Here is a 55,470-nt window from a genome sequence, read left to right as displayed (position 1 = left end):
GGCAGCGGAGAGTTCACGCGGGTCGGCGAAGAAGCTGCGTGAGAAGACCTCGAACGCCAAGTGCTGGGCAGCCGGGGGGAAACGGATATGATCCAGAAAGTCCGACGCGCTGACGTGGTCGAACCGCTCGTATACCCCGGGCACCCGCACATCGAGCAGCGGCAGAGCCGAGCGCGGGTCCATCGCGGCCATGTCGCGCCAGCCGAATGTGGGACTGAGTGCGGCGAAGCCGAGTGCGCTCCAGGGTGGTGTCCGGGGCACGTGGGTGAAGCTGTCGGTCAGGCCGCTGCTGTGCCGCAGGGGGTAGTCAGGCAGGGGTGTGAGTACAGACAGCGTGGGGTCGGTACGGCGCAGCAGGCCACGCAGGTTGTAGTACTGGCGGAAGAAGGCGTGGAACCCGCGGCTCATGGTGGCCCGGGATCCGTCGGTGAGGCGGACGGGCCATCCGCTCAGACGGCCTCCGAGCGATGCCTCGCGCTCGTAGAGGGTGACGTGGACTCCGCGTTCGGCGAGCGCCGTCGCGGTGGAGAGGCCGGCGATTCCTCCGCCGACTACCGCGGTTCTGGGCGCGTCGCCGGTGAAGCATTCCCGCCCCGGGCGGGGAAGGATCACTTCTGCCTTTCGGTCCCGGCCGCGACGGGAGCCGTTGGCGGGCGGCGCTGTCCTCATCGGGCGGCCGTCGGCCCGGTCACGGAACCGTGTCCGGCGAGGAACGTGTGGACGATGCCTGTCTGCCATCCCGCGACAGGGACCGTGCGCACGCTGGTGAATCCGGCCCTGGTGAGCCGGGACGCGAAGGCGGGGGCCGTGTCGAAGGCAAGAACGCTGCTCCGCAGATGGCGGTACAGCTCACGGTCGCCGGTCAGTGTTCCTGGCGGAATGATCACGCTGCGGCATACGGTGTTCCACAGGGCGGTATGGAAAGGGGAGCCGCTGAGGGTGTACTCGTGCACGGCGAGGCGCCCTCCGGGGCGCAGGAGTGTGTGGACAGCAGTCAGGACGGCGTCTGGGTCGGTGACGTTTCGGAGGAGATAGGCGCTCAGGGCTGCGTCGTAGGACTGTTCACCGTCGGCTTTCAGCATTTCCTCGGCGGTGAGGTGACGGAACCGCACGTTGTCGGGCCAGGGCTTGGCGAGTGCCCTTTCGAGCATCCCTGCGGACGCGTCGACGGCTGTGATGCGCGCGTGTGGGGCGGCCCGCAGCAGTGCTTGTGTCGACGCGCCGGTGCCGCAGCCGATGTCGAGCACATGCAAGCCGGCTCCTCTATGCGGCAGACAGAGCCGACGTGCGGTGCGGTGCAGTTCGGTGCGGTAGCCGGGGTTGGCCGCGGTGAGGAAGTCGTATGTGCGCGCGGCGTGGTCAAACGCCGCGGTGAGGTCCTGGTCTCGCAGAAGCGTCATCAGCGGCTCTCTTGGGGCGGGGTCGCAGCGCGGCGGGAGAGGAAGGGCAGCTCAGCGGCCGTGCGGAGCATGGGGACCACAGGCGTACGCAGTCCGATGCCGAGCTCTTCCCAGGGTGTGCTCGCGCCGTCGAGGAAGCGCAGCAGCCGCTCCGTCGGGGTGTGGCGAAAGAGGTCGGTGAAGAAGTGGGGGCCATCGATCCGGCCTGTGTCGAGCGCTCTCAGGACAACCGCGTCCATCGCCAGTGCCCGTCGGCTGTGAGGTGGTGGCAGGGTCTTTCTGCCATCGCGGAGGGCGGCTGCGATGGCCTGGCTCTGGCGTTGCACGGCGGCGAACGTGTAGCCGGTCGCTGGCCGGGTGGCGCCTCCTGCGGTCCCGATATGGAAGACGGCCTGCCCGGTTCTGTGTGGGAAGCGCGCGTCGGTCATGGGGATGACACCCTGTTCGGCGGTTTCGACGGTGAGCGGACCGAGGCGGAGCACGTCGGTGGTGTAGTGACGTAAGGCCGCCTCATATGCGGCGGTCGACAGGGTGTTGCGGGAGAACTCGGTGTATTCCACCAGAGCCCGGTCCGGTGCCAGGGGCAGGACGTAGCCGAATGCAATCCCCCGGGGTGGCTGGGGCAGGCGGAAGTCCATGAGGTCGGCCACCTCGGGGTCGAAGTGCGGGGTCGCCGTGTGTACGAACCAACCACGAAAGTGCTGGAGCAGTGTGGTCCGGGCGGGTGGCAGGCGGCGCGGCGGACGTGAATCGAAGATGCGCTTGCCTCGCAGGGTCAGCGGGTGTCCACCTGCGGTGGTGCAGGATACTTCGGCACCGTCTTTGACGTTGGTCACGGCATGAGCTGTGGCGCGCAGGAACCGAGCCGCGGGGTACTGCGCCAGCCGGGAACAGACCAGTTCTTCGAACAGTGCGGATCGCAGCATGCGGTAGCGCAGCGGTGTGGGGTCGGCAGTGGTGGTTCCACCGTCTCGTGCTGTGATCCGCAGCCGCGGCCAGGAGGCTACGACGGCTTCCTCGAACTCTCCGGGAGAGTCGTCCCAGTAGCACCAGGTGCGTTCGGTTGGCCTCAGCGGCCCGTCGGGCGCCTCAACGACGGTCACGGCCGTGGTCCCCGTCCTGGTCAGCCAGTACGCGAGACTGAGTCCGGCGGCGCCGCCGCCGAGGACGATGGCGTCGGCCGGTGACGCCTCTGGGGACACAGGCCGTTCACCGGCCCCGTCGTGCCAGGGGTGGCGTTGTCTCGGGTCCTGTACGCAGTTTTTCGGCGTCCGTTGCCAGGGCGCCGGTCGCGGCCCTGGCGGCGTTGAGGTGATCCGGGGGCGGCGAGCCCGGGAGGGGGTCGGCGATATCCCGCTCGGTATCCGGATGGCCGAGGAGAATGTCCAGCACATGGATGTCCGTGGGGCGGATTTCGCAGCGCGCGACGCTGAGCCGAGCGCCCGGCGTGTCCACTTTGATCCACTGCAGGGTGATGTTGCCCTTCACTGCGTTGGACTTACCGAGGGCTAACGAGCCGGGCGCTGTCAGAACGGCGTCCCGACCGCCGACTTCGTCAACTGCCATATGCGCTGCGTGGGCGTGCAAATCCGGGGCGTCGGCGCCGAACAGCACCGTTGGAGCGTGGCCGGGTGCTTCGGTGGTTCGCGCACAGCACATCTTGTTCCGGCAGGCCGGGGCAAGATGCGCGCCGCGGGCCCGGGGTACGGCCGCAATGGCTGCGCTGAGGGCTCCCGTAGCGCCGGTCACCCCGACAGGCACACCGTCTTTTCTCATGTCTGCTCCGTATCGCCAGGTCTGGGTTTCCTCTTTCGTTTCGGCCTGCCCCTACAGGGACGTGCAAGGGGCAGGGCTCGATCGAGGGGGTCATTGTCGCGCCAAATCGGCCAGCACCTCACGCGCGGCACGCGTGCCCGATGCCAGGGCTCCTTGAACCGATCCTGTTGCCCGGTGGTCTCCACAGACATACCGGTCCGGTGCGAAGCGGGTGGTACGGCTCACAGGCCAAGGTGGCACCATCGCGGGCAGCGCGTCTTCCACGATGTATGCGCCAATCAGCGTCCAGGCGCTCGTGTCGGTGCCGTACAGCTCGGCCAGGCGCCGACGTACCACGGCTTCCCCGCCTGGGCGATCGTCGTTCAGTACGGAAGTCGACACCAGGGCAGTGCCTGGTGGCGCGTAGGAGGGTGCGACCTCAGTGAGAACGCAGGTGTTCAGGACTGCGCGGCTGCTGTCCACGACCAGGGTCGGTTCGGCGAGCGGCGAGGTGTCAGCCGCGTGGTAGTAGGTCGTCACCGTGCGGCCGTCGGGCACAGTGAGGCCCGGCAACAGGCAGGCGGCTGTCGGCCCGTCCGTGGCCACGACAATGGTGGACGCTGGTCGTTCACTGCCGTCCTGAAGCAGCACACCGCTGTCGGTCACCGTGACGACGGGTGCCTCAAGGCGGAGCGTGCCGTCAGGCAGGCCGGCGGCCAGCTGCTCTGGCACCGCGCCGATGCCCGCGGCGGGCAGGCAAAGGTTTCCGCGCGCCATGCTCCGCCAGACCATGTGGAAAAAGCGGGCGGACGTCTCCAGCTCGTCCTCGAGGAAGACTCCCGAGAGAAACGGGCGCAGCAGTTCCTCGGCTGCACTCAGTGAAATTCCAGCGCGGGTGAGGGCGGCCGCAGTGCTGCGGTCGGGAAGACGCTTGAGAATGCTGGCAGGCAACAGAACATCGCGGGTGGTGAGGGCAGCGAGCGCGGCGAGGTCGCGTGCCGACAGGACCCGCCCGGGCATCAGGCTCGCGGCATCACCCGGGCGCCTGATGGGGTCAGCGATCCGCACCAGACGCGTGGACGTCCGGGCGAGGAGTCCTGGAGTGAACGGCCTCAGGCACAGGTCCCGTAGGGACACTCGCCTTTTGACTTGCGGATAGGCGGTGTTGAAGACCTGAAAGCCCCTGTCCAGCAGAAAGCCGTCCTTGCGGTCCGTGCGCATCCGGCCGCCCACGCCGTCGGAGGATTCCAGCAATTCGACGCTCAGTCCGGCGCGGCTCAGGTCCAGTGCACAGGCGATGCCTGCCAAACCGGCACCGATGACGAGGATGTCGGGCGGTGGGCGGCGGTGATCAGCCATCGTCGTCTCCTTCGTCAGTCTGTTGATACAGAACCTGTCCGAGGTCAAGCCGATCACGGACCTCCTGTCGATTCCGGTTGCCTCCCCGAGCAGTGGTCAGTTTGTGACGAAATCATCAGCTGTCACCCGTTCGAAACCGCAACCAGAGCCGTCAGCGCCTCGGCGAGTCCCGGTGGACGCGACAGGCCCGGCAGCGCGTGGCCGGACCATCCCGGCCCTAGTCTTGTGAGTCAGGAATTCTGTTCAGATGTTCAAACTTGGCCTGTGGCACGCACTGAACTCCGAAGGCCGTGTTGGTTCTGTCGGATGAGGAACGGGCTGCACTCGAGGGGTGGGTGCGGCGCCATTCCACGCCGCAGGCGTGAGCTCTGCGCTGTCGGATCATCCTGGCCTGCGCGGAGGGCGCTTCCAACAGGGACGTGGCGGCCCGGCTCGGCTCGACGCCGCATACGGTGGGCCGTTGGCGGGCGAGGTTCGTCGAGCATCGAATCGCCGGCCTGGGAGACATGCCCCGCTCGGGCGGCCCCCGGACGGTGACCGACGAACAGGTGGCCACGCTGGTCACCAGAACGCTGCGGTCCGCGCGGAAGAGCGCGGCCCACTGGTCGACGCGTTCGATGGCGAGGCAGACGGGCCTGTCGCAGTCGACGGTGTCGCGGTTCTCGGTCTGCAGCCACACCGCTCCGAGACGTTCAAGCTGTCGACGGATCCGTACTTCGTCGGCAAGGTCCGCGATGTCGTCGACCTCTATCTGGACCCGCCGGAGCGGGCCCTGGTCTTCTGCGTCGACGAGAAATTGCAGATGCAGGCCCTGAACCGCTCGCAGCCGGTGCTGCCGATGATGCCCAAAGTGCCGCAAAGGATGACGCACGACTATGTCCGCGCCGGAACCACCACCCTGTACGCGGCCTTGGAGGTCGCCACCGGCAAGGTCATCGGCTCACTCCACCGCCGCCACCGGGCCGAGGAGTTCAAGAAGTTCCTCATCAAGCTCGACCGGGAAGTACCGGACGGCCTCGACATCCACCTGGTGCTGGACAACTACGCCACCCACAAAACCCCGGCCGTCAAGACCTGGCTACTGGCCCACCCGCGGTTCCATCTGCACTTCACGCCGGCTGGATCGTCCTGGCTCAACCTCGTGGAGCGAAGGTTCGCCGAGCTGATGAACAAACAGACACGGCGAGGCACCCACAAAACCGTCCAAGCCCTGGAGAAGGACATCCGGACCTGGATCGCAGCCTGGAACACCGCCCCCAGGCCCTATATCTGGACCAAGACCGCGGACGAGATCCTCGAACGCCTCGCCTCATATCTGAACAGAATTCCTGACTCAGAAGACAAAGACCTGCCCCGTAACTGCTGGTCAGGGTGAGATGATCTTGTTGTGTCTGGTGTGATCGCGGCGTCGAAGCCCTCCTGTACAGCCCCGTTCAGCGGGCTGAGCCCGCGCCAGTTCGGCAAACTGATCACCGCCCTCCGGCGGGAAGGTGCGGATCCGGTGCGTAAGGGCCGACCGTGGAGCCTGCCGCTGGAGGACCGCGCCCTGCCGGTCGCCGCCTACTGGCGCACAAACCTGACCCTGCGGCAGCTGGCGCCGCTCTTCGGGGTGCCGAAGTCCGCGGCCGACCGCATCATCGACCACCTCGCGCCATCGCTCGCCCTCCAGCAGCGCAAGCGATTCCGTAAGGACACCGTGCTGATCGTGGACGGCACCCTGGTCCCCACCCGCGACCACAACGTCACCGAACAGTCGAAGAACTACCGGTACTCCACCAACCACCAGGTCGTCATCGACGCGGACACTCGGCTGGTCGTCGCGGTCGGCCGTCCGCTGCCCGGCAACCGCAACGACTGCAAGGCGTGGGAGCTGTCCGGCGCGAAGGCCGCCGTCGGCAGGACCACGGTCATCGCGGACGGCGGCTACCGGGGCACCGGCCTGGTCATCCCGCACCGCCGCGAACCCGGCCAGAGCGAACTCGAACCATGGAAAGAGGAACACAACGCCTCGCACCGCAAGGTCCGCGCCCGCGTCGAGCACACCCTTGCCCGGATGAAGACCTGGAAGATCCTCCGCGACTGCCGCCTCAGAGGTGACAGTGTCCACCACACCATGCTCGGCATCGCTCGCCTGCACAACCTCACCCTCGCCGGGTGACGAAGGAACAAGCAGATCAGCGAGCACGTCGCAGATCATTTACGGGACAACGCTCCGGCCTGGGCAGGTCCCACTGGGTCGTCGAGCGGACCTTCGCCTGGCTCCACCAGTTCAAAAGACTCCGCATCCGCAACGAGATACGGGCCGACCTCCATCTCAGTCTGCTCCAACTCGCCTGCAGCATCATCTGCTTGAGACGACTCCGGACCTCATTCTGAAATGATCAGTCACAGTGGCATGGTGCGTCGCCGCAGCCTCGTGCCGGTGCTCCTCAGGCTCTGCAACAGCGTCAACGGTGTCGTGGGCGTCGTCGACCGGCGCACGTACGAGGACGACGATCTGCCGAGGAAGTGACGATCACGGACATACAGCGCGCCCCTCACCCTCCGTCGACAGTGAAGGCCGAACTCGACAGCCAGCTGTCCCGCTGGCTGTGGCTGGTGAAATGAATCCTGGTGATCCCCTACTGGATCGTGCTGTTCTTCCTCTGGATCGCCTTCCTCGTCGTCACAGTGATCGCGTTCTTCGCCATCTTGTTCACCAAGCGCTTCCCACGGACCTGTTCGACTTCGACCTCGGCGTGCTCCGCTGGTCCTGGCGCGTGTCCTATCACTCGTACGGCGCCCTCGTCACCGACCGCTACCCGCCCTTCAGCCTGGGCCCGGAGCCCGACCACCCCGACCGTCTCGACATCGCCTACCCGGAGCGCCTCTCGCGCTCGCTGCTCCTGGTCAAGTGATGGCTGCTCGCCATCCCCCACTATCTCGTGATCGCCTTCTTTGCCAGCGGCATGCATACAGAATGGCGGAGCGGCGGCCTGATCACCCTGCTCACGATCATCGCGGCCTTCGCCCTCGCCTTCACCGAGCGCTATCCGCGCGACCTGTTCGTCCTGATCGTCGGACTGAACCGCTGGGTCCTGCGCGTCGCCGCCTGCGCGAGCCTCATGACGGACGCCTACCCGCCCTTCCGCCTCGACCAGGGCGGCACGGAGACCGCCGGGACCGAGCGGGCCGCGGACGGCAGCTGACGGCGCCGTCTGGCGCGCCTCAGCTCGTCCGTGCCCCACACCAGGACCGGGAACGTCGCGATGAGCAGGACGACGTCCAGGGGTAGGGAGGCCGTCCCGAACAGGTGCTGGAGCGGGGGCGCGTAGACGAGGGCGGCGGTGAACGCGAGCTCGAAGGCGATACCGGCGAGCAGGAGCGGATTCGAGAGCACCCCTATGTCGCGCAACGCCGCGTGGTCGGTGCGGGCCGCGAGGGCTGTGCCGACCTGACAGGTGACGATACCGGCGAAGGTGGCCGTGGTGGCCGTCACATATGCGTGGTGCAAGGGGCTGCCAGTACCCGTGGGGTCACCCGGATGCCAGCCCGCGCGCCACAGCACGTAGAAGTAGCCCGCCATGACGAGGGCCGCCGACACCAGGCCCAGGTAGCCCCAGCTCCGGACGAGCATGTCGCGGGAGATCACGCCCTGGTGCCGTGGCCGGGGCGGCCGCTGCATGATGCCGGGCTCGGAGCGTTCCCGGCCGAGGGCGAGGGCGGGCAGCGTCTCGGTGCCGAGATCGATGGCGAGGATCTGCAGCACGGTGAGAGGAAGCGGTACCGCGCCGGCGGAGAGCGCGAAGACGAGGAAGGGAACGATTTCCGGGGTCGCGTGGGCGAAGATGTAGACGATGAACTTGCGTACGTTGTCGTAGACGCGACGCCCGGATTCGACAGCGGTCACGATGGTGGCGAAGTTGTCGTCGGTGAGTGAGCACCATGGTGGCGGCCTCGCGAGCCACATCGGTGCCGGAGCGTCCCATGGCCACACCGATGTGAGCGCTGTGCAGCGCGGGGGCGTCGTTGACCCCATCACCCGTCATGGCGACGATCCGGCCGTGAGCCCGCAGAGTGTCGGCCACCTTGAGTTTCGTCTCGGGCGAGGAGCGGGCGAAGACGATCTCGGCGTCGCCCTCCACGAGGAGCCGGTCGAGCTCGTCGTCACCCAGCGATTCGGAAGCCGCGACCACGTGCAGGCGGGGCACTCCGATGCCGACCTCCCGGCCGAAGGCAGCGGCGGTGGCTCCGCTGTCCCCCGTCACGATGTGCACGCGTACCCCGGCCTCGTGGCAGCGGCGTACGGCCTCCGCGACCTCGGGGCGCGGCGGGTCGTACAGTCCGACCAGACCGAGCAGCGTCAGTCCCGATTCGGCGTCCTGACGGCGCGACGGCGGCTCCGCGCCCGGCGGCAGGTCGCGTGCAGCGACGGCGAGGACCCGCATGCCGCCCTGGGCCAGCTCCTCCGCCGCCGAGCGGGCGGCGTCCGTGGCGGAGCCAGGACGGACACGGGCCAGGACCGCTTCGGGCGCTCCCTTGGCAACGATCTGCAGGCGACCCGTCGTCTCGTCTTCACGTACGACGGACATCAGCCGCAGCCGCGGATCGAAGCGGAACAGTCTGCGGCGTCCCGCGTCGCGCCGGGTCCGCTGGCTGAGGGCGGCGATCCGGCCGAGCTCGGTGTGGTTGCCGGTGGCGAACACGATGGCCCGGGCCTGTCCCTCGACACAGGTCGTCCCACTGAAGACGAGGTTCGGCTCCTCCAGCAACGGGGCCCCGAGGAGCCCGGCCACGGCCATACGTTCGGCGGGGACGGACTCCCCCCGTGAGCATCGACAGATCGACTTCCACTCCGCCTTCGGTGACGCGCGCGTCGGCAGGGACCTTGTCGCCCTCTTCCAAGACGATCACGTCGCCCGGCACCAGGTCGCTGGCCTCCACGGTGAGGGGCCGGCCGTCGCGTACGGCGAGGGCGTGCTCGGGCAGGTAGCGCGCGAGGGTCTCCACCGCGCGCTCGGCCTGGCGTTCCTGAAGCAGCGCGAAGCCCGCATTGACGGCGATGACCGCCAGGATCGCCCAGCCGAGCACACCGAGATCCGCGACGAAGGCCAGCGCGGCGGCAGCCCAGAGCAACAGGGCAAGCGGGTGGACCAACTGCCCGACCAGCTCCCGCGCGAAGGATGAGCGGACCTTGCGCCTCACCTCGTTCGGACCATGGACGGCGAGCCGGCGGGCGGCCTCGCGAGCGGACAGCCCATCCGGGCCGGTGGCGAGTTCCCGGCGCAGCCTGGGCAGAGGCTCGCTGGGGTCGAAGGGCAGCGCCTCGGTGGGGGACATGGGCCGCTCCGATGCGGTACGGCCGGTGGCACGGTCAGCCATCGTCGCCCCCTGAATCACTGCCTCGGTGAGAGCGGCCGGACCAAACGGGTTCCATGTGCTCCCACTCCCGTTCCCACGCCGCGAGCCGGTGGCCTTCTGACCACCGCCGGAAGAGGAGGACCACACCGACGGCACCTGCCGCCGCGGTACCGCCCGAGAGAGAGGTGCGGGCTCGGTCCGCAGCGCCGCCCTGGTGCCGGGCGGGCGCCCCCTCGTCGTCCACCCAGATCGTCACGGCGCGCCTCTGGGACGTCGCGGGCGGGACGTGGATGTTCCCGGACCGAGGGACGTGCACGGGCTGTTCCCACACCGCCGGTGCGACGGCCTGTGGCTTCGCACCGTACCGAGTCGCGACGGGCAGTTCTTTGGCCGGGCCTGTGGTGGTCGCCCGGACCTGGTGACGGTGGGCGGCGAGCTCACGATCGGCCGTGGCTCCGGCGTTCCACAGCATGCCGGCGGCCACGGCGCCGCAGACCAGGGCCATGATCAGGACGAAGGCCAGGGCGGCACGCCCGAAAGGTCCTCTCGGCAGCGGGGCGCTCCCGCTGCCCGACGGCTCGTGGTGCAACATCCCTCCCTCCCGGGGGTGGCCGGCCAATGGATCTGCGGCACCGCTCAGGGGGTGGCGTCGAGTTCCGTTCCGATGTGGTGGGCCCATGCCCGGATCCGTTCCGGATTGCGGAAGTCGCCGCCCTTGCCCCGGCTCACCATGTGCCGGGCGACAGGGTCCGACGTCTCGGCCGTGACAGAGCCGCCGAAGGTGATGTGCTCACGAGCACCGAGCTTCTTCATCCGCCGGGCCACTCCCCGTACGGGCGGGATCTCGTGCTCGTCCGCGGAACGGTCGACCGGACCACTGCTGAAGAACCACAGCGGCCGGTGCATGAGCTGTTCGGCGTTGCGCCGCGCGCACCGTCGTGCCTTGCCGGTCCAGTGTCCGGCGTAGAGGGCTCCGCCGAGGACGACTCCCTCGTAGCCGCTCACGTCGGTGACGGTGTCGGCAGGAAGAACAACCGCGTCGAAGCCGTCATCCCGCAGCGTCTTGCCGATCTCTTCGGCTATCCCAGCGGTCGCGCCGGCCTTGCTGCCGTAGGCGACCAGGACGCGCTTGGCGCTCATGGTGTTGTTCCCTCGTCCGGTATGCCGCTGCGCTTCACCGGAATGGTCCGGACGGACGTGGTCTCCTCCTCGGGCATCGGGACGCGGATGGTGAGGATGCCGTCCGCGTACGACGCCTCGACCTCGTCGGCCGGGATCGTGCCCGGGAGGCGCACCCTCCGGAGGAACGATCCGTAGCGGAACTCCGAGTGCTCCTTGTCCTCCTTGCCCTCGCTGTGCTCCGCGCTCACGGTGATGAGGTTGTCGTCGACGGTGATGCTGATGTCATCGTCCGGGTCCATACCCGGGAGCTCGGCCCGCAGTGTGTACACGCCGTCACCGCTGGTCGCCTCCACCGGAATGGAGTGAGCAGCCGTCGCGGGTCGCCACCCGGGCAGCCCCGGAAACTCGCGGTTGAACCAGTCGTTGAAGTCGGGGAAGAGGCTGTGCCTGCGTTCCACCCTGCGTTCCACCCTGCCTCCGGCCATTGTTCTGCTCCTCGTTTCGGGGCCCAGGACGGTCGTCGTGGACCCGAGTCGGTGCGGACAGGCGACGGATCAGGATCACGGCCCGGTCCGACTCCGTAACCCAATCGTCCGCCCGAGAGGTCATGTGGCGCAGCGTCCAAGGGGGCTGTCCGACGGGGCCGAACGGGCCGCACCAGGAAGGACCGACCGGCCCATGGCGCCACGGCTCCGGTGCTGTCAGCGGCAGATCTCCTCGACGAACTGGCCCACCCGTTCCTCCGGCAGGTGCCGTGCCAGGTCCGCCTCACTGATCATGCCGACCAGGCGATGGTCGTCGATCACGGGCACGCGGCGAATGTGGTGTCCTGCATCGTGCGGGGCACCTCTTCGCTGTCGGCGCCCGCCTCCACGGTGACCGGCTTGCCCTGAGCGAGGTGCCCGGCCGTCATCCGTTGGGGGTCCTTGCCCTTGGCAAGGCACTTCACCACGATGTCCCGGTCGGTGATGATGCCGTGCAGCCGGTCGTCCGGTCCGCAGATGGGCAGTGCTCCGACAACCAGTTCGCTCATGCGGCGTGCGGCGTCCATCAGGCTCTCGTTCTCCTGCACGCAGCTCGCACGGGTGTGCATGTGTTCCCTTGCGGTCGTCATGGCCGCGTCCTGCCTTCAGGCTCCCCTGCTCGCGATCCGGCCGATTCGCCGTAGGTCAGAGGAAGAGCGTCGACACCCTGATGGTGTGTACCAGACGCTTGGGACGCCCGTTCGCCCCCTCGGCGGGCGGCTGGTGGTTCATGGGGCGACCACGCCGCGTGTCCGTGGCCTTCTGTCGACCCGGGCTGGGCCGACGGCCCGGCGTCCCGGGCGACTCGTTCCGTGTTTTCCCGGGCATGATCACTCCTCCCTTCGTCAAGCGTCGGTCTTGAGCGTCGCCTCCGCCCGGGCGACGTGACTCTTGACGGCTGCGAAGCTGTCCGGCGCCACGGAGATGGAGTCGAGGCCCGCGGCGACCAGGATCGCGGTGAACGCCGGATCGTCGCTGGGCCGCTGCCCGCACAGTCCGGCAGGGCGGCCGGCCGCGTGGGCGCGGGCCGCGAGAAGTTCCTCGTACGCCTCGGCGGTGGTGGCGAAGCCCGGCGGTACCCGTATGCCCGCGGCACCGAGCCGGTTGGCCATCTCTCCCAGCGAGGCGTTCTTGCCTCCCACGCGGCCGGCCCAGCTCCTTGAACGGTACGAGGCGTCGCGTCGGTCCCATGACATCCTCCGTGATCTCGGGCGTCCTCAGAACGGGAGCGGTCGGCCGGACGGGGTGCGCAGATCGAGGGGGCTCGGCCTGCAGGGCTGTCGGGGCCGGGTGCTGATCCGGATGCGCTGCATGGTGCTCACCTCTCCGGGGAACCGACGGACGGACCGGGGTCGGTCGGTCGTACGGGAAAGGGACCGGTCGGCCCATGCCGGGTCTCCGGTCCGCCCTCCGCGCTGTGGGAGGGGGACGGTGATCACCGGACACATTGCGCGGTACAGCAGACCGTGGACCGTCGGCCCCAGCCGCATGCCGGAGTAGCCGCCACGGCCTCTCCGGCCGACGATCAGGGTCAGGGACCTCTGGGATGCCAGGGCGAGTCCTCGTCGGCGGCCCGGGCGAGAGCGGGGACGGACAGCTCCCGGGGGTCGACTCCGAGCAGGATGTCGTTCACGTCTCCTCGACCCGGGTGGCGAAGGCGGGAGGGACGATCTCCACCGGGCAGTGGGCGTGGTGGAGCAGGATGTGGGCGACGCGTCCCAGGGACGGGCCTGCGCCCAGAACACGGTGTTCTCTGCCCATCACGAGCAGATCGGTGTGGGCACTCGCCTCCACCAGGATCCCGGGCGTGCTCGTGCCCGTCTCGACGTGATGGCTGACGATGAGCCCGGGATAAAAGTGACGCACGCGGTCGGCGAGCGCCTTGATCTCGTGCACGCGCTGCTGCGCGATCTCATCGAGGTCATCCAGCATGGTCGCGACGCTGCCGACGTGGGTGAGCACGTTCCAGACGCTCACCAGTCGCAACACCGCCTTGCGGGCGTCCGCCTCGGCAGCCGCGACGAGCAGCCAGCCGACATCCGAGGCCCCGTGCACGGCTGCCGTCACCGAGCCCGACTCGAGGCGGTCGCTGTCGCCACGGACGACGATCACGGGCGCCTCGGCACGGGCTGCCACCCCCAGGCCGACGGAGCCGAGCATGAGGGTCGAGAAGCCGCCGAGCCCCCGGTTGCCCACCACGATCGTGCCGCGGTGGCCGGCGGCCGCCCGGAGACCGGCGACCGGCTCCTGCCGGCTCAGTTCCTTCGTGACGGCAAGGTCCGGAAAGCGCTCCTGGACCGTGGTCGCGGTCTCGATCAGCAGGTCGCGGCCTGCTTCGCGTACCGCCTGGATCGTCTCGGCATTGGCGAAGAGGGCCCGGTGGTCGGTGTCAGCGGCGTGGACGAGCTGCAGGGGCCGGCCCCGTCGGTCCGCTTCGGCGGCGCCCCAGAGCACGGCGGTGCGCGCGGAGGCGGACCCGTCGACTCCCACCACGACGTTGCCGAGCTCCGGTCGAGCGGGGATCTCGCTGGTCATGGTTCCTCCTCCGGGGTACGCCCGGGGCTCGGGGAGCACATCCCGAGGGCGACACCTCCCACGCTGACACCGTGGCGAGCCTTCTCGGGATGGGCCGTTCGGCCCCCGTCGGGACCCGCCCGGCCCTGCTGCCGGGGGCACGGGACCACCAGCCTGAAGTTCGGGATGTCCTCTCCGATCCGGACCAGGACTGAACGGAGAGGACACGACTGAGGAGGCACGTCATGACGGCCCAGGTCACCGTCGGTCTGGACGGCTCGAAGGAAAGTCTCGCCGCCGAGAAGTGGGCGGTGACGGCAGCGCTGTTGCGCGAAGTCCCCCTCCGGCTGGTGCACATCGAGGACTGGCCGAACACCCCTGAGGTGCCCCTGTCGTACGACCGCTCCTTGGCCGAGCAGGCCGGGAGTCTCTTGCGGAACGAGGCGGACCGCGTGCGGAAGGACCATCCCGGCCTCGAAGTACTCACAGAGCCTGCGCGTGGCCGGGCGGCCAAGGAACTGACGGCCGCCGCGAACGAGGCGGATCTGACGGTCCTGGGCTCGCGTGGGCTCGGTGGTGTGCGCGGCTTCATCGTCGGCTCGGTCTCCCTCGCCGTTGTCGGCGCGGCGCGACAGCCGGTCGTCCTCGTGCGCGCGGAGGACGACCACGTGGCTCCCGAAGGCGGGATCGTGGTGGGTGTCGACATTTACCAACCGTGCGAAGCCTTGCTCGCGTTCTCGTTCGCGGAGGCGGCCCGCAGGGGCACGCCCCTGCGGTTCCTGCACAGCTGGACGCTGCCCGCCTCGTACGGCTACGCGGCCGTCATGGACCCGGGGATCGGCGAGGAGCTGGGCGGCCACCTCCTCGGGGGGCTGGACGACTTGCTGGAACCTTGGCGGAAGCGGTACGCGGGCGTGAACGTGGCGGCCGAGGCGGTGGTCGGCCCGCCCGCGTACCAGCTGGTCGAGGCGTCACAGACCGCGCAACTGGTTGTCGTGGGACGCAGGAGCCGGAAGGTCCCCCTCGGCGCGCATCTCGGTCATGTCGCCCACGCGGTCATCCACCACAGCCCCGCGCCGGTCGCCGTCGTCCCCTTGATGTGAGTGGACGATAGCGACTCCGCCTTCGCCGGCCCACGGACGGACGGACGTCATCTCTTCCTCGTGTTCTACGGATGCCGGCGGCTGATGGAAGGCGTGTAGCGGTCGGGAGCGGCGTCGTAGGCAGTAGCGCAGCAGGGGGGAGCAGAAGTGCGGTGGGCCTGCGGGGCTGTCTCGGCGTTCGGGTGCGGTCGTGGGGTCGACTTCCATGCCGCACACGGGGTCGACGGCCGTCTCACCTCTGTCCGGGCCGTCCTTTCGCGAGGTGGTGTCGGTGGCGGTCTCGACTTCGGGCGGGTTCGGCGTGGCGCCCGCTTCGGGCAGTGCCGCGGGGTGCCAGCGGCGCAGGCGGGAGGCGTTGGTGACGACGGACAGGAAGGACAGGGCCATGGCGGCTGCGGCGATGACCGGGCTGAGGCGTATGCCCCACAGGGAGTAGAGGGCGCCGGCAGCGAGAGGGATGCCGACGGCGCTGCAGACGAGGGCGAAGAACAGGTTCTGCTTGGTGTTGCGCATGGTCGCCTGTGAGAGGCAGATGGCGGTGACGACTCCGTGTCCAGGCGTCGTAGGGCCGCGATGGCCTGGGCGGAGTCGTCCTTGACGGTGTCGGCGACGGCGAGTACCCCGGCGGGGTAGCCGTCGACCGCGGCGAGGACGGGTGTCTTGCCCTCGGCCGCAAAGTTCGCGGCGACAGCGTCGAGAGGGGAGGTGTCGACCCCGTTGTCATGGAGGAGGCGGGTGGTCCCGACCAAGATCGTGTGGCCGTCGGCCGTGGCGCGGACACCCTTGCCGGTGACGGAGTCGAACCCGGTCGCGGCTGGCGGCTGAACGCAGCGGGCGCGGGCGCCGGAGACGATGGCCTGGGCCAGGGGATGTTCGCTGTCGGCCTCGGCGGCGGCGACCAGCCGCACAAGTTCGGCTTCCCCGACTCCGCGACGAGCCCGGGGCATTGAGATCCTCCGCGCCGGCGAACGGGATCACCGGCGCCCGCTCACCCACGCCGATCACGCTCCACCGGTCGGCGAGCGCCTTCAGCGCCCGAGACCGCGCCTGCAACTCGCCGGCCTGCCGCAACGGTGCCTGTGAGTAGTACTCCTCATGCTCGCGATGGAACCGCGCGAGATTGTCGATCAACTGCAACAGCGACTCAGGGGGCTGAGCTGCGCCCCGTCCTCGGCCATGCCGGCAGTGTGCACCAGGTCCCACGCGTGGGGGCGTCCGGGCACGCCCGTCACAGCGGACACGAGCCCGCCCCGAGGTCGCTCGTGACGTGCGGCGCGTGCCGGTCATCGGCCGTGTTTATCGCCGGTCTCCTTCCGTGGACTCCGGATTCCGCTGGGGTACGACGGCGACCGGACACGAGGCATGGTGCAGGGCGCGGTGGGCGACCCTGCCTAGCTCCAGACCGACGAGCCCGTCCCTGCGTCGTGCCCCGACGACCAGCAGGTCGGCGGCGGCGGAACGCTCGGTCAGCACTCTGTGGGCGGGGCCCTCGACCGTGGTCCTGCGCAGGCGCACCCGGGGATGCTCGGAGGCTGCGTCCTCAAGGGCGTTGTCGAGCAGTTCGGAGGACCGTTCCGCGAAGTAGGCTCCCCCGTCGCCGCTCAGCAGCGGGTGGTCGACCGGTTCATGGGCCGGCCGTCGCCAGGTGCGAACGATGTCGAGTTCCGCGTCCCGCACCACCGCCTCCCGGAAGGCGAACCGCACGGCCGGCGAGTCCACGTCGTGCTCTCCGACGCCGAGCAGGACGCGCCCGTGACCTGCCGCCAGGGCATGCCGGTCTCCTCGGACGACCACGACCGGGCAGTGGGCCCGGGCGGCCACGATGAGGCTGACGGATCCGAGCAGAAGGTCGACGAACTCGCCGCGCCCCCGGGACCCGACGACGAGGATCGAGCCCTCCCGCCCCTCCCTGAGCAGCCCAGCGGACGCGTCCTCTGCCAGGACGTCCGAGGTGAGGGGGAGGTCGGGTGCGCGGCGTCGGGCGCGTTCGGCCGCGGTGCCAGCGATGTTCTCGGCGAGGACCTGGCCCGAGGGCCGGTCCGTAGCCCAGGTCGGCACGACTCCTTCGTACCGTTCCCACAGCGAGGCATGGACGATCCGCAGGGGAAGCCCGTGCCGTACCGCTTCGTCGACGGCCCAGTCCAAGGCCGTGAGACTGGCGTCGGACCCGTCGACTCCTACCACCAGGGGCGATTCCATCGTGCCCACCGCCTTTCCAGGTCGTGAAATGGCTTGTTGCCACGCTCGCACCGGGCTGGAGGAGCAGAGTAGAGCCGATCGGTCCCGGTCGCGGCCCGCCCGGACCACACTGTGGAGACGACACCGAGACACGGAGGGAGGAGGTGCCCATCCGCTTCTCGCGGATCCTGATCGCGCGGTGCGCGGCTCGAAGCCGCTTCCCCGCGTCCCTGGGGCGGGCCCCTCCTCATTTTCAGGAAAGCACCCGCCGACGGTCCCTACCAGGGCTGCCGGGTCCCGACGTGCCCCTTTCGGCCCTTGTCGTCCGCCGCCCGGCGGCGACAGCCTCGCAGCAACAGGACTCGGGGCGCAGACGTACCGGAGGCCGGTCATGAAGCACCCACGCACCGTCGACGACGTGATGACCCACGCGGTGGTCTCCGCCAGGCTCGACGCACCGGTCAAGGAGATCGTCCAGTCCATGCGGCGCTGGGGCGTGAGCGCGGTTCCCGTGCTGTCGGCCGAGGGGCGGGTGGTCGGCGTGGTATCCGAGGCGGACGTACTCGGCAAGGTTCCGGGAGAGGACCACGACGACTCGGGTTCGGTGACGGCGGGCGGCTTGATGTCCGCGCCGGCCGTCACCGTTCCGCGCGGTGCCACGATCGCGGGGGCCGCGCGGCTGATGGGGCGAGGCCATCTCAAGCGGCTTCCCGTGGTGGACGAGGACGGCCGTCCGGTCGGTGTCGTCAGCCGGGGCGACCTGCTCAAGGTCTACCTGCGCTCAGACGCCGAACTCGCCGAGGACGTGCGCCGCGAGCTCCTCACGCATCTGATCCCTGAGGGCGACGCCGCACTCACCGTACGGGTCACGGACGGCGCGGTGACGCTCACCGGACGCCTGCCACAGTCCGTACCTGCGGATCTGGCCCTGCGGCTGACCCGGGCGGTGCCCGGCGTGGTGGACGCGGCGGCGGAGTTCACGAACGCGTAGCGGCCTTCGTGTCATGCGGCGGAAAGTGCTGGACCCGCGCGTCCGGGCCCGGGAACACCAGGGTGACCCGGCCCGTATCCGACCATCGGACATCGAAGGGCGGAGTGCCGTCCGCATGGTGCAGCCCGACGATCTCACCGTCACGCCCCTCGTCACCGACCGTGGCACCGCCCGCGATCAGCCGGTCGCCGACGCGGGCCCACAACCCGGCGCGGGGCTTCTCCTGGCCCTGTCGTGTTCCAGTCGCAGCCATGATCCTCGCCTCCCGGCGCGAGGGACCGGCCGCGGCCTTCCCGAGACCGGCGCTCTCGCCTTCCACGATGTGACCCGATCGGCCGCTCGTCATAGGGGCCAATCGTCCCGGAAGGGGACCATTCGGCACTGCCCGACGGTCGGCTCCGCGCAGCAGGGTGAGATCTAGCGGGACCGCCGCGCCCCGTGAAGGAGGACCGTCATGCAGCACCGCACGGTTTTCGAGGTGATGACCCACGACGTGGTCACCGCCGCCCCACAGACCCCGTTCAAGCAGATCGCCCGTCTCTTCGCAGAAAACGACGTCTCGGCGGTCCCGGTCGTCGGCCCCGACCGACGCCTGCTCGGCGTGGTCTCGGAGGCCGACCTGCTGCGGGCCACCGCCGAGCTCCCCGACCTGGAGGGCCGTTCGGCTGGCGTCCGGCTCCTGTCCCAAGAGCGGGGGCTGCCCGATGCGGAGACGGCCGCCCAGTTGATGGCCTCGCCGGCCATCACGGCGCAGCCGGGGTGGAACCTCGTCGAGACGGCCCGGACAATGCACCGCAAGGGAGTGAAGCGGCTTCCCGTCGTGGACGAGACCGGTCGGCTCGTCGGGATCATCAGTCGCAGCGACCTGCTGCGGCCCTTCCTGCGCGGGGACACCGCGATCCGTGACGAGATCGAGCACGACGTCCTGGCCGACACTCTGCGCCTCGCTCCGGACACGGTCCGTGTGACCGTCCACGACGGAGTCGTCAGGCTGACGGGCCGTGTCGACGAGCGTGCCGACATCCGCGTGATCGTACGGCTCTGCCGCTCGGTCGACGGAGTGGTCGCACTGCACGAATCGATCGAGTACGCCTACGACAACCTCGCCCTCGACGTGGAGCCACCGCGATGAACGCCCTGCGGGTGGCACCGGTCATGCCCGACTACGACAGCGCCCGGGCCACGTTCTCCTGGCGACACGAGCGGTCCCGGCTCGCCGGGCTGCCGGACGGCGGCATCAACATCGGGTACGAGGCAGTCGACCGCCATCTGCGCGAGGGCCACGGCGAACGCGTCGCGCTGCGCTGCGTCGGCCGCGACGGTTCCATTCAGACGATGACCTTCGCCCAGCTCGCGGCCGCGAGCTCCCGCTTCGCGCACGTGCTTGAGGTGCTCGGTCTGGAGCGCGGCGAGCGGGTGTTCACCCTGCTCGGCCGCCGGTTCGAGCTGTACAGCACCGTCCTCGGAACGCTGCGTGCCGGACGAGTCCTGTGCCCTCTGTTCACCGCCTTCGGTCCCGAACCCGTCGCACTGCGCATGGAGCTGGGCAACGCCCGGGCGCTGGTCACGACCCGGGAGCTGTACGAGCGCAAGGTGGCCCCGGTACGGTCCCGGCTTCCGCACCTGCGGCACGTCCTGCTCCTCGACCCCGGGGCCGGCCCGCCCCCGGCCACCCTCTCCTTCCCCGCGCTCACTGACGCCGCGCCGGACGAGTACATGGTGGGACCGACCGATCCGGCGGAGCCGGCACTGCTGCACTTCACCAGCGGCACGACAGGCACCCCCAAGGGCACGGTACACGTGCACGAGGCGGTCCTCGCCCATCACGTCACCGCCGCCTACGCCCTGGACCTGCACGAGGGCGACGTCTTCTGGTGCACCGCCGACCCCGGCTGGGTCACCGGCATGTCGTACGGCATCATCGCCCCGCTCACCCACGGGGTGACGACCGTCGTCGACGAAGGGGACTTCGCCCCCGCTCGTTGGTACGGGATCCTCGCCGACCAGCGCGTCACCGTCTGGTACACGGCCCCCACTGCGCTCCGCATGCTCATGCGGGCCGCACCGCGCAGCGGCGACCCGACGCCCGCAGCGCGCCACGACCTCTCGTCGCTCCGGTTTGTCGCGAGTGTCGGCGAGCCACTCAATCCCGAGGCCGTGCACTGGGGCCGGGAAGCGCTCGGGCTTCCGGTGCACGACACCTGGTGGCAGACCGAGACCGGTGCCATCATGATCGCCAACTTCGCGGCCGATCCGGTGCGGCCCGGCTCGATGGGCCGACCGTTTCCCGGTGTCGAGGCCGCCGTAGTGGCGTGCGGCGAGGACGGCCGGGCCGCGGTCACCGGCGGGCACGTCCAGATCCTCCAGGAGCCGGGCGCCCAGGGCGAGCTCGCCCTGCGGGCGGGCTGGCCGTCGATGTTCCGCGGCTACCTCCACGAGCGGCACCGTTACGAAGCGTGCTTCGCGGACGGGTGGTACCTGACCGGCGACCTGGTCAGCCGCGACGCCGACGGATGGTACTGGTTCGTGGGCCGCGCCGACGACGTCATCAAGTCCGCAGGGCACCTCATCGGGCCGTTCGAGGTGGAGAGCGCGCTCATGGAGCATCCGGCCGTGGCCGAGGCCGGTGTCATCGGACGCCCTGACCCGCTGGCCGGCGCGATCGTCAAGGCGTTCGTGCTTCCGCGCCCCGAGTATCCGCCCGACACCGAACTGCGGCGCGATGTCCTGGCGTTCGCCCGTCGGCGCCTCGGCCCGGCCGTCGCCCCCCGGGAGATCGAGTTCGTCGGGAGTCTGCCCCACACCCGCAGCGGCAAAGTGATGCGCCGCCTGCTCCGGGCCCGCGAACTGGGCCTGCCCGAGGGCGATGTGTCCACGCTGGAGACACCCGAACCGGCCGAGACGACCGGGCACTCCGGGAAGGAGCCGTGATGGCCACCGCACACGGCGGCACGTCCGCCGGGACATCTCAGACGAAGCGCCCCCGTCGCGCTCGTGGAACCGCGACGCCCGCGCGCACCCCTGCGAGGACCCACGACCTGGGCCTGCTGCGGCAGATGCTGCTCATCCGGCGGTTCGAGGAGCGGTGCGTCGAGCTGTACAGCGCGGCGGCGATCCGGGGCTTCGTCCACCTGTACATCGGCGAGGAGGCGGTGGCGGTCGGCGTCCACCAGGCGCTTGACGAGGCGGACGCGGTCGTCTCCACGTACCGCGAACACGGCCACGCGCTGGCCCGTGGGGTGCCGCCCGAGGCCGTGATGGCGGAGATGTACGGGAAGACCACCGGGTGCAGCCACGGGCGCGGCGGCTCCATGCATCTCTTCGACGCCGGCCGCCGCTTCTACGGCGGCAACGCGATCGTGGGCGGCGGACTGCCGCTCGCCGCGGGCCTGGCGCTCGCCGACCGGATGCGCGGCGCGTCCCGCGTGACCTGCTGCTTCTTCGGTGACGGAGCCTTCGCCGAGGGCGAGTTCCACGAGACCGCCAACCTGGCGGCGCTCTGGGGACTGCCCGTGCTCTTCGTCTGCGAGAACAACCTGTACGCGATGGGGACGGCCCTCGCCCGCGAGCACGCCCAGACGGACTTGGCGATGCGGGCGGCGTCGTACGGCATGGCGGCCTGGGCCGTCGACGGCATGGACGTACACGCCGTGGAGGAGGCGGCGCGCGGCGCGGTCGAGTCCATCCGGGCCGGCAGCGGACCGCACTTCCTGGAGATGCGGACCTATCGGTTCCGGGCGCACTCGATGTACGACCCGGACAGGTACCGGCCGAAGGACGAGATCGAGGAGTGGAAGCGCCACGACCCCGTCACGGGCCTTGCCGATGGCATGCGCGCGGCCGGTTTCCTCGACACGGACGCCCAAGAGGCCCTGGACCACGAGGCCATGGAGGCGATCGACCGAGCCGTCCGGGCAGCCGAACAGGCTCCCGAGGAGTCGGCCGAAGACCTGCTGCTCCATGTCACCGGCCGACGCGAGGAGGTTCCGTCATGAGCGCGCGAACGCGACCGCAGGCGCACCCCGACGACGGCACCACCACATACAGGGAGGCCCTGCGGGAGGGCCTGCGCGAGGCGCTGGCCTCGGACGACCGGGTCTTCCTGATGGGCGAGGACGTGGGCCGCTACGGCGGCTGCTTCGGCGTGAGTCTCGGACTCCTGGAGGAGTTCGGCCCGGACCGTGTCCGGGACACACCGCTGTCGGAGTCCGCGTTCGTCGGGGCCGGGATCGGCGCCGCACTGGCCGGGATGAGGCCGGTCGTGGAGATCATGACGGTCAACTTCAGCCTGCTGGCGCTCGATCAGATCCTCAACAACGCCGCCACCCTGCGGCACATGTCCGGCGGACAGCTCGGTGTGCCGCTGGTGATCCGCATGACGACGGGCGCGGGACGGCAGTTGGCCGCCCAGCACTCCCACAGCCTCGAAGGCTGGTACGCCCACATCCCCGGCCTCCGCGTCCTGGCGCCCGCAACGATCGACGACGCCCGCCACGTGCTGTCCTCCGCGCTGGCCGACCCCGACCCGGTGCTGCTCTTCGAACACAGCAGCCTCTACAACGCGGCCGGCACGCTCGATCCGGCGGTCCATGAGGTCGGCCTGGACCGCGCGGCCGTCCGCCGTGAAGGCACCGACGTGACAGTGGTCGCGTACAGCGGTTGCGTGCCCAAGGCCCTCGAAGCCGCGGAGGAACTGGCGGGCATGGGGATAAGTGCCGAGGTCGTCGACCTGCGTACGCTGCGGCCCCTCGACGACGCCACGATCATCGGCTCGGTCCGGCGCACCCACCGGGCCGTCATGGTCGACGAGGGCTGGCGCAGCGGCAGTCTGTCCGCCGAGATCGCGTCGCGCATCTGCGAGCAGGCGTTCTTCGAACTCGACGCACCCGTCGAACGGGTCTGCAGCGCGGAGGTCCCCATCCCCTACGCCCGCCGGCTGGAGGAGGCGGCACTCCCCCAGCCGGCCGGAATCGTGGCGGCGGCGCGCCGGGCGGTGAGCTGACATGGCCGAGTTCACGATGCCGTCGCTCGGCGCGGACATGGACGAGGGCACGCTCTCCGAGTGGCTGGTGCACCCGGGTGACCAGGTGACGCGGGGCGACGTCATCGCAGTGGTCGAGACCGCCAAGTCCGCGATCGAGGTGGAGTGCTTCCAGAGCGGTACGGTCGACGCCCTCCTCGTCGACGAGGGCACCACCGTGCCGGTGGGCACCCCGCTGGCACGCATAGGCACGACTGCTGAAACCCACCCGACCGAAAGCCCGCCCGCCGAAGGCTTGCCCACCGGAAGCCCGCCGACGTCGACGCCCATGGTCCGCCGACTCGCCCAGGACCGGCACGTCGACCTCGCCGCCGTTCATGGCTCGGGCCCGGGAGGCAGGATCACACGGGCGGACGTGGAGCACGCGGAACCGGAACCAGCGCCAGCACCAGCACCAGCACCAGCACCAGCACCAGAGCGTGACAAGACCGCGCCGACACCACGGTCGTCGAAGCCGGTGCGCGGCGACGACTCGACCAGGGAGCGTCCCGCTCCGCTGCGCGTAAGGTCCTCACCGCACGCACGGCGGCTGGCCACGGAACTCGGCGTCGACCTCGCCGACGTGACCGGCACGGGTCGGGGTAGCACCGTCCGTGCGGCGGACGTCCGTTCCGCCGCAGCCGCCGAGGGCACACCGCGCCCGGCCGTCCCGGACACGGCTCGGACGGCCACCGCCCGGCTCATGAGCCGCTCCAAGCGGGAGATCCCGCACTTCTACCTCTCCACGACCGTGGACATGGCAGCGGCTTTGGAGCGGATGCACGCCCGCAACCGCGAGCTGCCCCTGTCCGCCCGCCTGGTGCCCGCAGCACTCACGTTGAAGGCCGTCGCGCTGGCGGCACGGAAGGTGCCCGAGCTCAACGGGCACTGGATCGACGACCGCTTCGTTCCGGCGGACGAGGTACGGCTGGGCGTCGCGGTCTCCCTGCGGGGCGGCGGCCTCGTCGCACCCGCTCTCGCCCACGCCGACACACTCTCCGTGGACGAGGTGATGGCCGCGCTCAAGGGTCTGGTGGCACGGGTACGGGGCGGCCGGCTCCGAGCGTCCGAGACCGCCGACCCCAGTATCACCGTCACGAACCTCGGCGACCAGGGCGTCGAGGCCGTGTTCGGTGTCGTCTACCCGCCGCAGGTCGCGCTCGTCGGCCTCGGCCGGATCGTCGAGCGGCCGGTCGCCGTGGATGGGCTGTTGGGAGTACGACCCGTGCTGACGGCGACGCTGTCCGCCGATCACCGCGCGGCCGACGGATCCACCGGCGCGCGTCTCCTGACCGCCCTGGACCGACTCCTGCAACAACCGGAGGAGCTGTGAACCACGACCAGGCAAAGGCGCTCGTCCGGCAAGCCGTGCAGCGTGTCGTCCCCGGCGCCGAGTTCACCGGGCTCGATCCCGGCATGTCCCTGCGGGACACGTTCGAGATGGATTCACTGGACTTCCTCAAGTTCGTGGAAGCCCTCGCCGAACTCAGCGGGACGGAACTCACCGAGGACGACTATCCGGCCCTGGGCACCTGGGACGGCTGCGCCGCTCGCCTGGTGGGCGAGGCCAGTGCGTCCGCACAGGGAAGGAGCGGATGATGCGTCACCGCAGGATCGAGCAGCTGATGACCCGTGAGGTGGTGAGCGTCCGCGGCGACGCCCCGTTCAAGGAGATCGCCCGCACGCTCTCACAGCACCAAGTGACCGCTGTTCCCGTGGTGGACGGCGGGGGCCGCGTAGTCGGGGTGGTGTCGGAAGGGGATCTGCTGCGCAAGACCGCCGACCAGGCCGCCACACCGGGTGATCTGCCTGCCGTTCCGGACCTGGAGGCGTGGGAGCGAGCGAAGGCCGAGGGGACGCGGGCCGAGGAACTGATGTCCGCACCCGCCGTGTGCGCCCGCTCCGAATGGACCGTGGCCGAGGCGGCACGGCTCATGGAGGTCCAGAAGGTCAAGCGGCTCGTCGTCGTCGACGGCGACGATCACCTGCTGGGCATCGTGAGCCGTCGCGATCTTTTGGGCGTCTACCTCCGTGAGGACGACGACATCCGCCGGGAGATCGTCGAGGACGTGCTCGGTGACACGCTGCGTCTCGAACCGACGGCCCTCACCGTCGGAGTGCACGACGGACGGGTGGAGCTCGGCGGGAGGCTGCCCTTCCGGGGCATGGCGCCGGCGGTCGAGCGCATGTGCGCGACGGTGGACGGAGTGGTCTCGGTCTCCTGCGCCCGTCTCACCTACGGCGTCGATGACACCGGGCGAGGTGGTGGACGATCATGACGCGGAGCATCGTGGTCGGCCTGGACGGCACGGAGCAAGCCGAGGCAGCCGCGGAGTGGGCGGCCGAGAATGCGCTGCTGCGCGGCACGGACGTGCGTCTGGTGCACGCGAAGGAACCCGAACCGGAGGCCGCCCTGTCGCTCGGGGAGGGGGAGTCCGAGGAGCCATGGGCCAGAGAGATGATGGCGCGCACCGCCGGTGAACTGCGTGAGCGCCATCCCGGCCTGTTGGTGACCTCACGGCTGCTGCCCTCGGGGCCCGTTCCGGGCCTCGTCGCCTCGGCCGAGGAGAGCGATCTGCTGGTCCTCGGCTCGCGGGCACTCGGCAGCGTGGCCGGCGATCTGCTCGGCTCGGTCGGCCTGACAGTCGCCGGTGTCGTCGAGCGTCCCGTCGTGCTCGTACGGGCCGTCAGCTCGGCGAGCACTCCACGGGGCCCCGTCGTGGTCGGGGCCGACGTGCGGCAGCCCGTGGACTCCGTGCTGGGCTTCGCCTTCGAGGAAGCCGCGCGACGGCACACCCGGATCCTCGTCGTATACGTACAACAGCTCCCGCTGTACGCGGGAATGGGTCCCGCGATGGTCCCGGACTTCAGGCTTTCCATGGTGCCGGAGATCAAGCGTTCGGTGGACGTCATGCTGGAGCCCTGGCGGGCGAAGTATCCCGATGTCGAGGCGGTCGACCGCGTGGCGGTCGGATCGGCCGGACTCGAACTGGTGGCGGCCGCCCGGGAGGCCTCTCTCGTGGTGGTGGGCCGACGTACCCGCCGTTCGACGCTCGGCGCGCACATCGGCAGCGTGGCACACGCCGTCCTTCACCACAGCCCGGTGCCCGTGACACTCGTTCCCCACGACTGAACGACTGATCGGTGCCGGTCAGCTCTCGCGCGCCGTCGGACGCAGCCGCACCGCCGTGACCTTGTACTCCGGACACGAGGTCACGGTGTCGGCGTGCTCCGAGGTGAGGGAGTTGACGCCACTGGCCGGGAAGTGGAACGCGCAGAAGACCTGCCCGGGAGCGAGTTCCGTCCCGACGCGGGCGACCAGTCGCGCCTGTCCGTGACGGCTCTCGACCGTGATGGGCGTGCCGTCCCGGACAGCGAACCGAGCGGCGTCCTCCGCCGTCAGGTCCAGTCGGTCGGAGGCGTCGAGCAGCAGGTTGCCGCCGCGCCGGGTCATGCTCCCGGAGTTGTAGTGGGCCCACCGACGCCCCGTGACGAGCACCAGCGGATAGTCCTCGTCCGGCTCCTCGCCGGGCGGCAGATAGGGGGCCGCCGAAAGGTGGGCGCGCCCGTCGGACGTGGCGAACTCGTCAACGTACAAAGTGCGTTCGCCCGGCCGGTCTGGCGCGGTGCAGGGCCAGGGCACGGCCCCCTCCTGGTCAATCCGTTCATGCGAGAGACCGGCGAAGAGGGGTGTCACGCGTCCGCAGTCGGCGAGAGCCGCCGCCGGTGTGCGGCAGCTCAGGTCGGCACCGAGGGCATCTGCAACTGCGTGCACGACCTCGAAGTCGGAGCGGGCCGCTCCGGGCGGAGCCACCGCTCGCCGTACGCGCTGGAAGCGGCGGTCGAAGTTGACGAAGGTCCCGTCCTTCTCCAGCCACGAGGCCACGGGCAGGACGACATCGGCGTGTCGGGCGGTCTCCCCGAGGAACAGCTCGTTGACGACGACGAGCGGGCAAGCGTCGAGGGCCTCCGCGACCCGCCGGCTGTCGGGATCGGTCGCGCACACGTCCTCACCGATGACCCACAGCGCCCGCAGCCGGCCCTCCCGAGCCGCCGCGAACATCTCGGGAATGCGCATGCCCGGCCGCTCGGGAACTGGTCGGCCCCACACCGCCTCAGCGCGAGCGCGGGCCTCCGGGTCGGTGACACGGCCATAGCCCGGCAGCAGATCGGGCAAGGCGCCCATGTCGGAGGCGCCTTGCACATTGTTCTGGCCGCGCAGGGGGCTGATGCCGAACCCGCGGCCGGTGCCGCCGACGGCGCCGCGCAGGATGGGGAGGTTCGCCAGGGTCCGTACGCCGTCGGTGCCGTGCAGGTGCTCGGTGACCCCGAGTCCGTACAGGACGGCCGGCCGCTCCGCGCGGCCGTAGAGCCGGGCGGCCTTCCTGATGTCGTCGGCGGGGACGCCGGTGATCCCGGCGACCCGCTCGGGCGAGTAGTCGGCCAGCAGGTCGTCGAGTTCGTCCAGTCCGTTGGCGCGCTCGCGGAGGAAGTCCGGGTCGGTCATGCCTTCGTCGACGAGGACGTGCGCGAGGCCGTGGAAGAGGGCGACGTTAGTGCCGGGGCGCGGACGAAGGTGCACGTCGGCATGGTGCGCGAGGCCCACGGCACGGGGGTCGGCCACGATCAGGGAGGCGCCCGCGAGTGCCCGCTGGAGGAGGCGGGCACCGACGACGGGGTGAGCTTCAACCGGATTGGCGCCGACGACCAGGAGGCAGTCGGCGGTCTCGACGTCGTCGAAGGGGTCGGTGCCGCCGGCGCGTCCGAAGGAGGCGGTGAGGCCGGCGGCGGAGGGGGCGTGGCAGAGGCGGGAGCAGTTGTCGACGTTGTTGGTGCCGATGACGGTCCGCAGGAACTTCTGGACGAGGTAGTTCTCCTCATTGGTGGCACGGGCGGAGGAGATCGCGGCGACCGAGTCGGGTCCGCCGTCGAGGACGGCCGCACGCAGGCCGTCGGCGATCCGGGTCACCGCCTCGTCCCAGGTCGCCGGTCGTAGTTCGCCGTGCTCCCGGATCAGTGGCTCGGTGAGACGTTCGGCGGATCCGAGGTATCCGTACGCGAAACGGCCCTTGACGCAGGCGTGGCCCCGGTTGACGGGCCCGTCCCGGGCGGGGAGCACGGCGGCGACACGGTTCTCGCGGACGACGACGTCGAGTGTGCAGCCGACGCCGCAGTAGCCGCAGGTGGTCCGCACGCGGTCATGGGGGGCCTGCCGCGAGGTGAGGCCCTGACCGGGGCCGGGCTGCGTAATCGCCCCCGTCGGGCAGGTGTCGACACAGCCGCCGCACGACACGCAGTCGGAGCCGGCCCACGGGCCGCCGGTACCCGGGGCGACGGCCGTGTCGGCACCGCGCCCGGTGAGGGTGAGCGCGAACGTGCCCTGGACGTCGGAGCACATCCGTACGCAGCGCCCGCACGCGATGCACAGGTCCCGGTCGAGATGGACGTACGGGTGGCTCTCGTCGCTTCCGCGCGCGGGGGCACCGGCCGCCGTGCCCGGCGGGATACCCAAGGCCCGGCACGCCTCGGCCAGTTCACTGTGCGCGCTGTCGGCGAGCGCATGCGGTGGGAGTGCCGAGGCGATCAGGCCGACCGCGTCCCGACGCAGGTTCCGCACGCTCTCGTCGGCGGTGTCGACGGTGAGGCCAGACGTCGCAGGGGTGACGCATGCGGCGACGGTCCGCCCGTCGGCACGGACCAGACAGGTCCGGCAGGAGCCGACCGGCCGGAGACGGTCGTCGTGGCAGAGCGTGTGCAGTTCGGCTCCGGCGGCACGTACCGCGTCGAGCAGCGAGGCCCCGGCGGGCACGTCGACCGACACGCCGTCGACCTGGAGCCGGGTCATCGGTCCCATCCTTCCAGGGCCGGCCCGTAGGCACGGGCCAGGCTGCGGACGGCGGCGGGGACACGGCGGCCGAACGCGCAGAGACTCGCCTCGCTCATCAGCCGTGCCAGTCGTTCATAGGTCTCCCCCGGGCCGTGCCGGCCCTGGGCGAATTCGAGCCCTCGCCGGGTGCCGACGCGGCAGGGCGAGCAGGCTCCGCAGCTCTCGTCGGCGGCGAACTCCCAGACGTGCTGGAGGAGCTCGTGTGGATCGGTGTCGGTGTCGAAGGCGACCATGCCTGCGTGGCCGAGTGCGGCGCCGTGCTCGGCGAGCGCCGCCGTGGTGAGGGGGACGTCGAGCGCCGTCCCGGCGAGGAAGCCTCCGAGGGGCCCGCCGATCTGGAGGGCGACGAGCTCCCGGCCGTCCTTGAGGCCGCCGCCGAACCGGGTGGCGATCTCGTCCACGGGGGTGCCGAGCTCGACCTCGTAGGCGCCGGGTCGGGCGAATCGCTCCGAGAGGCAGACCAGTTTGGTGCCGGTCTCGTCCGGTACGCCGCGTCGGGCGTAGGGCGCTCCGCCGTGGGCGACGATCCAGGGCACGGCCGCCAGGGTCTCCACATTGTTGACCACGGTCGGCCTGTCCCACAGGCCGTGGTCCGTGGGGTAAGGGGGCCGGGGGCGTGCACAGCCGCGAGCGCCTTCGAGACGGGCGATGAGGGCGGTCTCCTCGCCGGCGACATAGGAACCGGCTCCTTCGACGATCTCGACGAACGGCAGCGGACCGGCCCCCTCGGCCGAGGGGGCCAGGTGCCCCGCCTCCCTCGCGCGCTCCACCTCCTGCCGGAGCCGGACCATGGCTTTCGGGTACTCGGAGCGCACCAGGACGATCCCGCGCCGGGCGCCGCAGGCGAAGCAGGCCAGGGCGAGTCCCGTGAGGACGCGCTCGGGGTCCTCCTCCATGAGCAGCCGGTCGGCGTACGAGCCGGGGTCGCCCTCGTCCCCGTTGGCGACGATGACGGTGTCCGGCTTTCCCGCCGCCGCTGCCCACTTGTCAGCCACCGGGAATCCGGCGCCGCCGCGTCCGCGCAGCCCTGAGACGGCGGTCTCCTCCCTGATGTCCTCGGGCCGCAGCCCGGCCACCGCCTCGCGCCACACGTCCCAGGCGGAGTGCCCTCCCACGACCCCGGCGAGCAGGACGGGCGCCCCGGTAGTGTCGGCCGCGGGGATGCCCGGCGCGCGCGGTCCGGTCCGCCCGCCGAGTTGGTCGGCCAGGTCCGTGCCCGTGCGGGGCAGGGTGTCGTCGAGGGCGGCGGGGCCCGCGTAGCAGTAGCCGAGGCAGTGCACGGTCTGCAACGAGGTCGAACTCGCCTGGTCGACGGTGCCCGCCACCACACCGAGAGCCCGCTCGACCTCCGCCAGATGCTCCCCGCCCCGCGCGGCGAAGCACGCCGTCGCGGTGCACACCCGCACGTGCCGCTCGCCGCGTGGGGCGGCGAGATCGGCGAAGTAGGTGGCGGGGCCGAGCCCCGCGGCGGCCGGCAGTCCGGCCGCCGCCGCGACCTGGGGCGCCCACGCCCCGGGCCCTTCGGCGGTACCCGATCTGGCGCGCTCCAGCGCGGCCTGCAGTAGCCCCCCGCGCCCTCCGTGCCGTGCGGTCAGCTCACGGAGCGCGTCCATACGTCCCCCCGGCTCCCCAGGAATCCGACCGGCCATGGTCCCAGAGTGACCGGCCGCGCCCCCACTCGCATCCCGGCCGGTCACGGGGTTCACGGTTCCGCGCTGCGCAGGGCGGTCAAGCGTCGGCCTCCGGTCTGTCCGCCACCACCGTGCGCCGCCCCGGGAGCCCCGGCACAAGGCCGTCCGGTCCCTGGCAGGGGGCCGGACGGGCACGGAAGGGAACAAGCGGCCCCTGGAGCCGGGACCCCGACGGCCGGAGGGTGGGGGACAGCAGGGCTACGCGGCCCATGAGGATCACCGCCGGGAGGCCACCATGGTCCGGAACTCGGGGATCCCGCCCGTCGTGGACGCGTCGCGCCCGTGGCAGATGCTGTTCCTCGCCACCGTGGGGTTCGCCCTCTGTTTCTGGGCGTGGGCGCTGTTGGGCCCGCTCGGCCCACGGCTGCGGGACGACCTGGGCCTCAGTTCCTTCGAGCAGTCCCTGGTGGTCGCCGTGCCGGTGGTGGTCGGCGCGCTCGGCCGGATCCCGGCGGGGGCGCTGACGGACCGCTGGGGAGCACGCCGGGCCTTCCCCCTCGTCGCGGCCCTGACGATCCTCCCCGTGCTGTACCTGGGTCACCTGGCCGACTCGTTGGCCGAGGTGCTCGCGGGCGGCTTCCTCCTCGGGATCGGAGGAACCGCCTTCGCCGTCGGTGTCCCCTTCGTCAACGCCTGGTACCCACCCGCACGGCGGGGCGCCGCCCTCGGAGTCTTCGGCATCGGCACCGGCGGTACGGCCCTGTCGGCGTTCACCACCGTCCAGCTCGCCGACGCCGTCGGACGTGCCTTCCCTTTCGATCTCGTGGCCGCCTGCCTCGCCGTGTACGCCGGGGTGGCCTGGTTCCTGCTCCGCGACAGGCCGGGGCGCGCGACGGCGTCGGGGTCGCTGTTCTCGCGCACATCACTGGCCATGCGTACACCGGCCACCTGGCAGCTGGCCTTCCTGTACGCCGTCTCCTTCGGTGGATTCGTCGCGTTCAGCGTCTACCTTCCGACCTACCTCACCAGGGCCTACGAGCTCGGCCGTTCCGACGCGGCTCTGCGGACCGCGGGATTCGTCGTCCTCGCCGTGGCGATGCGCCCGGTGGGCGGCTGGCTGTCGGACCGTATCCACCCCGTACCCGTGCTGACGGTCTCGTACGGGCTCGTCTCGGTGTGCGCCCTGATCGCGGCTTTCGAGGCGGAACTGGTCCCCGTGGGAACAGCGGCCTTCTTCGGCATGGCCGCCGGCCTGGGCGCCGGGTCGGGGGCCGTCTTCGCGCTCGTCGCACGTCTGGTTCCGGCCGAGCGGGTCGGCTCGGTGACGGGAGTGGTCGGGGCGGCAGGCGGTCTCGGGGGCTTCTTCCCACCCCTCGTGATGGGCGCGGTCGACAGCGTCGCGCACGACTACACGTGGGGATTCGTCCTCCTCGCCGTCACCGCGACCGGCGCGGGAACCCTGGCCGCCACCACTGTCCGGCGACGCGCCCGGCTGGCCGCGGACGCCTGACCGCGGCGGCGAGACCGCCCAGGCGGGCCTCTCCCGGTGACCCGGGGATTGGGCCATTCGGCCCCGGTTCCGGGCCCCGGGTGGCCGTAGCCGCCGGTTCCCTCCGGAGATTGGTATGGAAGACATGAACGCCGACCGCGCACTCCTCGCCGCCACCGGGGTACGCAAGATCTACCGGACGGGCTCCGTGGAGGTCACCGCCCTGCTCGACCTGGACCTCCTAGTGCGCCACGGGGAGATGGTGGCGATCATGGGACCGTCCGGCTCCGGAAAGACCACGCTCCTGAACTGTCTGTCCGGGCTCGACGACATCGACGCCGGCCGGGTGGAGGTCGACGACCACGACCTGTTCGCGATGTCGGACGCGGCGCGCACGGTGCACCGGGCCCACACCATGGGCTTCGTCTTCCAGGCGTTCAACCTCATCCCCGTCTTCTCCGCGGTGGAGAACGTCGAACTGCCCCTCCTGCTCGTGGGCACCCGGCCACGGGAAGCACGTCGCAGGGCGCTGGACATGCTCGACCGGGTGGACCTCGGCCATCGGGTCGAGCACCGCCCGAGCGAGCTGTCCGGGGGTGAGCAGCAGCGGGTGACGATCGCCCGTGCCCTGGCGGGACGCCCGGCCATCGTGTGGGCGGACGAACCGACGGGCAACCTGGACAGCGCGATGGCCGACCAGGTCATGGACCTGCTGTGCGAGCTCAACCAGGACGAGAGCCAGACGATCGTCCTGGTCACCCACGACAGCGCCATCGGCGCGCGCGTGCCCCGGCTGATCCGGATGCACGACGGACAGCTGGTCGACGACGTCCGCCAGACCGTCGCAGCCCGAGCCCCGGGCCCCGATGCGTCCTTGGGCTGACCATGTACCCGAACCTCCTCATCCCGCTGCTCACCGCCCTGGCACTCTCCCTCGCGGCCCTGGTGCTGGTCGCCGTCCGGCAGCCGGTGTCACGGCGGCTGGCCTTCCGGCAGGTCGCGCGCCGGCGTACCGAGGCAGCGCTGGTGATCGGCGGATCGATGCTCGGTACGGCCGTCGTCATCGGTGCCCTGGTCGTCGGCGACACCCTGAACTTCTCCGTACGCCAGGAGGCGTACCGGACCCTGGGGCCCGTGGACGAGCGCGTCATCGCACCCCCCGGACCGGCCGGGCGCGACGTGGCCGAGCGGCTGGCCGCCCTGGCGGGCGACCCCGACGTCGACGGCGTACTGAACGCCCAGGCCACCCAGGCATCGGCGGTCAGTGGTACCGACGACCGCACGGTCGCCGAGCCACGCGTCCTGGCCTGGCAGATGGACTTCGACAAGGCTGCGCGCTTCGGCGCGCCGGGTGGGGACTCCGGCCTCGGCGGACCGAACCCGAAGCCAGGACAGGTCGTGGTCAACGAGCCGCTGGCCCGTTCCCTGGGTGTGGGAGCAGGGGATCCGGTCACGCTGTACCTGTTCGGATCGCCGGGGACCTACCGGGTCGAGCGGGTGGTGCCGGAAGAGGGGCTGGCCGGTGTGGGCCTCGGCGGCAGGATGAACCGCGACGTGTTCCTGGCACCGGGGACCCTGGACTCCGCCGCCCGGGCCGCCGGTGCGGAGCCGCGCTCGGTCACCTTCGTCTCCAACCGGGGCGGCGTCGAGAGCGGCGAAGCGCTGACCGACCAGGTGACCGCCGACATCCGGCAGGCTCTGGGCCCGCTCGCCGGGCAGACAGAGATCGAGACACCGAAGCAGACGGTCCTGCGCGACGCCCGACAAGCCGGGGACTCCCTCGGGGCCCTGTTCCTCATGATCGGCAGTTTCAGCATCATCGCGGGCGCCCTGCTCCTGGTGAACATCTTCGTCATGCTCGGCGAGGAGCGGAAGTCCCAGATGGGCATGGTGCGGGCCGTGGGAATGAAACGCTCTCGGCTCGTCGGGTCCTTCACCCTCGAAGGGGCGACCTACGCGTTGCTGTCCGCGCTGCCGGGCGTGGCCATCGGGCTCGCGGTCGGCTGGGGCGTCGCCGTGGTGGCCGCGCAGATCTTCCAGGGCTGGTCGGTCGGCGGTAGCAGCATCCGCATCGCGTTCGCGGTCACCCCCACCAGCGTCCTCAACGGACTGGCCATGGGCCTGCTCATCGCCTTTGCCGCGATCCTCGCGACCAGCGTGCGCATCAGCCGGTTCAACATCATCGCCGCGATCCGCGACCTCCCCGCCACGCCCGGACAAGGGCCTCGCCGCCGTCTCCTGACGGTCTCCACCACCCTGGCCGTCCTGTGCGCGTTCGCGGCCGTCCCGGCCGTGGCACGCAGCCAGCCCGACGCGACGTACCTCATGCCGGCGCTCGCCCTCGCCTTCACCACTCCGGCACTGCTGCGGGTCCTCCCTCGCCACACGGTCACGACCCTGGTCGCGGGAGCCGTCCTCGGCTGGACACTCCTGGCGCCCGTCGTCCGCCCCCGGATCTTCGACGCACCGTCGATGTCCGTGTACGTGATCCAGGGCGCCCTGGCCGCCTTCTCCGCCGTAGTGCTCGTCAGCGACAACCAGAAGACCTTGCTCCGCCCCGTACGGAGACTCCTCGAACGCCCGACGGAGGGCGGCCTGGCAGCGCGGCTCGCCGTCGCATACCCGCTGGCCAAGCGCTTCAGGACCGGCGCGACACTGGTGATGTACACCCTGATCGTCTTCGTCCTCGTCCTCCTGACGGAGATCTCGGGCATCATCCGCGCCGGCGTCGACGGAGTCGTCTCCGATGCCACCGCCGGATACTCCCTGCGACTGGACTACAACCCCCAGGTCGCCGGCGACCGACTCGTCTCCGATCTCCGCACCGGCCCGTCGGCCGCCGGGATCGCCGCCGTGACACCACTGCTCAACGCCACAGGGCGGGCCACCGATCCGGGACACCGCAGCCCTCAACCGCTGGACACCGCCGTCGTCGGCGTGCCCGACGGGGCGATCACCGGCATCACCTTCCGGGAGCGGCTGCCCGGCCTGGAAAACGACCCCGCAGTGTGGCGCGCTCTCGCCTCCGACACACGCTACGTCGTGCTCGACGGCTTCTTCGGCAGCACCGGCGGCCCGGCCGGCGACTACTACGGCCCCGGCGACACCCTCACCCTGACCGACCCCCGGACGGGTCGCAGCGAACAGAAGGTCATCGCCGGCGTGCTCAGCAACGGGATGGTCTTCTACCCGGGCACCGGCGCCAGTTCGACCACCTACCCCGTGGTGTTGAGCGAGCAGGCGACGCACGAGCTCTTCGGCGACGAGGCGCAGAACGCCTCCGCACTGGTGAGAACCAGCCCCGGAACCTCGCCCGACGCCCTGGCGACCCGACTGCAGGGCGAGCAGCTCTCGTCCAGCCTGGTCGCCACGCCCATCGAGTCGGACATACGCCAGCAGTTCGACTCCAGCACCGCCTTCTTCCGCCTCATGCAGGGCTTCCTCGCCCTGGGCCTCGGCGTGGGCATCACCGGCCTCGGAGTCGTCATGGTCCGAGCCGTACGCGAACGCCGACGCACCATCGGAATCCTGCGGGCCCTTGGCTTCCGGGCGCGGACCGTCCAACGGTCCTTCCTGCTGGAGAGCGCCTTCGTCGCCGTGGAAGGAATAGTGCTCGGCTCCCTCCTCGGCGTGCTCACCACCTGGCTGATGTACAGCAACAGCGCCGCATTCAAGGGCCTCGAAGGAGGCTTCCCGGTCGAATGGACGAGTATCGGCTGCCTGGCGGCAGCCACCTTCGCCGCGTCGCTCCTGGCCACGGTCGGGCCGGCCCGGCGCGCGGCCGCCATCAGACCGGCGCTCGCGGTCCGCGTCACCGAATGACGTATGTGGTCCCCAACCGGTACCCAGGCACGGTGCAAATTGTCGCCGCGGAGTCGGTCCGGCCGCCTGCGTGGGCGTCCGCCCTTCCAGCGCCGTGCCCGGATGCCCTCGAGCACCCGGGGGCATCCGGAGAGCATCACCCCACTGGCCGGTCTGGCAGGCGGAAGCCGTTGAACAGGTCGTCCATGCCGCGCAGGGCAGCCGCGTGGGTGTGACACGGACAGCGAGGTCGCGGGCCGCCACAACGAGCGGGTGACGAAGGGTGCCCAGGCGACCGACCCGTCGAGCGCGGACGCGCACGGCGTCGGTGCGGTCGCGGCGGGCGGCGGTGTATGCGGCGAGGGCCGCCAGGATGCCTTCGTCCAAGCCGTTATCGCTGTCCCCGGCAGGCAACAACTGGGCATCACCACCGCGTGACGTCTCGGCATCGGGCCGCTCTCCCTCCTTCGGGCATCGCGTCGCCGTAGAAGCCGCAGCTGGTCTACGCGACCTCACGCACCGCGCGACCGCCGCCCACGTGCGACGGTAGTTGCCGCATGCTACGCATTGCGTCACGAAACTCGACTTGCACAACATCGAGTTGTGGCGGCCAGCGTCACAGAAGAAGGCCGCCCGACAGGGCTGCCACCGGACGGCGCGTTCACTGATCCAGCGGGCGGCGAGAAGGCCGGATGCTGCTGTGAGGGCAGCGCGGCTGTTGGGTTGTGCGACCCCCCGGCTGGCCACCGTTCACTTCGTACGCCGAGCGAACAGTGCAAGCCAGCCGGCTCAACGACCTTCGGGGCCGGAACAGACCGTTGCGGCTCGAATTCAGAGAGTGATCTACTGCCTTCTCCAGAATGTCATGGGGGACCATGCGAATAGAACGTCTCGCCCATCCGGTGACGGGCATCGTCTGGAAGCGCGAATGGAGCGCCGGTGACTCTGGCCCCTGCTGACGGCGGTCGACACAGTCGCCGTGGCTTCCAAGCCGGCACCGTCCTCAGCGTCGCCGTCGGTGGACCGCGCGATGACTGTCGACAGGCAATTCGCACCAGTACAACCGGCTGTTGCCCACGGCACAGCTGTCAGCTACGAAGCCAGATACGCCTACTGCTCCGGCTGTCTCTCCTGTCCTTGCAGATCTGACAGGACGGGGGCAGCTGGCCCTGGCTCACCACGCCGCCGATGCCCTCGGCCACCGCCCCACCGCCTCGGCGCTGCGCGCCCTGGCTCTGGCAGAGGCCATGCGCTCAGACACAGGCGCCTGCGCCCATGAACTTCGTGCGGCGGTGACCGACCAGCTGCAGCGCGGCGTGCCCGACTCCCTGGCCGACCAGCTGATCGTGTCGGCCGCGGCCGTCCGGTCCGGTCCGCTCGCCGGAGATCCCGACAGTGGCGAGCTCGCCTTGAAGATCGCTGCACAGTGGCACGACCTACCGGGAACAAGCGCGGTTGCTACCGCGATCGGTAACGCCTCCGCCCGGGGACAGTTGTCTGGACGAATCACTCTCAACGTCCTGGCCGCCCGGCCCGACACTGGTGATGACCTCGCCGTCATCTGCGACACCGCCAGCGCCGAGCTGCGCACGGGCCCCAACCTCAGTAATCTGCGAGCCAAGCAGTTCGCCGAACAGTGGTGGGCGCCTGACGGCCGGATCGGCGCCCTGCTGCATCCAGTCGCCGACGACCGGCGGGACTTGGCAGCCGTCACTCGACAGCAACTGCGGAACCTGGGCGCGCCAGGGTCGCTCTCCGCCTTCTTGGATGCTGACGACAAAACAGCCCGAGGCACATCCCGCAAACTCAAGAACGCTGCCCGCTCGCGGATCCTGCAGCACGCCGCCAACTCTCTGGACGTCGTGCAACAGTGGCTGGTCCTGATCGCTCAAACCCAGCCCCGTGCAACCGATCCCTCTCTCGTTCCTCCACGAGGCGGTCCAACCGTACCGCCAGCGCATGATCGATGAGCTGACCGCTCTGGCCGAGGCCAACCCAAAGTCCCTGACTGCGGCAGCGGCGCGGAGCTGCTTGGTGAGCCTTGAGACAACAGCTCGACTGTTGGCTGGCGGAACCGTCACCGGTACTGAGCCTGAACCGTCCACCGTACTGAACAGTGACCTGCTGCGGGCCCCCGAGCTGGACTTCCGTGTCCTGCTGGAAGAGATGGTGGGCCTGGGCATCCTGGCCACCGAACGTGACGGCTGGCGCCTGCGCTTCTCCAACGTCCTACGGCTTTTGGGTACCCCGGACGCCATTGAGGAAGAACTACACGCTCACGACCCCAACGACACTTCCACCCGCCTATCCATCAGCCAGGCTCGGCGGCCGCTTCCCGGCGCCCGTGTCAGTCCCCTGCCGGAACAGCAGATCGCAGGTCTGGTACGCAGCGATATCGCGCTACGCATCGTGCTCGGCACCGACGCCACCTGCCTCGATGACGTCACCACCGCGCTGACCGACCAGCAACAACGCACCCCCAGCGAACTGGCATCCCTGATCAAACCGGCCACACCCCACGCATACCGCCAGGCGCTGAGTGCAGGCAAGGCCCGCAGCCCTCACCGGCTGATCGTCAGTGACATGCGAGGTTTCAAGCCGGACCACGTCGAAACCGCTCTGCGTGACGCCACTACACAGACGAGGGAACCGTCTTCCGCTGTGAGGCGCCCAGGACCGTCAAGCACATCGCCGCAACAGGTTCCTGGGCTGCGGACGCGCCATGGGTGGTCGATCGCTGAAGCGATGGTCTATTAGCCGGGCCAGAGATGGATGGCTTCGAGCCTGAGCCCTTGACAGCGTCGTTCGCCTCGGCGGCGGCGCGCTCCAGGTTGATCAGGTTATCGCCGCGCAGATCTCCCCCACGGACGACCACGTGGTCCGTGGCGGAGGTCTGCGCCCCGGCCCGCGCCGAACGGAGTCGTAGTGCTTGCTGAGCGCCTGGGGCTGTCAGCCGCGCCGAGAATCGATGCGCCCCCAACCTTCGGTGCTGCCGCATCCCCGTTGTTCGTTAGACCCTCGCTGGACTCGGTGATCGGGGTTCTCGCGGGCGCGGGAAGATCGTCTTGGACCAAGTGGATCTCACAGGACGCGATGCACTACCTGTGCCAGGAGGTACCCAGGGAGGGGCCGATCACCAGGATCGGCGCGTCCTCCGGCCCGTCGAAGCGGTACTGGAGTGTTTCAGTCGTCGTCTTACTCACCCGCTCACGCTCCCATATCTCACATTTTCCGAACGGAGGGGGTCGGGAGACGTGCCGGACCTCCCCATATTTCCGCCGCCGGACATCCACAGGCCCGCGCCCCGCGGTGAGGTGCCCGCGGGGCCGGGAGCCCGCTCGGGCGCAGGCGTCAGGGGGTCGCGGCGGAGACGACGTAGACGACGGGGTTCGCCGGGTCGGTCATGTTGACCGTGATGTTCTGGGTGGGACGCGGATCCTTGTTGGTGTGGGTCGTGCCCGCCCAGTTCGCGCCGGGGCCGAAGTACCAGCCGGTGATCTTGAGGTCGCGCTCGCCGATGGTCACCGCCCCGGTCTCCAGGGCCGCGCGGCCCGTCCCGGCCCCGGTGAGGAACCGGTCGAGCCCGGCAGAGGTCGTACGGAACTTCACGTACATCCGGCTGGCCTTCCAGTTGTTGGTCTCGTAGTACTGGACGCCCGTCGCGTTGCCGGGGATCGGGACCTCGAAGATCCGCCGCTGCATCCCCGAGGGCCAGTCCTCCCGGAGGCCCTGTGCGGACGCCTCCGCCTCCTTGTCCTTGCCGGAGCGGCGGCTCTGGCCCGCGGAGATCAGCAGATAGCCGGCCGGGATGCCGATCAGCAGCACGATGATCGTCGCCGTGATCAGCCGTCGTCTGATCACCCGGCGGCGGTCCTGCGGGGGCTCGCCGTCGCCGTCGCCCGGCAAAACGGGCTGGCGCGGCACGACGGGGTGCTCGGCTGCGGTCATGTTCGGGTGTCCCTTGGTGCTGCGGATGCGGTCACTGGTGCGAGGACGCCGCTCGGTGCGGCCGCGGTTCAGTCCGCGGTGCGGGTGGACCGCGTGCTGCGGATCGTGCTCGCGGCCTGGTCGTAGATCTGCGCGTACCGCTCGTACCGTTCGACGCGGCGGCGGTTCGCGCGGCGGAATCTGCGGGCGACCAGACGGGCCAGGTCCGCGGCGCCGACCATACCCGCCTCGGGGCCGAGCTGGGCCTTGGCGATCCGGGCCTCGGGACGGTAGCCGCGCCCCGTGAGGTGGCGCTTGAAGGCGTCCCGGGCAGGGCCGATCAGCAGGTCGTCGGCGGCGCTGACGCCCCCTCCGATGACGAAGCAGGAGGGGTCGAGCGCGGCGGCCAGGTTGGCGATGCCGACACCGAGCCACTGGCCGATGTCCTGGAGGAGCTCGATGCACATCGCATCGCCCTCCCGGGCCAGTTCGGTGATGAGCGGTCCGGTGATGTCGGGGATGTTCCCCTTGACCCGGTCCAGCAGGTAGTGGGCGACCGGGGAGTCCGCGGCGGCCAGTTCCCTGGCCTCGCGCACCAGGGCGTTGCCGGAGCTGTACTGCTCCCAGCAGCCGCGGTTGCCGCAGGGGCAGCGGTGTCCGCCGGGCACGACCTGCATGTGGCCGAACTCACCCGCGACCCCGTACTTTCCGCGCTTGACCTGGCCGTCCTCCAGGATCGCGCCGCCGATGCCGGTTCCGAGGGTGATCATGACGAGGTGGTCCTCGCCCCGGCCCGCGCCGAAGCGCCATTCCGCCCAGGCGGCCGTGTTGGCGTCGTTGTCGACCATGACGGGGACGACGAGGCGGGAGGCGATCGCGTCGCGCAGCGGTTCGTCGCGCCAGGCGAGGTGGGGGGCGAACAGGACCTTCGAGCGGTCCGCGTCCACCCACCCCGCCGCACCGATCCCGACGGCGTGCACATCGTGCCGGTCGGAGAGGTCCAGGACCAGTTCGACGATGGTGTCCTCGACGACCTTGGGGCTCTTGGACTTGTCGGGCGTCTCGGTGCGCAGTTGCTCCAGGATGTTGCCGTCCGCGTCGACGACGCCGGCCATCACCTTCGTCCCGCCGATGTCGATGCCGACGGTCGGGACCCGGGGCGCCGTGAGGTGCGAGCGCCGCTCCCTGGTGCCGACGGTCTTGAGGACGGTGGCGCGGGCGGAGCCGCGGTGTGTGAAGTCGCGGTACGTGCTCATCGTCCCTGCGGGGTCTGGGGGGCCGGTCACGTGCTGCCCGGCGGCGGACGGCGCCCACCACGCCCGATTCTGCCACTGCCGGACCCCCGCTGCCGTTGGACGGGGCCCGGCAGCGCCGGAACGCAGAGCTCCGCTACGCGCCGCCGCCGGCGGCGCCGGGCCCGTCGGGACGCCCGGGGGCGGGGGCGCGCTCCAGCTCGTGGCTGAGCTCCTCCAGCTCGCTGCCGCCCGCCATCTGGCGGGTGAGCTCGTCCAGGCTGATGTCGTCCTTGGTGTGGCTGCCGGACATGGCGCCGCGTTTGAGCAGCACGAACCGGTCGCCCACGAGGTAGGCGTGGTGCGGGTTGTGCGTGATGAGAACCACGCCGAGTCCGGCGTCCCTGGCGGCCGCCACGTACTTGAGGACGACCCCGGACTGCTTGACGCCGAGCGCCGCCGTCGGCTCGTCCAGGACAAGGACCTTGGCGCCGAAGTAGACGGCGCGGGCGATGGCCACGCACTGGCGCTCGCCGCCGGACAGGGTGCCGATCGGCTGGTCGACGTCGCGCAGGTCGATGCCCATGCGCAGCAGCTCGGCGCGGGTCGTCTCGCGCATCCGCCGCACATCGAGGCGCTTGAACGGCCCGGCGCCGGTCGTCGGCTCGGAGCCGAGGAAGAAGTTCCGCCAGACCGGCATGAGCGGCACGACCGCGAGGTCCTGGTAGACCGTGGCGATGCCGCGGTCCAGGGCGTCGCGCGGGTTGGCCAGGGTGGTCTCCTCGCCGTCGATCAGGAAGGTCCCGGCGTCGTGCCGGTGCAGCCCCGCGATGATCTTGATGAGGGTGGACTTGCCCGCCCCGTTGTCGCCCAGGACGCAGGTGATCTCGCCCGCGTGGACCACCAGCGAGACATGCTCCAGCGCCTTGATGTTGCCGTAGAACTTGGCTACGTCGGCCAGCTCGACGAGCGCCCGGTCGGCCGTCACTTTGTCGCCTCCGCGCGCTTGCGTACCCATGCGTTGAGCAGGGTGGCCAGGAGCAGCATCGCTCCCAGGAAGAACTTGAACCAGTCCGGGTTCCACTCCGCGTACACGATGCCCTTGCTGGTCATGCCGAAGATGAAGGCGCCGACCGCGGAGCCGATCGCGGAGCCGTAGCCGCCGGTGATCAGACAGCCGCCGATGACGGCCGCGATGATGTACGTCAGCTCGTTGCCGACACCCTCGCCGGACTGGACGACGTCGTAGCTGAACAGCAGGTGCTGGCCGGAGACCCAGGCGGCGAAGGCCACTCCGAGGTAGAGGCCGATCTTCGTACGGATCACCGGGACGCCGACCGCGCGGGCCGCGTCGGCCTCACCGCCGACGGCGAAGATCCAGTTGCCGAAGCGGGTACGGAGCAGGATCCAGGTCGCGACCGCGACGAGCGCCGCCCACCACAGGATGGTCACCTTGAACTCGACGTCGCCGATCGTCAGCTGGGAGGCGAAGACCTTGCGGGCCGATTCGAAGCCCTCCATGTCGCCGATCGCCTTGGTCGACACGGTGTCGCTGATCAGCTTGGTGAACCCGAGGTTGAGCCCGGTCAGCATCAGGAACGTACCGAGCGTGATGATGAAGCTCGGCAGCTTGGTACGGGTGAGCATGAAGCCGTTGAACGCGCCGATGGCCAGGGTGACCAGCAGGGACACGAGGACGCCGACCCAGACATTGGCCGTCATCTGGTAGCTGAACATCGAGGAGATCAGCGCGGAGCTGGTGACCAGCACACCGGCGGAGAGGTCGAACTCGCCGCCGATCATCAGCAGCGCCACGGGCGCGGCCATGATCCCGATGGTGGAGGCCGCGTACAGCACGGTGCCGAAGCTGGAGGCCTGGAGGAAGCTGTCGGCGACGATCGTGAAGAAGAGGAAGACGGCCGCCGCGCCGACGACCGAACCGAGCTCGGGGCGGCCGAGCAGCTTGCGCAGCGGTGAGGTGCGCAGCAGCCGTTCGTCGGCCCGGCCGGCGGACGGGGCGGGGGCGGAGGACGGAGCCGGTGCCGCGGGCTGTCCGGATCCGCTCATCGGGTGCCCCGCTTGGTGTACTCGGCCAGCGCGTCGGCGTCGTCGGCCGTGATGACCTGCGGGCCGGTCAGGACGGGCAGGCCGCCGCCGAGCACATTGCGGTTGTAGCGGTAGAGCCAGAGCAGGTCGACGGCCTCGTAGCCCTGGAGGTAGGGCTGCTGGTCGACGGCGAAGCCGAGCTTCTTCTCCTGGAGGCCGGTGGCGACCTTGGCGTTCAGGTCGAAGGTGTCGATCTCCGCCGCGCTGCCCGCGGTCCGCTTGGCCTGGACGGCGGCGTCGGCGAAGGGCGCGCCGAGGGTCACGACCGCGTCGATGCTCTTGTCCGCCTGGAGCTTGGCCTCGATGGACGCCTGGACGTCGGGCATGTTGGTCCCGTCGACGTACAGGTTCTGCATCGTGCCGGCGAAGGCCTTCCCGGCCCCCGCGCAGCGCTGCTCGTGGCCGACGTTGCCCTGCTCGTGCAGGATGCACAGGGCCTTCTTCCGGCCCCGCTTGTCCAGCTCGTCACCGACCGCCTCACCGGCGATGGACTCGTCCTGGCCGATGTGGGTGAGGGCGCCGAACGCCTTGGACTCCGCGGAGCCCGAGTTCACCGTGATCACCGGGATACCGGCCTTGACGGCCCTGGCGACGACGGCCTTCATGGCGTCGGGCTTGGCGAGCGTGACGATCAGTCCGTCGACCTTCTTGTCGATCGCGGTCTGGACGAGCTGGGCCTGCTGCTGCGCCTCGTCGTTGTGCGAGTACAGGAAGTTGATGTTGTCCTTGACCGCCGCCTGCTCGGCGCCCTTCTGGACGATGTCCCAGAAGGTGTCGCCGTCGCCCGAGTGGGTGACCATGGCGAACGTCCAGCGGGGTGTGTTCACCGCGGCCCGGCCCTCGGCGGCCGCGGCCGCGCGCTCTTCCGCCCGCTTGCCACCGGTGCTGCTGCATCCCATGAGGGAGGCGCCGAGCACCGCCGCCAGCACGGCGCCCATCGCGCGTACCCCTGTCCGAACCGTTGCCACGACGCCGTGCCCTTCTTGTGCTGCTCGCTGTGCTGCTGTGTGGGGCCTGGGAGAGTTACGCTCCCGGCCCGGCTGCCCAAGTATCCCCGAGCCCTGCCCGTCGTCGCCCGGCAGGGCGGCTGTGGGAGTTGTAGCGGCGTTGTATGACCACCGTCAAGAGTGAGTCGGGGCATCCGGCCGCCGCGCGGCCCGGCCCGGGGGCTCAGGGACGTACGAGCAGCTGGAACTCGAACGCGTAGCGCGAGGCCCGGTAGACGTGCGAGCCGAATTCGACCGTACGTCCAAAGTCGTCGAAGGTGACCCGCTCCATCGTCAGCAGCGGCGCACCCACCGCCTCGCCGAGCCGGTCGGCCTCCCGCGCCGTGGCGGCCCGCGCGCCGACGGACTGACGGGCGCTGTGCAGGGTGATTCCCGCGGCGCGCATCATCCGGTACAGCCCGGTGGTCTCCAGCCGTTCCGTGCCGAGGTCGAGCAGCCCCTGGGGCAGGTGGTTGCGCAGCAGGGCCATCGGTTCGCCGTGCGCGTAGCGCAGCCGCTCCACGAGGTGGACCTCGCTGCCCTCCGCGACCCCGAGCGCCGCGGCGACCTCGGCCGTGGCGGGTTCGAGGGCGGTGCGCAGCACACGGGTGGCCGGCTGCTGGCCGGCCGCCTCCAGGTCGTCGTAGAGCGAACTGAGCTCCAGGGGGCGCCGGACCTGGCTGTGCACGATCTGGGTGCCCACGCCCCGGCGGCGCACCATCAGCCCCTTGTCGACGAGCGACTGGATGGCCTGGCGCACGGTCGGGCGGGACAGTCCGAGGCGGGCGGCGAGCTCGATCTCGTTGCCGAGCAGGGTGCCGGGGGGCAGCCGGCCCTGCTCGACGGCCGCCTCCAGCTGCTGCGCCAGCTGGAAGTAGAGCGGCACCGGGCTGGTGCGGTCCACGCTCAGCGGGAGCGGCTGGTCGGTTCCTCGTTCGGTCACGGGCCGAGCGTAGTTCGATTGTCCGGACAAAGCCATGGCGGCCGGGGGCACGGACGCCGGGGACGGACGACGACGGCGGGCGACCGGGCCGCCATTTGTCAGGACAAACGCTTGACATGACGACAGGGCAAACGTCACCTTGGGGCCATGCGCATCGGACTTGTCGGAACGGGACGTATCGGCACCTTCCACGCGGTGGCGCTGAGCCGCCACGAAGCCGTGGACTCACTGGTGGTGGCGGACGCGGACCCGGGCCGGGCGGCCGCGGTCGCCGCGCGGACCGGCGCCGGGGCCGTGGAGGTGGACGAGGTGTTCGCGTCCGGTGCGCGGGGCGTCGACGCGCTCGTGATCTCGTCGGCGACCTCGGCCCACGCCGGACTCATCGCGCGGGCCGCCCGCGCCGGTATCCCGGCGTTCTGCGAGAAACCGATCGCCCTCGACCTGCCCGCCACCCTGGACGCCCTGGCGGCCGTCGAATCGGCCGGCTCCGTGCTCCAGCTGGGATTCATGCGGCGCTTCGACGCCGGGTTCGCCGCGGCCCGCGCGGCCGTGCGGGAGGGGCGGCTCGGGCGGCTGCACACCGTGCGGGCGCTCACCTCGGACCCGGCGCCGCCGCCCGCCGCCTATCTCCCGCTCTCCGGCGGCCTCTACCGGGACTGCCTGGTCCACGACTTCGACATGGTCCGGTGGGTGACGGGCCGTGAGGTCACCGAGGTGTACGCGGCCGGGTCGGACGCCGGGCCCCCGATGTTCCGCGAGGCGGGCGACGTCGACACGGCGGCCGTCCTGCTGACCCTGGACGACGGCACGCTGGCCACCGCCACGGCCACCCGGTGCAACGGCGCCGGGTACGACGTACGGATGGAGCTGGCGGGCGAGCACGACCAGCTCGCCGTCGGCCTCGACGACCGCACCCCGCTGACCTCGGCGGAGCCACAGGGGCCCGGCGCCCCGCCGAAGCCGTGGCCGGGCTTCCTGGAGCGGTTCGCCCCCGCGTACGAGGCGGAGCTGGACGCCTTCCTCCACGTGGCCCGGGGCGAGCTGGCCAATCCGTGCGACGGGCGGGAGGCGCTGCACGCGCTGCGTATCGCCGAGGCCTGCGAGCGCTCGCACCGCGAGCACCGGCCGGTGAGCCTGCGGGAGATCCCCGGGGGCTGACCGGCCGCGCGCCCCGGGCCCGCGGGGCCTACGCGCTCACCAGGCCACCGGCAGGCTCATCGGCCCCCGCATCAGCATCCCGGTGCGCCAGTTCAGCGTCGCCGGGTCCGCGGCCGGTCGCAGGTCCGGACAGCGCTCCAGCAGCGACCGGATGGCGATCCGGGCCTCGATACGGGCCAGTGGCGCGCCCAGGCAGTAGTGGATGCCGTGGCCGAAGGCGACATGGCCGCGGGCGTCCCGGGTGATGTCGAAGCGGTCCGCCGCCTCGTACCGCGCGGGGTCCCGGTTGGCGTCCGACATCGCCACGAGCACCAGCTCCCCGCCGCCGGGGATGACCGTGCCGCCGACCTCGATGGGTTCGGTGGTGAAGCGGTACGTCGGGGTCTCGACGGGGCCCTCGAAGCGCAGGATCTCCTCGACCGCGTTGTCGATGAGGCCGAAGTCCGCGCGCAGCGCATCGAGCTGGGCGGGGTGGGTGAGCAGATTGAGCACCCCGTTGGTGACGAGGTTGACGGTGGTCTCATGGCCCGCGACGAGGAGCAGCCAGGCCATGCCCAGCAGCTCGTCGGCCGAGAGCCGGTCACCGTCCACGTCCGCCGTGTGGATCAGCGCGCTCAGCAGATCGTCGCCCGGCTGCTCGCGCTTGTCGGCGAGCAGACCCGCCAGATAGGCGGTCACCTCCGCCGTCGAGGTGCCCCGGGTCTCGGCGTCGATCGCCGAGACGGCGTTGTTGGACCACTCCCGGAACGCCGTCCGGTCCAGGAACGGCACCCCGAGCAGTTCACAGATGACGGACATCGGCAGCGGGAACGACAGCGCCTCGACGAGATCGGCGCTCCGGCCCGGCCGGGCGAGCATCGCGTCGAGCAGCTCGTCCGTCATCTCCTGCACGCGCGGGGCGAGTTGTTCCATGCGCCGCGGGGTGAACTCCCGGGTCACCAGCTTCCGCAGCCGGGTGTGGTCCGGGGCGTCCACACTGAGCATGGACGTACCGGCGGAGACCTTGGCGATGCCCAGCGCGGGCGAGGCCCTGTGCCACGCCTTGGACAGCCTCTGGTCGGCCAGGAGTTCGCGCCCCACGTCATAGCCGACGACGAGCCAGGCGGGCGCGCCCTCGGGGATGCGGACCCGGTGGACCGGGCCCTGGGCCCGCAGCCTGGCGTACACGGGGTAGGGGTCACGGGTGAAGTCCTCGCCGAGCGCGGCGAGGTCGAGTACGGCTTCGGTGGTCAACGCGGTGTCCTTCCGGGTGGCATGGCGAAAGGTGCGGATCACGGAGCGGAGGTAGGGGCTGACGGGCCGGACGCGTCAGCCCGTGCCGGGTGGAGTCACCAGCACACCGGCAGCCGCCGCACTCCGCGGAACAGCAGGCCCGACAGCCACTCCGGCTCCCCGGCGTCCGGGTCGCGGGCGAGGTCGGGGCAGCGCTCCAGCAGGGCCCGGATCGCGATCCGGGCCTCCATCCGGGCCAGCGGCGCTCCCAGGCAGAAGTGCACCCCGTGCCCGAAGGCCAGGTGCCCCTGGGTGTCCCGGCGGATGTCGAAGGTGTCCGGGTCCGGGAAGCGGTCCGGGTCACGGCCGCCCGAGGCCAGCGCCACCAGGACCGGCTCGTCCTTCGGGATGACGGTGGGACCGACCCGCACATCCTCGCGGGCGAAGCGGAAGGTGGCGGTCTCCACCGGGCCGTCGTACCGCAGTGTCTCCTCGACCGTGCCGTCGATCAGGCCGTCGAGGTCGGCGCGGAGCAGGGCCAGCTGTTCCGGATGGTCGAGCAGCGCCCGGACGGCATTGGAGATCAGGTTGACGGTCGTCTCGTGTCCGGCGACGAGCAGCAGGAAGGCCATGCCCACCAGTTCGTCCGGGGACAGGCGGTCGCCGCCCTCGTCGCGCGCCCGGATCAGCGCGCTCATCAGGTCGTCGCCCGGCGATCCGCGCTTGGCCTCGATCAGCTCGACGAGGTAGTCGCCCATGGCGCCGACGGGGTCGCCCTCCCGCTGTTCCTCGGTCGGCGAGACCACCCCGTTCGACAGCAGGCGGAAGGCGTCCCGGTCCAGGTCCGGGACACCGATCAGTTCACAGATGACGGTCATCGGCAGCGGAAAGGCGAGCGCGTCGATGAGATCGCCGCTTCCCGTGGCGGGCAGCGCGTCGAGGAGTTCCCGGGTGATCTGCTCGACACGCGGGCGCAGCGACTCGATCCGCCGGGAGGTGAACTCACGGGCGACCAGCCTGCGCAGCCGGGTGTGGTGGGGTGCGTCCAGCTCCAGCATGTTGGTGCTGATCGCGTTGTCGCCGTCCGGCCAGTGTCCCGTGGGCCGCCAGTCCTTCGCGAACCGCGCGTCCGCGAGAGCGGCCCGGCTCTCCTCGTACCCGACGATCAGCCAGGCCCGTTCGAGCTGATCGGTCCGGATGGCGTGGACGGGTCCCTCGGCGCGCAGCTTCGCGTAGTACGGATACGGATTGGCCCGGAATTCCGGCACTTCACTCAGATCGATCACGGACATGGTCCGCCCCCTTCAGCTCCGGTTCGCTCAGCGTATGCCGAGTCCGTCCCCGCCCTCCTCGTCGAGCAGCCCCGCGTCGTGGATCAACAGAGCAATCTGGACACGGTTGTTGAGTTCGAGTTTGGCGAGAATCCGTGACACATGCGTCTTCACGGTGGCCACGCTCAAGTAAAGCGAGCCCGCGATCTCCGCGTTGGAGCTGCCCCGTCCGACGGCGAGCGCGACCTCCTTCTCCCGCCCTGCCAGCTCCTCGAAGCGCCTGCGCGCCCGGTCCGCGCGGCTGTCGCGGTCGTTCCGCGCGCCGCCCGCGGCGCGGGCCATGAGCTGCCGGGTGACGGCGGGCGAGAGCACCGGGTCACCGGCCGCGACCCGCCGGACCGATTCGACGATCTGTGCGGGCGGGGTGTCTTTCAGGACAAATCCTGCGGCTCCGGCGCGGATGGCGCGCAGCACCTGTTCATCGGCGTGGAAGGTGGTCAGTACGACGACTTCGGGCGCCGCGGGGCGGCGGCGCAGCCGCTCGGTGGCGGTGAGGCCGTCCATGCCGGGCATCCGGATGTCCATCAGCACCACATCGGGATGCAGCCGGTCGACCAGACCGGCGACCTCGTTGCCGTCGGCGCCCTCCCCCACGATGTCGATGCCGTCCGCGCCACCGAGCATCAGGGTGAGCCCCGCCCGGACGAGGGGGTCGTCGTCGACGATGAGCAGCCGGACCGGGTGCGCCACCGGGGGCGTGGGGGACATCGGGGTGTTCATGACGGCCACCGTAGCCAGGGCCTTCGACGGTCCCGTACCCAACCCCGCGTCACCGGGGCGCCGTTCCCGCCGACGGGCGCCGGCCGCCTCACGCGGCGGGCCAGGGCAGCCGTGCGCGGACGGCGAACCCGCCGCCGGGCTCGGGTCCGTGCTCCAGATCCCCCCCGGCGAGCGTGGCGCGCTCGGTGAGGCCGATGAGCCCCTGGCCGGAGCCGGGCACCCGCTCGAAGGGCTCGGTGGGGGACGGGTTGCGGACCTCGATGGTGAGCCCGTCGCCCGGTCCGCCGGTCACGGTGACGGTGACCCCGGCACCGGGTGCGTGTTTGCGGGCGTTGGTGAGGCACTCCTGCGCGATGCGGTAGACGGTGCGGCCGGTGGCGGCGGGCGCGGCGGCGGGGTCGGCGACGCGGTTGTCGAGGGTGACCGCCATACCGGCCGAGCGGGACTCGGCGATCAGCGCGTCCAGGGTGACGAGGGTGGGCTGCGGCCGGTGGCCCTCGTCGCCGTCCCCCGGTGCGCGCAGCACCCCGATGATCTCGCGGAGGTCCTGGAGCGCCTCGTGGGCGCTGTCCCGGATCACCCCGGCGGCCCTGGCGACCTCCGCCGGGGGTGCGTCGGGCCGGAATTCGAGGGCTCCGGCGTGCACGCTGAGCAGAGTCAGCCGGTGGGCGAGGACGTCGTGCATCTCGCGGGCGATGGCCTCGCGGGCCAGCCGCTGGGCCTGCTCGGCGCGCAGTCCGGCCTCCGCCTCCGCCCGGCGGGCCCGCTCGCGCAGGGTGAGGACCAGCTGGCGTCTGGACCGTACGACCATGCCCCAGCTGAGCACCAGCAGGATCAGCAGGACGCCGATGACGGTCGAGGCGAAGAGCGAGGTTTCCGGATCCGGGCGCAGATAGGGCTGCAACGGGGCGACGGCGAGGGCGCCCGCGCCGACGATCGCGACGGGCCTGAAGGGCCGGTGCACGGCCAGGCTGAACAGCGCGACCAGCAGCGCGCCGGCCGCCACCGGCTCCACGGCACCCACCACGATCAGGGCCACGGCCAGCCCGACGGGCCAGCGCCGGCGGACCCACAGAGCGCAGCAGGCGGCCGCGCCGAGCACCGCGTCCACGAGGACGACCGCATCCGGCGTCGTGCCGTCGGTCTCGATGGCGGCGAGGACGAGCATGCCGAAGGATACGGCGCACAGGAAGGCCGTGAGGTCGACGGCCCAGTCCCGCACGGTGCGGCGCGACCGTGCCCGGTCGTCGGGCAGCTCCGGGTCGGCCATCGCCGACGGCAGCAGCCAGCTGTACTCAGTGCGCGTCATACCGACAAAATACGCAGGTGAGCGAGCCGGAACGGCTGTTCCGCGGCAGGAAGCGACCAAAGTCGCACGGTCGGAGACTTTCGGCGTGGGAGGTCAGACCGGTGGCCGACGCGGAGCCCGCGGGGCGGACGACAGGCTCGGCGCATGAAGAAAATCGTCGAGTCGATCGGGTTCCTCGTCCTCGCCCAGGGCGCCGCCGGGCTCCTCCACGAATGGACCGGATGGTTCTGGCTGTGGACGCTGGTGCGGCGGCTCGACTTCATGAGCGAGTACGGAGTGTTCGTCAACATCGTGCTGGTGGTGACGGGCGCCGCGGTGATGATCGCGGCGGACTCGATCAGGTCGTGACGCCGGTACGGACGGTGTGCCGCCGCTGCCGGGACGCGGCCGGGGCACCGTCCGCGCCGCGCCGGCCCCACGCCGTGCCCGCCAGCACGAGCACCGCACCGGCCACGCCGAGGACTCCGAGCCGCTCGCCGCCGATCGTGATGCCCACGGCGGCGGCCCACAGCGGTTCCGTACCGAGGAGCAGGCTGACACGGGACGGCGAGGTACGGCGTACGGACCACATCTGCACGAAGAACGCGAAGAGCGTGCAGAACACGGAGAGGAAGACCAGACCGGCCCACTCCCGGGCGCCGAAGTCCGCCGCGACGGTCCATGGAGCGGAGCCGGTGCCCGGAACGGCCGCGAGGACGGCGAAGACCGCGACGGCGCTGCCGAGCTGGACAGTGGTCAGCGAGAGCGAGTCCGCGTTCCGGACCGCCTTGATGCGGGCCATCGCCAGCACATGAACGGTACGGGCGAGGGCGGCGAGCAGCATCAGCAGATCACCGGCCGAGGGGCTGGTGAACCCGCCTCCCTGGGTCAGCAGCACCACACCCGCGACGGAGAGCCCGGCCGCGGCGACGAAGCCGGCGGACGGCCGGACCCGGGTCACGGCGGCCTCGGCCAGCGGTGTGAAGATCATGGTGAGACTGATGATCAGCCCGGCGTTCGTCGCCGAGGTGTGCACCACACCGTAGGTCTCCGGGAGGAAGATCCCGCTGAGTACGAGCCCCAGCAGCCCGGCCCCCCGCCACTGCGCGGCACTCAGCGCCCGCAGTCCGCGCCACCCGGCGACGGCCAGGGCGGGCAGCACGATCGCGAAGCGCAGGACGAGAACGGCGACGACGGTATGGGGCGTGGTGATGCCCTTGGCCGCGAGATAGCTGGCACCCCAGACCGCAGCGACCAGCAGTACGGGCAGATCGGTGACCCAGGCCCGGCGCGGCGGCGCGAGGGCGGGCACGGCGGCAGCGGACACCTGGTTCTCCTGGTTCTCCACAGGGGGAAGCGCTGTGGAGACCTCGCCGGCTCGCACGCGGAACGATCACGCTACCCGGCGGGAACCGCCTACGGGAACACGTGTCCCAGCGCCCGTTCACCGACAACCGGGCGTCCGCACCGGCCGCGCTCCTAGAATGACGGAGGGACCGGGCGGACCGGGCGGACCGGGCGCGGCAGGTGGATCCAAGGGGGTCGGGAGCATCGGACGGAGCACGCGGACCGAGCAGGGGGCGGACATCCGGGAGCAGGTTCTCGGGCGTGCGGTGCACGTCGCCTCGTCACAGGGACTGGAGGGCCTTTCCCTCAGAGGGCTGGCCGGCCAGCTGAAGCTGAGCACGAAGGAGGTGTTCGCGCTCTTCGGCTCGAAGGAGGAGCTTCAGCTCGCCACCGTCCAGCGGGCCGTCACCATCTACGTCGAGCATGTGCTGAAACCGGCGCGGGCCGCGCCCGCCGGACTGGGCCGCTTATGGATCCTGTGCGAGAGCTGGATCTCCTATTCCCGGGGACGGGTGTTCTCCGGCGGCTGCTTCTTCTACGCCACCATCGCCGAGTTCGACGCGCTGGAAGGCAGGGTGCACGACGCGCTGGCGTCCGCGCAGACCGGCTGGATCACCTTCGTCGAGCAGACGGTCGAGGAGGCCCGTGTCCTCGGCGAGCTCGCGGAGGACACGGACGTCTCCCAACTGGCCTTCGAAATCATCGCGTTCCTCGAACTGGCCAACGCGGAGTCGGTGCTGCACGACAACACGATCGGATACACGAAAGCGGCGCGCGCCATCCTGGGGCGGCTGCGCTCCTGCGCGACGGACGCGTCGGCCCTGCCGTCGGCACCGTAGCGCCGGTGGCGTCGGAGCGCCGGCGAGCCGGAGAGCAGATGGGCAGGGGGCGGGGGCCGGATCACTCGTCCCGGGCGAACGTCCCGTGGTCCGGCCGGCCCGTGGGGCGGTAGGTGTTGATCGCGACGCCCGTCGATGTGGTGCGGGTGGCGGTCAGCTCGAAGGCGGTCGGCAGCCCGCCTTCCGGGAGGAGCCGGAAACCTGCCCCGAGGACGACGGGATGGACCAGCAGGTTGTACTCGTCGATGAGGCCGTGCGCCATCAGGGACTGCGCGAGCCGTCCGCTGCCGTGGATCTGGAGTTCCCCGCCCCGCGTCCGCTCCTTCAGACGCGTCACCTCGGTCACGAGATCGCCGTCGACGACGGTGGTGTGCTGCCACTGCGGGTCCTTGAGCGTCGAGGAGACGACGTACTTCGGGAGCCCGTTGAGCTTGCCCGCCACCGGGTCGTTCTCATCGGTGACCTTGGGCCAGTACCCGGCGAAGATGTCATAGGTGCGCCGCCCGAGGAGGAAGGCCGCGGGGCGCCCGAACACCTCGGTGATGAACTGCCCGAAGTCGTCGTCCGCGAACGGCACCATCCAGCCGCCGTGCTCGAACCCGCCGCTCCGGTCCTCGTCGGGTCCTCCGGGTGCCTGCATGACTCCGTCGAGTGTCACAAAGGTGGTGAGAGTCAGCTTGCCCATGGCGATGCTCCTTATGGTTCCGCGTCCGGACCGGTCGACAGGGTCCGGCCTGCCCGTCTATGACCCCACTCTCGCCCCTGACTCATCGGTCCACCCGCCGAGCGGGGGCGTATGGGGGTACGGGCACCGGCCTGCACGGGAGCGGGTGACCGGGGGCGGGTGACCGGGGCGGGCGTCGGGTGGGGGCGTCCGGAGTGGGCGTCCGTTTCCCGCCGGTCTCCGGACCGACGGGCGGCTTTCCTTGTCCTTGCCGCCGGCCGGCCCATGGACAGCAGGACGTCCGGCCGGTGCGACACCACTCCCGACAGCAAGGAATCCGCCATGTCCAGCACCACCGTCGCCGCCGTCACCACCGCCTCCACCAGGGCCGCTCTCGTCTCCGGCGGCAGCCGCGGCATCGGCGCCGCCACCGCCGTACGGCTCGCGCGGGAGGGGGCCGATGTGGCCGTGACCTACGTACGGGACGAGGAGGCCGCCCTGGCGGTCGTCCGGAAGATCGAGGGGCACGGACGCCGCGGCGTCGCCCTGCGCTGCGACGCCGCGGACGCGGAGGCCGCCGCCGGGGCCGTCGGCCGCGCTGCGGACGCGCTGGGGAGGCTCGACATCCTCGTCAACAACGCGGGCATCGGTGTCCTCGGACCGATCTCCACGCTCAGCACCGCCGATGTCGACCGGGTGCTGGCCGTGAACGTACGGGCGGTCTTCCTCGCCTGCCGGGCGGCGGCCGACCGGCTCGCCGACGGGGGCCGCGTCATCACCGTCGGCACGGCCCTGAGCCGGTACGCCGGTGGCGCGGGCAGCACGCTCTACGCGATGAGCAAGTCCGCGCTGGCGGGTCTCACCAAGCCGCTCGCCCGGGAACTCGGGCCGCGCGGCATCACGGTGAACCTGATCCAGCCCGGTCCCGTCGACACGGACCTCAACCCGGCCGACGGCCCGTTCGCCGAGGGCCAGCGCTCCGCGACCGCACTCGCCAGGTTCGGCACGACGGACGAAGTGGCTTCCCTGATCGCCTACTTGGCGAGTGCCGACGCGGCGTACATCACCGGGACGGAGGTCGTGGTGGACGGCGGCCACGCGGCCTGACCGGACACCCCCGAACGGGAGGTCACCGGTTGCGCGGGGTGACCTCCGCCATCCGGGACCAGCCCTCGCCCGGTACCTCGACATTGATGATCTCGGGCACCTCGGCGACCATGTCCGACATCGTCGCGATCGCCGCCGTGAAGTGGTCGGACTTCACATGCGTCTCACCCGCCGTCGCGTCGGCGAAGGCCTCCAGCAGCACGAACTGGTTCGGGTTCTCGACGCTGTAGGACCACTCGAAGAACACGTTGCCCGGCTCCGAACGGGTGGCGAGGGTGAAGTCCTCCAGCGCGGAGAGCCAGTTGTCGCGCTCGGCGACGAGGACGGTGAACTTGACGGCGATGAAGATCATGGCAACTCCTGGTCGGGACGTCCGGAGGTGGGGGGGGGGGGGGGGGCGCGGCCCCCGCCCCCCCCCCCCCCCCCCCGGCGCACCACCCCCCCCCCCCCCCCACACCAGGTCGCCCACACCCACCCCGCCCCCCGCGCGGCGCCC

General features: G+C 70.8%; 50 protein-coding genes and 7 pseudogenes (1 of these 57 running past the window's edge). 25 read left to right on the top strand and 32 right to left on the bottom strand.

Annotation, left to right across the window (positions count from 1 at the left end; genetic code table 11):
• The 5 genes from ACIGJO_RS29780 to ACIGJO_RS29760 all read right to left on the bottom strand — a co-directional run.
• Window positions 1-669: the start of an FAD-dependent oxidoreductase gene (locus tag ACIGJO_RS29780; protein WP_399963368.1), read on the bottom strand. The gene continues 891 nt to the left of window position 1, outside the view; only the first 669 of its 1,560 coding nucleotides appear in the window; it begins with the start codon at window positions 667-669; its stop codon lies beyond the left edge, outside the window.
• Entirely contained in the window at window positions 666-1,400 is a 735-nt protein-coding gene (locus tag ACIGJO_RS29775; protein ID WP_399963366.1) for a methyltransferase domain-containing protein, read from the bottom strand. The genes ACIGJO_RS29780 and ACIGJO_RS29775 overlap by 4 nt, the downstream gene beginning before the upstream one ends.
• Window positions 1,400-2,602: a lycopene cyclase family protein gene (locus ACIGJO_RS29770; RefSeq protein WP_399963364.1), complete on the bottom strand. Its 1,203-nt coding sequence runs from the start codon at window positions 2,600-2,602 to the stop codon at window positions 1,400-1,402. Before ACIGJO_RS29770 ends, ACIGJO_RS29775 begins: the two co-directional genes overlap by 1 nt.
• 7 nt (window positions 2,603-2,609) lie before the next feature.
• Window positions 2,610-3,014, bottom strand: coding sequence for a hypothetical protein (locus tag ACIGJO_RS29765; protein WP_399963362.1), 405 nt, complete (start codon window positions 3,012-3,014; stop codon window positions 2,610-2,612).
• A gap of 252 nt (window positions 3,015-3,266) precedes the next feature.
• A complete protein-coding gene (locus ACIGJO_RS29760) occupies window positions 3,267-4,514 on the bottom strand; it encodes an NAD(P)/FAD-dependent oxidoreductase (protein WP_399963360.1) in 1,248 nt (415 codons plus the stop codon).
• 290 nt (window positions 4,515-4,804) lie between these two features.
• On the opposite strand from ACIGJO_RS29760, the pseudogene ACIGJO_RS29755 reads away from it, so the two are divergent.
• The 5 genes and pseudogenes from ACIGJO_RS29755 (at window position 4,805) to ACIGJO_RS29735 (ending at window position 7,702) form a co-directional block, all read left to right on the top strand.
• Window positions 4,805-5,889 (top strand): annotated as a pseudogene (locus ACIGJO_RS29755) (IS630 family transposase).
• A gap of 12 nt (window positions 5,890-5,901) precedes the next feature.
• Window positions 5,902-6,672 carry a transposase gene (locus tag ACIGJO_RS29750; RefSeq protein ID WP_399963358.1) on the top strand — a complete coding sequence of 257 codons (771 nt, stop codon included), beginning with the start codon at window positions 5,902-5,904 and terminating at the stop codon, window positions 6,670-6,672.
• A complete protein-coding gene (locus tag ACIGJO_RS29745; protein ID WP_399963356.1) occupies window positions 6,669-6,890 on the top strand; it encodes a transposase in 222 nt (73 codons plus the stop codon). The genes ACIGJO_RS29750 and ACIGJO_RS29745 overlap by 4 nt, the downstream gene beginning before the upstream one ends.
• Window position 6,891: 1 nt before the next feature.
• Window positions 6,892-7,026: a hypothetical protein gene (locus tag ACIGJO_RS29740; RefSeq protein WP_399963353.1), complete on the top strand. Its 135-nt coding sequence runs from the start codon at window positions 6,892-6,894 to the stop codon at window positions 7,024-7,026.
• Window positions 7,027-7,121: 95 nt separating this feature from the next.
• Window positions 7,122-7,702, top strand: a pseudogene (locus ACIGJO_RS29735) (DUF4389 domain-containing protein).
• Here ACIGJO_RS29735 and ACIGJO_RS29730 read toward each other — a convergent pair.
• The 9 genes and pseudogenes from ACIGJO_RS29730 to ACIGJO_RS29690 all read right to left on the bottom strand — a co-directional run bounded on the left by ACIGJO_RS29730 (window position 7,630) and on the right by ACIGJO_RS29690 (window position 14,035).
• Window positions 7,630-8,403, bottom strand: a complete 774-nt coding sequence (locus tag ACIGJO_RS29730; RefSeq protein WP_399963413.1) for a cation transporting ATPase C-terminal domain-containing protein — start codon at window positions 8,401-8,403, stop codon at window positions 7,630-7,632. The pseudogene ACIGJO_RS29735 and the gene ACIGJO_RS29730 sit on opposite strands and share 73 nt — an antisense overlap.
• Before the next feature lie 154 nt (window positions 8,404-8,557).
• Window positions 8,558-9,295, bottom strand: a pseudogene (locus ACIGJO_RS29725) (HAD family hydrolase); the annotation flags it as partial.
• Window positions 9,296-9,380: 85 nt separating this feature from the next.
• Window positions 9,381-9,833 (bottom strand): annotated as a pseudogene (locus ACIGJO_RS29720) (cation-transporting P-type ATPase); the annotation flags it as partial.
• A 657-nt stretch (window positions 9,834-10,490) separates the two neighbouring features.
• Complete coding sequence (locus tag ACIGJO_RS29715) at window positions 10,491-10,994, bottom strand: flavodoxin domain-containing protein (RefSeq protein ID WP_399963351.1); 504 nt, start codon at window positions 10,992-10,994, stop codon at window positions 10,491-10,493.
• Window positions 10,991-11,461 carry an Hsp20/alpha crystallin family protein gene (locus ACIGJO_RS29710; RefSeq protein ID WP_399963349.1) on the bottom strand — a complete coding sequence of 157 codons (471 nt, stop codon included), beginning with the start codon at window positions 11,459-11,461 and terminating at the stop codon, window positions 10,991-10,993. Before ACIGJO_RS29710 ends, ACIGJO_RS29715 begins: the two co-directional genes overlap by 4 nt.
• A gap of 216 nt (window positions 11,462-11,677) precedes the next feature.
• Window positions 11,678-12,090: pseudogene (locus ACIGJO_RS29705) on the bottom strand (CBS domain-containing protein).
• A 255-nt stretch (window positions 12,091-12,345) separates the two neighbouring features.
• Complete coding sequence (locus tag ACIGJO_RS29700) at window positions 12,346-12,642, bottom strand: PEP/pyruvate-binding domain-containing protein (RefSeq protein WP_399963347.1); 297 nt, start codon at window positions 12,640-12,642, stop codon at window positions 12,346-12,348.
• Between the two features lie 279 nt (window positions 12,643-12,921).
• A pseudogene (locus ACIGJO_RS29695) lies at window positions 12,922-13,029 on the bottom strand (universal stress protein); the annotation flags it as partial.
• Window positions 13,030-13,129: 100 nt separating this feature from the next.
• Complete coding sequence (locus tag ACIGJO_RS29690) at window positions 13,130-14,035, bottom strand: universal stress protein (protein ID WP_399963345.1); 906 nt, start codon at window positions 14,033-14,035, stop codon at window positions 13,130-13,132.
• Between the two features lie 224 nt (window positions 14,036-14,259).
• Between ACIGJO_RS29690 and ACIGJO_RS29685 the strand changes: the two genes are divergently transcribed.
• The gene (locus ACIGJO_RS29685) at window positions 14,260-15,117 is read left to right on the top strand and encodes a universal stress protein (RefSeq protein ID WP_399963343.1); all 858 of its coding nucleotides are present in this window, start codon (window positions 14,260-14,262) and stop codon (window positions 15,115-15,117) included.
• Between the two features lie 65 nt (window positions 15,118-15,182).
• Here ACIGJO_RS29685 and ACIGJO_RS29680 read toward each other — a convergent pair whose 3' ends face one another.
• Both ACIGJO_RS29680 and ACIGJO_RS29675 read right to left on the bottom strand, forming a co-directional pair.
• Window positions 15,183-16,064, bottom strand: a complete 882-nt coding sequence (locus tag ACIGJO_RS29680) for an HAD family hydrolase (RefSeq protein ID WP_399963341.1) — start codon at window positions 16,062-16,064, stop codon at window positions 15,183-15,185.
• 349 nt (window positions 16,065-16,413) lie between these two features.
• The gene (locus ACIGJO_RS29675; RefSeq protein ID WP_399963339.1) at window positions 16,414-17,316 is read right to left on the bottom strand and encodes a universal stress protein; all 903 of its coding nucleotides are present in this window, start codon (window positions 17,314-17,316) and stop codon (window positions 16,414-16,416) included.
• A 370-nt stretch (window positions 17,317-17,686) separates the two neighbouring features.
• On the opposite strand from ACIGJO_RS29675, the gene ACIGJO_RS29670 reads away from it, so the two are divergent.
• Complete coding sequence (locus ACIGJO_RS29670) at window positions 17,687-18,286, top strand: CBS domain-containing protein (protein WP_399963337.1); 600 nt, start codon at window positions 17,687-17,689, stop codon at window positions 18,284-18,286.
• 25 nt (window positions 18,287-18,311) lie between these two features.
• Here the strand turns inward: ACIGJO_RS29670 and ACIGJO_RS29665 are convergent.
• Window positions 18,312-18,491, bottom strand: a pseudogene (locus ACIGJO_RS29665) (DUF1918 domain-containing protein); the annotation flags it as partial.
• A 249-nt stretch (window positions 18,492-18,740) separates the two neighbouring features.
• Between ACIGJO_RS29665 and ACIGJO_RS29660 the strand changes: the two are divergent.
• Genes ACIGJO_RS29660 through ACIGJO_RS29625 form a run of 8 tightly spaced genes read left to right on the top strand, consistent with a single transcriptional unit; the run spans window position 18,741 to window position 26,439 of the window.
• A complete protein-coding gene (locus ACIGJO_RS29660) occupies window positions 18,741-19,418 on the top strand; it encodes a CBS domain-containing protein (RefSeq protein ID WP_399963335.1) in 678 nt (225 codons plus the stop codon).
• Window positions 19,415-21,217, top strand: coding sequence for an acetate--CoA ligase (acsA, locus tag ACIGJO_RS29655; RefSeq protein WP_399963333.1), 1,803 nt, complete (start codon window positions 19,415-19,417; stop codon window positions 21,215-21,217). Before ACIGJO_RS29660 ends, acsA begins: the two co-directional genes overlap by 4 nt.
• On the top strand, window positions 21,217-22,281 hold the full coding sequence (gene pdhA / locus ACIGJO_RS29650) for a pyruvate dehydrogenase (acetyl-transferring) E1 component subunit alpha (protein WP_399963331.1): 1,065 nt from the start codon (window positions 21,217-21,219) through the stop codon (window positions 22,279-22,281). Before acsA ends, pdhA begins: the two co-directional genes overlap by 1 nt.
• The gene (locus tag ACIGJO_RS29645; RefSeq protein ID WP_399963329.1) at window positions 22,278-23,288 is read left to right on the top strand and encodes an alpha-ketoacid dehydrogenase subunit beta; all 1,011 of its coding nucleotides are present in this window, start codon (window positions 22,278-22,280) and stop codon (window positions 23,286-23,288) included. Before pdhA ends, ACIGJO_RS29645 begins: the two co-directional genes overlap by 4 nt.
• Window position 23,289: 1 nt before the next feature.
• Window positions 23,290-24,639, top strand: a complete 1,350-nt coding sequence (locus ACIGJO_RS29640; RefSeq protein ID WP_399963326.1) for a 2-oxo acid dehydrogenase subunit E2 — start codon at window positions 23,290-23,292, stop codon at window positions 24,637-24,639.
• Window positions 24,636-24,905, top strand: coding sequence for a phosphopantetheine-binding protein (locus tag ACIGJO_RS29635; RefSeq protein WP_399963324.1), 270 nt, complete (start codon window positions 24,636-24,638; stop codon window positions 24,903-24,905). The genes ACIGJO_RS29640 and ACIGJO_RS29635 overlap by 4 nt, the downstream gene beginning before the upstream one ends.
• Window positions 24,905-25,585 (top strand): CBS domain-containing protein, encoded by a 681-nt coding sequence (locus ACIGJO_RS29630; RefSeq protein ID WP_399963322.1) that lies wholly within the window; start codon window positions 24,905-24,907, stop codon window positions 25,583-25,585. Before ACIGJO_RS29635 ends, ACIGJO_RS29630 begins: the two co-directional genes overlap by 1 nt.
• Window positions 25,582-26,439: a universal stress protein gene (locus ACIGJO_RS29625; RefSeq protein ID WP_399963320.1), complete on the top strand. Its 858-nt coding sequence runs from the start codon at window positions 25,582-25,584 to the stop codon at window positions 26,437-26,439. The genes ACIGJO_RS29630 and ACIGJO_RS29625 overlap by 4 nt, the downstream gene beginning before the upstream one ends.
• Window positions 26,440-26,457: 18 nt before the next feature.
• On the opposite strand, the gene fdhF is transcribed toward ACIGJO_RS29625, so the two are convergent.
• The gene (gene fdhF / locus ACIGJO_RS29620; protein ID WP_399963318.1) at window positions 26,458-29,151 is read right to left on the bottom strand and encodes a formate dehydrogenase subunit alpha; all 2,694 of its coding nucleotides are present in this window, start codon (window positions 29,149-29,151) and stop codon (window positions 26,458-26,460) included.
• The gene (locus ACIGJO_RS29615) at window positions 29,148-30,806 is read right to left on the bottom strand and encodes an NADH-ubiquinone oxidoreductase-F iron-sulfur binding region domain-containing protein (RefSeq protein ID WP_399963316.1); all 1,659 of its coding nucleotides are present in this window, start codon (window positions 30,804-30,806) and stop codon (window positions 29,148-29,150) included. The genes fdhF and ACIGJO_RS29615 overlap by 4 nt, the downstream gene beginning before the upstream one ends.
• 313 nt (window positions 30,807-31,119) lie before the next feature.
• Between ACIGJO_RS29615 and ACIGJO_RS29610 the strand changes: the two genes are divergently transcribed.
• The 6 genes from ACIGJO_RS29610 to ACIGJO_RS29585 all read left to right on the top strand — a co-directional run bounded on the left by ACIGJO_RS29610 (window position 31,120) and on the right by ACIGJO_RS29585 (window position 38,871).
• Complete coding sequence (locus ACIGJO_RS29610; protein ID WP_399963314.1) at window positions 31,120-32,334, top strand: nitrate/nitrite transporter; 1,215 nt, start codon at window positions 31,120-31,122, stop codon at window positions 32,332-32,334.
• Window positions 32,335-32,449: 115 nt separating this feature from the next.
• The gene (locus ACIGJO_RS29605) at window positions 32,450-33,196 is read left to right on the top strand and encodes an ABC transporter ATP-binding protein (RefSeq protein WP_399963312.1); all 747 of its coding nucleotides are present in this window, start codon (window positions 32,450-32,452) and stop codon (window positions 33,194-33,196) included.
• Between the two features lie 2 nt (window positions 33,197-33,198).
• Complete coding sequence (locus tag ACIGJO_RS29600) at window positions 33,199-36,135, top strand: ABC transporter permease (RefSeq protein WP_399963310.1); 2,937 nt, start codon at window positions 33,199-33,201, stop codon at window positions 36,133-36,135.
• 252 nt (window positions 36,136-36,387) lie between these two features.
• Window positions 36,388-36,552, top strand: a complete 165-nt coding sequence (locus ACIGJO_RS29595) for a hypothetical protein (protein WP_399963308.1) — start codon at window positions 36,388-36,390, stop codon at window positions 36,550-36,552.
• Between the two features lie 854 nt (window positions 36,553-37,406).
• Window positions 37,407-38,084, top strand: coding sequence for a hypothetical protein (locus ACIGJO_RS29590; protein WP_399963306.1), 678 nt, complete (start codon window positions 37,407-37,409; stop codon window positions 38,082-38,084).
• Complete coding sequence (locus ACIGJO_RS29585) at window positions 38,074-38,871, top strand: hypothetical protein (protein WP_399963304.1); 798 nt, start codon at window positions 38,074-38,076, stop codon at window positions 38,869-38,871. The genes ACIGJO_RS29590 and ACIGJO_RS29585 overlap by 11 nt, the downstream gene beginning before the upstream one ends.
• A gap of 594 nt (window positions 38,872-39,465) precedes the next feature.
• Here ACIGJO_RS29585 and ACIGJO_RS29580 read toward each other — a convergent pair.
• The 6 genes from ACIGJO_RS29580 to ACIGJO_RS29555 form a co-directional block, all read right to left on the bottom strand.
• Entirely contained in the window at window positions 39,466-40,062 is a 597-nt protein-coding gene (locus tag ACIGJO_RS29580; RefSeq protein WP_399963302.1) for a hypothetical protein, read from the bottom strand.
• 68 nt (window positions 40,063-40,130) lie between these two features.
• The gene (locus ACIGJO_RS29575) at window positions 40,131-41,297 is read right to left on the bottom strand and encodes an ROK family glucokinase (RefSeq protein ID WP_266925304.1); all 1,167 of its coding nucleotides are present in this window, start codon (window positions 41,295-41,297) and stop codon (window positions 40,131-40,133) included.
• A gap of 133 nt (window positions 41,298-41,430) precedes the next feature.
• The gene (locus tag ACIGJO_RS29570; RefSeq protein WP_399963299.1) at window positions 41,431-42,291 is read right to left on the bottom strand and encodes an ATP-binding cassette domain-containing protein; all 861 of its coding nucleotides are present in this window, start codon (window positions 42,289-42,291) and stop codon (window positions 41,431-41,433) included.
• Complete coding sequence (locus ACIGJO_RS29565) at window positions 42,258-43,340, bottom strand: ABC transporter permease (protein ID WP_399963297.1); 1,083 nt, start codon at window positions 43,338-43,340, stop codon at window positions 42,258-42,260. The genes ACIGJO_RS29570 and ACIGJO_RS29565 overlap by 34 nt, the downstream gene beginning before the upstream one ends.
• Window positions 43,337-44,317 carry a sugar ABC transporter substrate-binding protein gene (locus ACIGJO_RS29560; RefSeq protein WP_399963411.1) on the bottom strand — a complete coding sequence of 327 codons (981 nt, stop codon included), beginning with the start codon at window positions 44,315-44,317 and terminating at the stop codon, window positions 43,337-43,339. The genes ACIGJO_RS29565 and ACIGJO_RS29560 overlap by 4 nt, the downstream gene beginning before the upstream one ends.
• A gap of 232 nt (window positions 44,318-44,549) precedes the next feature.
• Window positions 44,550-45,308 (bottom strand): GntR family transcriptional regulator, encoded by a 759-nt coding sequence (locus tag ACIGJO_RS29555; RefSeq protein ID WP_399963294.1) that lies wholly within the window; start codon window positions 45,306-45,308, stop codon window positions 44,550-44,552.
• Between the two features lie 147 nt (window positions 45,309-45,455).
• Here ACIGJO_RS29555 and ACIGJO_RS29550 point away from each other — a divergent pair, with 147 nt between their 5' ends.
• On the top strand, window positions 45,456-46,466 hold the full coding sequence (locus ACIGJO_RS29550) for a Gfo/Idh/MocA family oxidoreductase (RefSeq protein ID WP_399963292.1): 1,011 nt from the start codon (window positions 45,456-45,458) through the stop codon (window positions 46,464-46,466).
• A gap of 36 nt (window positions 46,467-46,502) precedes the next feature.
• Here the strand turns inward: ACIGJO_RS29550 and ACIGJO_RS29545 are convergent, their stop codons facing one another.
• From ACIGJO_RS29545 to ACIGJO_RS29530, 4 genes are all read right to left on the bottom strand, one after another.
• Window positions 46,503-47,699 carry a cytochrome P450 gene (locus ACIGJO_RS29545; RefSeq protein WP_399963290.1) on the bottom strand — a complete coding sequence of 399 codons (1,197 nt, stop codon included), beginning with the start codon at window positions 47,697-47,699 and terminating at the stop codon, window positions 46,503-46,505.
• 95 nt (window positions 47,700-47,794) lie between these two features.
• Window positions 47,795-48,970: a cytochrome P450 gene (locus tag ACIGJO_RS29540; RefSeq protein ID WP_399963287.1), complete on the bottom strand. Its 1,176-nt coding sequence runs from the start codon at window positions 48,968-48,970 to the stop codon at window positions 47,795-47,797.
• Window positions 48,971-48,997: 27 nt separating this feature from the next.
• Complete coding sequence (locus tag ACIGJO_RS29535; protein ID WP_399963285.1) at window positions 48,998-49,729, bottom strand: response regulator; 732 nt, start codon at window positions 49,727-49,729, stop codon at window positions 48,998-49,000.
• A gap of 88 nt (window positions 49,730-49,817) precedes the next feature.
• On the bottom strand, window positions 49,818-51,038 hold the full coding sequence (locus ACIGJO_RS29530; protein WP_399963282.1) for a sensor histidine kinase: 1,221 nt from the start codon (window positions 51,036-51,038) through the stop codon (window positions 49,818-49,820).
• 144 nt (window positions 51,039-51,182) lie between these two features.
• Here ACIGJO_RS29530 and ACIGJO_RS29525 point away from each other — a divergent pair, with 144 nt between their 5' ends.
• Complete coding sequence (locus tag ACIGJO_RS29525; RefSeq protein WP_399963279.1) at window positions 51,183-51,386, top strand: hypothetical protein; 204 nt, start codon at window positions 51,183-51,185, stop codon at window positions 51,384-51,386.
• Here ACIGJO_RS29525 and ACIGJO_RS29520 read toward each other — a convergent pair.
• On the bottom strand, window positions 51,376-52,344 hold the full coding sequence (locus ACIGJO_RS29520; RefSeq protein WP_399963277.1) for a DMT family transporter: 969 nt from the start codon (window positions 52,342-52,344) through the stop codon (window positions 51,376-51,378). The two genes, ACIGJO_RS29525 and ACIGJO_RS29520, sit on opposite strands and share 11 nt — an antisense overlap.
• A gap of 157 nt (window positions 52,345-52,501) precedes the next feature.
• Here ACIGJO_RS29520 and ACIGJO_RS29515 point away from each other — a divergent pair, with 157 nt between their 5' ends.
• Window positions 52,502-53,203 (top strand): TetR/AcrR family transcriptional regulator, encoded by a 702-nt coding sequence (locus ACIGJO_RS29515; protein ID WP_399963275.1) that lies wholly within the window; start codon window positions 52,502-52,504, stop codon window positions 53,201-53,203.
• A 61-nt stretch (window positions 53,204-53,264) separates the two neighbouring features.
• Here ACIGJO_RS29515 and ACIGJO_RS29510 read toward each other — a convergent pair whose 3' ends face one another.
• Entirely contained in the window at window positions 53,265-53,888 is a 624-nt protein-coding gene (locus ACIGJO_RS29510) for a dihydrofolate reductase family protein (protein WP_399963273.1), read from the bottom strand.
• Between the two features lie 321 nt (window positions 53,889-54,209).
• On the opposite strand from ACIGJO_RS29510, the gene ACIGJO_RS29505 reads away from it, so the two are divergent.
• A complete protein-coding gene (locus ACIGJO_RS29505) occupies window positions 54,210-54,974 on the top strand; it encodes an SDR family NAD(P)-dependent oxidoreductase (RefSeq protein WP_399963271.1) in 765 nt (254 codons plus the stop codon).
• A 22-nt stretch (window positions 54,975-54,996) separates the two neighbouring features.
• Here ACIGJO_RS29505 and ACIGJO_RS29500 read toward each other — a convergent pair whose 3' ends face one another.
• The gene (locus ACIGJO_RS29500) at window positions 54,997-55,326 is read right to left on the bottom strand and encodes a putative quinol monooxygenase (RefSeq protein ID WP_399963269.1); all 330 of its coding nucleotides are present in this window, start codon (window positions 55,324-55,326) and stop codon (window positions 54,997-54,999) included.
• Window positions 55,327-55,470: the final 144 nt, after the last annotated feature.

It is taken from the genome of Streptomyces sp. NPDC079020, from assembly GCF_044542225.1.
GTDB lineage: Bacteria > Actinomycetota > Actinomycetes > Streptomycetales > Streptomycetaceae > Streptomyces.
The sequence above is the reverse complement of the archived record's forward strand: the minus strand, read 5'-3'. Positions and strand labels throughout refer to the sequence as shown.

What these genes read in the sequence shown, in the direction of transcription:
- ACIGJO_RS29625 (WP_399963320.1), top strand. Translation starts at nt 25,582, where the DNA reads ATGACGCGGAGCATCGTGGTCGGCCTGGACGGCACGGAGCAAGCCGAG.
- ACIGJO_RS29550 (WP_399963292.1), top strand. Translation starts at nt 45,456, where the DNA reads ATGCGCATCGGACTTGTCGGAACGGGACGTATCGGCACCTTCCACGCG.
- ACIGJO_RS29510 (WP_399963273.1), bottom strand. Translation starts at nt 53,888, where the DNA reads ATGGGCAAGCTGACTCTCACCACCTTTGTGACACTCGACGGAGTCATG.
- ACIGJO_RS29500 (WP_399963269.1), bottom strand. Translation starts at nt 55,326, where the DNA reads ATGATCTTCATCGCCGTCAAGTTCACCGTCCTCGTCGCCGAGCGCGAC.
- ACIGJO_RS29585 (WP_399963304.1), top strand. Translation starts at nt 38,074, where the DNA reads ATGATCGATGAGCTGACCGCTCTGGCCGAGGCCAACCCAAAGTCCCTG.
- ACIGJO_RS29580 (WP_399963302.1), bottom strand. Translation starts at nt 40,062, where the DNA reads ATGACCGCAGCCGAGCACCCCGTCGTGCCGCGCCAGCCCGTTTTGCCG.
- ACIGJO_RS29540 (WP_399963287.1), bottom strand. Translation starts at nt 48,970, where the DNA reads ATGTCCGTGATCGATCTGAGTGAAGTGCCGGAATTCCGGGCCAATCCG.
- ACIGJO_RS29630 (WP_399963322.1), top strand. Translation starts at nt 24,905, where the DNA reads ATGCGTCACCGCAGGATCGAGCAGCTGATGACCCGTGAGGTGGTGAGC.
- ACIGJO_RS29605 (WP_399963312.1), top strand. Translation starts at nt 32,450, where the DNA reads ATGGAAGACATGAACGCCGACCGCGCACTCCTCGCCGCCACCGGGGTA.
- ACIGJO_RS29740 (WP_399963353.1), top strand. Translation starts at nt 6,892, where the DNA reads ATGATCAGTCACAGTGGCATGGTGCGTCGCCGCAGCCTCGTGCCGGTG.
- ACIGJO_RS29685 (WP_399963343.1), top strand. Translation starts at nt 14,260, where the DNA reads ATGACGGCCCAGGTCACCGTCGGTCTGGACGGCTCGAAGGAAAGTCTC.
- ACIGJO_RS29610 (WP_399963314.1), top strand. Translation starts at nt 31,120, where the DNA reads ATGGTCCGGAACTCGGGGATCCCGCCCGTCGTGGACGCGTCGCGCCCG.
- ACIGJO_RS29530 (WP_399963282.1), bottom strand. Translation starts at nt 51,038, where the DNA reads ATGACGCGCACTGAGTACAGCTGGCTGCTGCCGTCGGCGATGGCCGAC.
- ACIGJO_RS29710 (WP_399963349.1), bottom strand. Translation starts at nt 11,461, where the DNA reads ATGGCCGGAGGCAGGGTGGAACGCAGGGTGGAACGCAGGCACAGCCTC.
- ACIGJO_RS29505 (WP_399963271.1), top strand. Translation starts at nt 54,210, where the DNA reads ATGTCCAGCACCACCGTCGCCGCCGTCACCACCGCCTCCACCAGGGCC.
- ACIGJO_RS29760 (WP_399963360.1), bottom strand. Translation starts at nt 4,514, where the DNA reads ATGGCTGATCACCGCCGCCCACCGCCCGACATCCTCGTCATCGGTGCC.
- ACIGJO_RS29575 (WP_266925304.1), bottom strand. Translation starts at nt 41,297, where the DNA reads ATGAGCACGTACCGCGACTTCACACACCGCGGCTCCGCCCGCGCCACC.
- ACIGJO_RS29640 (WP_399963326.1), top strand. Translation starts at nt 23,290, where the DNA reads ATGGCCGAGTTCACGATGCCGTCGCTCGGCGCGGACATGGACGAGGGC.
- ACIGJO_RS29680 (WP_399963341.1), bottom strand. Translation starts at nt 16,064, where the DNA reads ATGCCCCGGGCTCGTCGCGGAGTCGGGGAAGCCGAACTTGTGCGGCTG.
- fdhF (WP_399963318.1), bottom strand. Translation starts at nt 29,151, where the DNA reads ATGACCCGGCTCCAGGTCGACGGCGTGTCGGTCGACGTGCCCGCCGGG.
- ACIGJO_RS29715 (WP_399963351.1), bottom strand. Translation starts at nt 10,994, where the DNA reads ATGAGCGCCAAGCGCGTCCTGGTCGCCTACGGCAGCAAGGCCGGCGCG.
- ACIGJO_RS29645 (WP_399963329.1), top strand. Translation starts at nt 22,278, where the DNA reads ATGAGCGCGCGAACGCGACCGCAGGCGCACCCCGACGACGGCACCACC.
- ACIGJO_RS29560 (WP_399963411.1), bottom strand. Translation starts at nt 44,317, where the DNA reads ATGGGCGCCGTGCTGGCGGCGGTGCTCGGCGCCTCCCTCATGGGATGC.
- ACIGJO_RS29515 (WP_399963275.1), top strand. Translation starts at nt 52,502, where the DNA reads ATGACGGAGGGACCGGGCGGACCGGGCGGACCGGGCGCGGCAGGTGGA.
- ACIGJO_RS29670 (WP_399963337.1), top strand. Translation starts at nt 17,687, where the DNA reads ATGAAGCACCCACGCACCGTCGACGACGTGATGACCCACGCGGTGGTC.
- ACIGJO_RS29600 (WP_399963310.1), top strand. Translation starts at nt 33,199, where the DNA reads ATGTACCCGAACCTCCTCATCCCGCTGCTCACCGCCCTGGCACTCTCC.
- pdhA (WP_399963331.1), top strand. Translation starts at nt 21,217, where the DNA reads ATGGCCACCGCACACGGCGGCACGTCCGCCGGGACATCTCAGACGAAG.
- ACIGJO_RS29690 (WP_399963345.1), bottom strand. Translation starts at nt 14,035, where the DNA reads ATGACCAGCGAGATCCCCGCTCGACCGGAGCTCGGCAACGTCGTGGTG.
- ACIGJO_RS29675 (WP_399963339.1), bottom strand. Translation starts at nt 17,316, where the DNA reads ATGGAATCGCCCCTGGTGGTAGGAGTCGACGGGTCCGACGCCAGTCTC.
- ACIGJO_RS29535 (WP_399963285.1), bottom strand. Translation starts at nt 49,729, where the DNA reads ATGAACACCCCGATGTCCCCCACGCCCCCGGTGGCGCACCCGGTCCGG.
- acsA (WP_399963333.1), top strand. Translation starts at nt 19,415, where the DNA reads ATGAACGCCCTGCGGGTGGCACCGGTCATGCCCGACTACGACAGCGCC.
- ACIGJO_RS29570 (WP_399963299.1), bottom strand. Translation starts at nt 42,291, where the DNA reads ATGGGTACGCAAGCGCGCGGAGGCGACAAAGTGACGGCCGACCGGGCG.
- ACIGJO_RS29525 (WP_399963279.1), top strand. Translation starts at nt 51,183, where the DNA reads ATGAAGAAAATCGTCGAGTCGATCGGGTTCCTCGTCCTCGCCCAGGGC.
- ACIGJO_RS29615 (WP_399963316.1), bottom strand. Translation starts at nt 30,806, where the DNA reads ATGGACGCGCTCCGTGAGCTGACCGCACGGCACGGAGGGCGCGGGGGG.
- ACIGJO_RS29775 (WP_399963366.1), bottom strand. Translation starts at nt 1,400, where the DNA reads ATGACGCTTCTGCGAGACCAGGACCTCACCGCGGCGTTTGACCACGCC.
- ACIGJO_RS29565 (WP_399963297.1), bottom strand. Translation starts at nt 43,340, where the DNA reads ATGAGCGGATCCGGACAGCCCGCGGCACCGGCTCCGTCCTCCGCCCCC.
- ACIGJO_RS29660 (WP_399963335.1), top strand. Translation starts at nt 18,741, where the DNA reads ATGCAGCACCGCACGGTTTTCGAGGTGATGACCCACGACGTGGTCACC.